46 protein-coding genes, 2 pseudogenes, 1 CRISPR repeat array and 3 riboswitches (1 of these 52 cut by a window edge) are annotated in these 57671 nt (G+C 37.7%); of the genes and pseudogenes, 10 read left to right on the forward strand and 38 right to left on the reverse strand.

Annotation, left to right across the window (positions count from 1 at the left end; all coding sequences use genetic code 11):
- Nucleotides 1-1062 carry the 5' portion of an NCS2 family permease gene (locus tag MHH87_RS16050; protein ID WP_340750231.1) on the reverse strand. 246 nt of this gene lie to the left of the window's left edge, so only the first 1062 of its 1308 coding nucleotides appear in the window; it begins with the start codon at nt 1060-1062; the stop codon falls past the left edge of the window.
- A 144-nt stretch (nt 1063-1206) separates the two neighbouring features.
- Nucleotides 1207-1308, reverse strand: a riboswitch (purine riboswitch).
- A 340-nt stretch (nt 1309-1648) separates the two neighbouring features.
- Here MHH87_RS16050 and MHH87_RS16055 point away from each other — a divergent pair.
- The gene (locus tag MHH87_RS16055; RefSeq protein WP_340750232.1) at nt 1649-2680 is read left to right on the forward strand and encodes an acyltransferase family protein; all 1032 of its coding nucleotides are present in this window, start codon (nt 1649-1651) and stop codon (nt 2678-2680) included.
- 34 nt (nt 2681-2714) lie between these two features.
- Here MHH87_RS16055 and guaA read toward each other — a convergent pair whose 3' ends face one another.
- From guaA to MHH87_RS16090, 7 genes are all read right to left on the reverse strand, one after another.
- Nucleotides 2715-4268 (reverse strand): glutamine-hydrolyzing GMP synthase, encoded by a 1554-nt coding sequence (gene guaA / locus MHH87_RS16060; protein ID WP_340751027.1) that lies wholly within the window; start codon nt 4266-4268, stop codon nt 2715-2717.
- 209 nt (nt 4269-4477) lie between these two features.
- A riboswitch (purine riboswitch) is annotated at nt 4478-4579 on the reverse strand.
- 29 nt (nt 4580-4608) lie between these two features.
- Nucleotides 4609-6786 (reverse strand): transglutaminase TgpA family protein, encoded by a 2178-nt coding sequence (locus tag MHH87_RS16065; RefSeq protein WP_340750233.1) that lies wholly within the window; start codon nt 6784-6786, stop codon nt 4609-4611.
- Nucleotides 6783-7985, reverse strand: a complete 1203-nt coding sequence (locus tag MHH87_RS16070) for a DUF58 domain-containing protein (protein ID WP_340750234.1) — start codon at nt 7983-7985, stop codon at nt 6783-6785. The genes MHH87_RS16065 and MHH87_RS16070 overlap by 4 nt, the downstream gene beginning before the upstream one ends.
- Nucleotides 7982-8926 carry an AAA family ATPase gene (locus MHH87_RS16075; RefSeq protein ID WP_340750235.1) on the reverse strand — a complete coding sequence of 315 codons (945 nt, stop codon included), beginning with the start codon at nt 8924-8926 and terminating at the stop codon, nt 7982-7984. The genes MHH87_RS16070 and MHH87_RS16075 overlap by 4 nt, the downstream gene beginning before the upstream one ends.
- 260 nt (nt 8927-9186) lie before the next feature.
- The gene (locus MHH87_RS16080; protein ID WP_340750236.1) at nt 9187-9525 is read right to left on the reverse strand and encodes a hypothetical protein; all 339 of its coding nucleotides are present in this window, start codon (nt 9523-9525) and stop codon (nt 9187-9189) included.
- A gap of 114 nt (nt 9526-9639) precedes the next feature.
- Nucleotides 9640-10467 carry an ammonia-dependent NAD(+) synthetase gene (nadE, locus tag MHH87_RS16085; RefSeq protein ID WP_340750237.1) on the reverse strand — a complete coding sequence of 276 codons (828 nt, stop codon included), beginning with the start codon at nt 10465-10467 and terminating at the stop codon, nt 9640-9642.
- 12 nt (nt 10468-10479) lie between these two features.
- Complete coding sequence (locus MHH87_RS16090; protein WP_340750238.1) at nt 10480-11949, reverse strand: nicotinate phosphoribosyltransferase; 1470 nt, start codon at nt 11947-11949, stop codon at nt 10480-10482.
- A 396-nt stretch (nt 11950-12345) separates the two neighbouring features.
- On the opposite strand from MHH87_RS16090, the gene MHH87_RS16095 reads away from it, so the two are divergent.
- The 6 genes and pseudogenes from MHH87_RS16095 (at nt 12346) to MHH87_RS16120 (ending at nt 18920) form a co-directional block, all read left to right on the forward strand.
- A complete protein-coding gene (locus MHH87_RS16095; protein WP_340750239.1) occupies nt 12346-12687 on the forward strand; it encodes a P-II family nitrogen regulator in 342 nt (113 codons plus the stop codon).
- Between the two features lie 29 nt (nt 12688-12716).
- Nucleotides 12717-14033, forward strand: a complete 1317-nt coding sequence (locus MHH87_RS16100) for an ammonium transporter (protein ID WP_340750240.1) — start codon at nt 12717-12719, stop codon at nt 14031-14033.
- A gap of 628 nt (nt 14034-14661) precedes the next feature.
- Nucleotides 14662-15159 (forward strand): RNA polymerase sigma factor, encoded by a 498-nt coding sequence (locus tag MHH87_RS16105; protein ID WP_340750241.1) that lies wholly within the window; start codon nt 14662-14664, stop codon nt 15157-15159.
- Nucleotides 15156-16028, forward strand: a complete 873-nt coding sequence (locus MHH87_RS16110) for a DUF3298 and DUF4163 domain-containing protein (RefSeq protein ID WP_340750242.1) — start codon at nt 15156-15158, stop codon at nt 16026-16028. The genes MHH87_RS16105 and MHH87_RS16110 overlap by 4 nt, the downstream gene beginning before the upstream one ends.
- A gap of 925 nt (nt 16029-16953) precedes the next feature.
- A pseudogene (locus tag MHH87_RS16115) lies at nt 16954-17574 on the forward strand (polysaccharide deacetylase family protein); the annotation flags it as partial.
- A 371-nt stretch (nt 17575-17945) separates the two neighbouring features.
- A complete protein-coding gene (locus MHH87_RS16120) occupies nt 17946-18920 on the forward strand; it encodes a proline dehydrogenase (protein WP_340750244.1) in 975 nt (324 codons plus the stop codon).
- 327 nt (nt 18921-19247) lie between these two features.
- Here MHH87_RS16120 and MHH87_RS16125 read toward each other — a convergent pair whose 3' ends face one another.
- The 10 genes from MHH87_RS16125 to MHH87_RS16170 all read right to left on the reverse strand — a co-directional run bounded on the left by MHH87_RS16125 (nt 19248) and on the right by MHH87_RS16170 (nt 33458).
- Nucleotides 19248-19853, reverse strand: coding sequence for a response regulator transcription factor (locus MHH87_RS16125; RefSeq protein WP_340750245.1), 606 nt, complete (start codon nt 19851-19853; stop codon nt 19248-19250).
- Between the two features lies 1 nt (nt 19854).
- A complete protein-coding gene (locus MHH87_RS16130; RefSeq protein ID WP_340750246.1) occupies nt 19855-20985 on the reverse strand; it encodes a sensor histidine kinase in 1131 nt (376 codons plus the stop codon).
- Nucleotides 20986-21091: 106 nt separating this feature from the next.
- Nucleotides 21092-22054 (reverse strand): fatty acid desaturase, encoded by a 963-nt coding sequence (locus MHH87_RS16135; protein WP_340751029.1) that lies wholly within the window; start codon nt 22052-22054, stop codon nt 21092-21094.
- A 247-nt stretch (nt 22055-22301) separates the two neighbouring features.
- On the reverse strand, nt 22302-22814 hold the full coding sequence (locus MHH87_RS16140; protein WP_340750247.1) for a GNAT family N-acetyltransferase: 513 nt from the start codon (nt 22812-22814) through the stop codon (nt 22302-22304).
- A gap of 51 nt (nt 22815-22865) precedes the next feature.
- Nucleotides 22866-26300, reverse strand: coding sequence for a methionine synthase (gene metH / locus MHH87_RS16145; RefSeq protein ID WP_340750248.1), 3435 nt, complete (start codon nt 26298-26300; stop codon nt 22866-22868).
- Nucleotides 26293-28140, reverse strand: coding sequence for a bifunctional homocysteine S-methyltransferase/methylenetetrahydrofolate reductase (locus MHH87_RS16150; RefSeq protein ID WP_340750249.1), 1848 nt, complete (start codon nt 28138-28140; stop codon nt 26293-26295). Before MHH87_RS16150 ends, metH begins: the two co-directional genes overlap by 8 nt.
- Before the next feature lie 114 nt (nt 28141-28254).
- Nucleotides 28255-28355, reverse strand: a riboswitch (SAM riboswitch).
- Between the two features lie 94 nt (nt 28356-28449).
- A complete protein-coding gene (gene hemG, locus MHH87_RS16155) occupies nt 28450-29838 on the reverse strand; it encodes a protoporphyrinogen oxidase (RefSeq protein WP_340750250.1) in 1389 nt (462 codons plus the stop codon).
- 147 nt (nt 29839-29985) lie between these two features.
- Entirely contained in the window at nt 29986-31275 is a 1290-nt protein-coding gene (locus MHH87_RS16160) for a globin-coupled sensor protein (RefSeq protein WP_340750251.1), read from the reverse strand.
- 378 nt (nt 31276-31653) lie between these two features.
- Nucleotides 31654-32532, reverse strand: a complete 879-nt coding sequence (locus MHH87_RS16165) for a tetratricopeptide repeat protein (protein WP_340750252.1) — start codon at nt 32530-32532, stop codon at nt 31654-31656.
- Nucleotides 32533-32564: 32 nt separating this feature from the next.
- Nucleotides 32565-33458, reverse strand: coding sequence for a LysR family transcriptional regulator (locus MHH87_RS16170; protein ID WP_340750253.1), 894 nt, complete (start codon nt 33456-33458; stop codon nt 32565-32567).
- Nucleotides 33459-33664: 206 nt separating this feature from the next.
- Here MHH87_RS16170 and MHH87_RS16175 point away from each other — a divergent pair, with 206 nt between their 5' ends.
- A complete protein-coding gene (locus MHH87_RS16175; RefSeq protein ID WP_340750254.1) occupies nt 33665-34411 on the forward strand; it encodes an alpha/beta hydrolase in 747 nt (248 codons plus the stop codon).
- 100 nt (nt 34412-34511) lie between these two features.
- Here MHH87_RS16175 and MHH87_RS16180 read toward each other — a convergent pair whose 3' ends face one another.
- The 4 genes from MHH87_RS16180 to MHH87_RS16195 all read right to left on the reverse strand — a co-directional run bounded on the left by MHH87_RS16180 (nt 34512) and on the right by MHH87_RS16195 (nt 39645).
- On the reverse strand, nt 34512-35864 hold the full coding sequence (locus tag MHH87_RS16180; protein ID WP_340750255.1) for an S-layer homology domain-containing protein: 1353 nt from the start codon (nt 35862-35864) through the stop codon (nt 34512-34514).
- A gap of 725 nt (nt 35865-36589) precedes the next feature.
- The gene (locus tag MHH87_RS16185) at nt 36590-37078 is read right to left on the reverse strand and encodes a YusW family protein (RefSeq protein WP_340750256.1); all 489 of its coding nucleotides are present in this window, start codon (nt 37076-37078) and stop codon (nt 36590-36592) included.
- 181 nt (nt 37079-37259) lie between these two features.
- Entirely contained in the window at nt 37260-37976 is a 717-nt protein-coding gene (locus MHH87_RS16190) for a 3-ketoacyl-ACP reductase (protein WP_340750257.1), read from the reverse strand.
- Nucleotides 37977-38472: 496 nt separating this feature from the next.
- On the reverse strand, nt 38473-39645 hold the full coding sequence (locus tag MHH87_RS16195) for a glycosyl hydrolase family 18 protein (RefSeq protein ID WP_445683130.1): 1173 nt from the start codon (nt 39643-39645) through the stop codon (nt 38473-38475).
- 312 nt (nt 39646-39957) lie between these two features.
- On the opposite strand from MHH87_RS16195, the gene MHH87_RS18965 reads away from it, so the two are divergent.
- The gene (locus tag MHH87_RS18965) at nt 39958-40161 is read left to right on the forward strand and encodes a DUF4236 domain-containing protein (RefSeq protein ID WP_445683131.1); all 204 of its coding nucleotides are present in this window, start codon (nt 39958-39960) and stop codon (nt 40159-40161) included.
- A gap of 114 nt (nt 40162-40275) precedes the next feature.
- On the opposite strand, the gene MHH87_RS16200 is transcribed toward MHH87_RS18965, so the two are convergent.
- From MHH87_RS16200 to cas9, 8 genes are all read right to left on the reverse strand, one after another.
- On the reverse strand, nt 40276-40446 hold the full coding sequence (locus MHH87_RS16200) for a hypothetical protein (protein ID WP_340750258.1): 171 nt from the start codon (nt 40444-40446) through the stop codon (nt 40276-40278).
- Between the two features lie 355 nt (nt 40447-40801).
- Complete coding sequence (locus tag MHH87_RS16205) at nt 40802-43030, reverse strand: S-layer homology domain-containing protein (RefSeq protein ID WP_340750259.1); 2229 nt, start codon at nt 43028-43030, stop codon at nt 40802-40804.
- A gap of 404 nt (nt 43031-43434) precedes the next feature.
- A complete protein-coding gene (locus tag MHH87_RS16210) occupies nt 43435-44163 on the reverse strand; it encodes a hypothetical protein (RefSeq protein ID WP_340750260.1) in 729 nt (242 codons plus the stop codon).
- Nucleotides 44164-44425: 262 nt separating this feature from the next.
- Nucleotides 44426-44794: an AAA family ATPase gene (locus MHH87_RS16215; protein WP_340750261.1), complete on the reverse strand. Its 369-nt coding sequence runs from the start codon at nt 44792-44794 to the stop codon at nt 44426-44428.
- Nucleotides 44795-44849: 55 nt separating this feature from the next.
- A CRISPR array of direct repeats spans nt 44850-45612; the repeat unit is 37 nt; unit sequence AGTTTTACTACTCTCTAAAATTACATTGGTCTAAAAC.
- Between the two features lie 103 nt (nt 45613-45715).
- A complete protein-coding gene (locus MHH87_RS16220; protein WP_340750262.1) occupies nt 45716-46582 on the reverse strand; it encodes a hypothetical protein in 867 nt (288 codons plus the stop codon).
- Nucleotides 46579-46887 (reverse strand): CRISPR-associated endonuclease Cas2, encoded by a 309-nt coding sequence (gene cas2 / locus MHH87_RS16225; RefSeq protein ID WP_340750263.1) that lies wholly within the window; start codon nt 46885-46887, stop codon nt 46579-46581. The genes MHH87_RS16220 and cas2 overlap by 4 nt, the downstream gene beginning before the upstream one ends.
- Nucleotides 46888-46909: 22 nt before the next feature.
- Entirely contained in the window at nt 46910-47797 is an 888-nt protein-coding gene (gene cas1, locus MHH87_RS16230) for a type II CRISPR-associated endonuclease Cas1 (RefSeq protein WP_340750264.1), read from the reverse strand.
- Nucleotides 47798-47817: 20 nt separating this feature from the next.
- Nucleotides 47818-51837 (reverse strand): type II CRISPR RNA-guided endonuclease Cas9, encoded by a 4020-nt coding sequence (gene cas9 / locus MHH87_RS16235; RefSeq protein WP_340750265.1) that lies wholly within the window; start codon nt 51835-51837, stop codon nt 47818-47820.
- A gap of 870 nt (nt 51838-52707) precedes the next feature.
- Between cas9 and MHH87_RS16240 the strand changes: the two genes are divergently transcribed.
- Complete coding sequence (locus MHH87_RS16240) at nt 52708-52932, forward strand: hypothetical protein (protein WP_340750266.1); 225 nt, start codon at nt 52708-52710, stop codon at nt 52930-52932.
- Nucleotides 52933-53106: 174 nt separating this feature from the next.
- On the opposite strand, the gene tnpC is transcribed toward MHH87_RS16240, so the two are convergent.
- From tnpC to tatA, 8 genes and pseudogenes are all read right to left on the reverse strand, one after another.
- Complete coding sequence (gene tnpC, locus MHH87_RS16245) at nt 53107-54657, reverse strand: IS66 family transposase (RefSeq protein ID WP_340748686.1); 1551 nt, start codon at nt 54655-54657, stop codon at nt 53107-53109.
- A gap of 63 nt (nt 54658-54720) precedes the next feature.
- Entirely contained in the window at nt 54721-55074 is a 354-nt protein-coding gene (gene tnpB, locus MHH87_RS16250; RefSeq protein WP_340748613.1) for an IS66 family insertion sequence element accessory protein TnpB, read from the reverse strand.
- Nucleotides 55071-55265 carry a hypothetical protein gene (locus tag MHH87_RS16255; protein ID WP_340748614.1) on the reverse strand — a complete coding sequence of 65 codons (195 nt, stop codon included), beginning with the start codon at nt 55263-55265 and terminating at the stop codon, nt 55071-55073. The genes tnpB and MHH87_RS16255 overlap by 4 nt, the downstream gene beginning before the upstream one ends.
- Nucleotides 55266-55696: 431 nt before the next feature.
- A complete protein-coding gene (locus tag MHH87_RS16260) occupies nt 55697-55870 on the reverse strand; it encodes a hypothetical protein (protein WP_340750267.1) in 174 nt (57 codons plus the stop codon).
- Nucleotides 55871-55936: 66 nt separating this feature from the next.
- A pseudogene (locus MHH87_RS18970) lies at nt 55937-56005 on the reverse strand (HNH endonuclease); the annotation flags it as partial.
- A 21-nt stretch (nt 56006-56026) separates the two neighbouring features.
- Nucleotides 56027-56293 (reverse strand): hypothetical protein, encoded by a 267-nt coding sequence (locus tag MHH87_RS16265; RefSeq protein WP_340750268.1) that lies wholly within the window; start codon nt 56291-56293, stop codon nt 56027-56029.
- Nucleotides 56294-56686: 393 nt separating this feature from the next.
- Nucleotides 56687-57415 (reverse strand): twin-arginine translocase subunit TatC, encoded by a 729-nt coding sequence (gene tatC / locus MHH87_RS16270; RefSeq protein WP_340750269.1) that lies wholly within the window; start codon nt 57413-57415, stop codon nt 56687-56689.
- A 46-nt stretch (nt 57416-57461) separates the two neighbouring features.
- Nucleotides 57462-57662 (reverse strand): twin-arginine translocase TatA/TatE family subunit, encoded by a 201-nt coding sequence (gene tatA, locus MHH87_RS16275; RefSeq protein WP_340750270.1) that lies wholly within the window; start codon nt 57660-57662, stop codon nt 57462-57464.
- Nucleotides 57663-57671 lie beyond the last annotated feature (9 nt).

Consider the following 57671-nt stretch of genomic DNA (forward strand, 5'->3'; position numbering starts at 1 on the left):
TAATGCCGGCGCTGTTACTGCTGAAGTAACAACTTCAAGTAACGGATAGAAGAATAATGCTAATAAAAATAAGAAAGCTGTCACTACTGCCGAGAAACCAGAGCGTGCACCAGCTGCTACACCTGAAGTTGACTCAACATATGCGGTAGTTGTTGATGTACCAAATAATGAACCAATAGTCGTTGCTACTGCATCTGCCATTAAAGCACGACCTGCACGTGGTAATTTACCGTCTTTCTTCACTAAACCTGCTTGTGTTGCTACCGCCATTAACGTACCAGCAGTATCGAAAAAGTCTACGAATAGGAAAGTTAATACTACAACTAAGAATTGAATGTTTAATAAAGAACCAAAGTCATGGACAATTGGATCAAGTGCTACTCCGAATGTTGGTGATACGTCTGGAATGGCTGAAACAATAGAAGTCGGTACATCCACCAAGTTAAAGATCATACCAACGATTGCTGTAATGACGATTCCTAAGAAAATCGAACCGCGTACATTTTTAACCATTAATATCACTGTTAATGCGATGCCAAATACGGCTAATAGGGCGTTCCCTTCAAATGTACCTAATGTAATTAAAGTTGCATCGCTGTTTACGATAATTCCTGCACCTTGTAAACCCACGAAAGTAATGAACAAACCAATACCTGCTGCTACTGCATATTTAAGTTGTTGTGGAATTGCGTTAATAACTGTTTCACGAATTCCTGTTAATGATAAAATGATAAAAATAATACCTGAAAATAATACGCCTGTTAAACCAGTCTGCCAAGGCAGTCCATACGTTAATACTACCGTATAGGCGAAGAATGCATTCAGACCCATACCCGGTGCTAATGCAATTGGGAACTTCCCAAAAATACCCATTACTAGTGAACCTGCCGCCGCCGCAAGTGCTGTTGCAACAAATACCGCACCTTTATCCATTCCAGCGTCCCCAAGAATTCCAGGGTTAACTGCTAAAATATATGCCATTGCTAAGAACGTTGTAAGACCACCTAAAATCTCGCGGCGATAATTCGTACCCAGTTCTTCAAACATGAAATACTTTTTCATCTTGAAATATTCCTCCGTATTGTTGTCGTCTTCAACATCTGAGCAAATACACGATTCCTTACAACTCAAAAAGACATGCAAAGCTTATGAAGCGCATGTCTACGATTTAAGGATGTCTAGGTATTATTCCCATATATTATAACAGGAAACCTATCTCTTAATCGTAGTCGAATCATTTACGGTGATTCGGTAGAAACTCACGGGCCCTATTCCCGACATTATACGACGACTTTATTTAATTTACATCCTGTACTATATCATTCTACTTTTCGGTTTTCAACCCCAATTACGAACATTATTAGTTTTTTTAAAAAAATAGTTCGGATAAATACATATGAATACAACATTTTTCGTTTTTCTTTGTAGGAACGAAAAGTAACATCTTTACCAAAATATTATTATTGAGTGATAATGTTTACAGGCGTATAATAATAGAATTGTACAAGAGATATTATATTTTTATCAGTAGATTTTTCTAGTTTATATTTAAAATCCACAAATTTTTGCAGTTGAAATCAAAGAAAATATACAGAGGGCTTTGGCGCCCAAAGTCTAGTTTTTGGTTAGATTCAAGAGGATGGTGAGCATGACAAGAGATTCATATTATGATAACGCTAAAGCAATACTGATTGTTTTAGTTGTTTTCGGACATACACTTTCAGGACTACTACATGAAAACAGGCTACTCGATAGCCTATATATGTTTATTTATATTTTTCATATGCCTGCTTTTATTTTTATTTCAGGGTATTTTTCTAAAACAATTCGAACGAAAAACCAAATTAAAAAACTAATAGCTACATTGGTTATTCCTTATATTATTTTCCAGCTTCTTTATTCGTATTATTATATATATTATTTAGATGCATCCATTCAATTTAATCTATTCGATCCTAGATGGGGACTTTGGTTTTTAATTAGTTTATTTTATTGGAAGCTCATGCTACGCCCCTTTGCAACATCTAAATGGATGATTGCCATAGCAATTTTAATTTCACTTACAGCTGGCTACATTGCTGAAATTAATGAATATTTTTCGTTATCAAGAACACTTTACTTTTTTGTATATTTCGTTGCTGGCTATCATATGAATATGCGCTTGATTAAAGACGCCCCTACTTACTACAAGAATGTTGCTTGCGGAATACTCGTCATTCTATTTGTAGTTGTTTATTTTTACGGTGATTTATCGTGGAAAGAATGGTTTTTAGGGAGGCTACCCTATGAGGAAATATCCCATTATTGGTTCGATCAACTCTCACTTAATCGCCTGTTCGTATATGGTATAAGCGCTATCGCAATGTTGGCGTTTCTTATGCTCATACCACAAAAACAGACATGGTATACCTATGTAGGGCAACGAACGATGGGCATTTATATTTTTCATCTAGGCATAATCCAAGGCTTCCGAAAAACTTCACTTTATGAGTGGCTTACTACAAACGATTATTATTTGTTAGTAATATTATTTGTAATACTTATTATTTGGAGCTTATCTTTTAGAATCTTTACAGAAGCGTTAACTAGTTTTAGCTATTCAAAAAACCTCTTCCTACAAAATAGTTTCTACTTTCTATTCAGAAAACAAAAGAAAAACTCTCCGCCACCTGTTGAATAACAAATGGCAGAGAGTTTTGTTTTATTTTATTTTACTATTCCCACTCAATCGTTGCTGGTGGCTTAGACGTAATGTCATAAAGTACGCGGTTCACGTGTTTTACTTCGTTAACGATACGTACAGAGATTTTTTCTAGGACATCGTAAGGAATACGTGCCCAGTCAGAAGTCATCCCGTCGATTGATGTTACACCACGGATACCGATTGCGTAGTCGTACGTACGGCCATCGCCCATTACGCCAACTGAACGGATGTCAGGTAGCACTGTGAAGTATTGCCAAATGTCGCGGTCAAGACCCGCTTTCGCAATTTCTTCACGTAAAATGAAGTCCGCTTCACGTACGATTTCTAATTTATCTTCCGTTACTTCACCAAGTACACGAATACCTAAACCAGGACCTGGGAAAGGTTGACGCCATACGATTTTTTCATCTAAGCCTAGCTCTAGACCTAAAGCACGTACTTCATCTTTGAATAATGTTTTAAGCGGTTCAATTAACTTGAACTGCATATCTTCTGGAAGTCCACCTACGTTATGGTGAGATTTAATTGTTTGAGCAGTAGCTGTACCTGACTCAATGATATCAGTATAAAGCGTACCTTGTGCAAGGAAATCCATACCTTCTAATTTTGACGCTTCTTCATCAAATACATAAATGAATTCATTACCGATAATTTTACGTTTTTGTTCTGGGTCAGAAACGCCAGCAAGTTTACTCATGAAACGTTCACGTGCATCGATTTTAATTAAGTTCATATCGAAGTCTTCTGTGAAAGTTTTCATTACTTGTTCAACTTCACCTTTACGGTTTAAGTTGTGGTCTACGAACATACAAGTTAATTGGTCGCCGATTGCTTTGTGGATTAATACAGCTACAACTGAAGAGTCTACGCCGCCTGATAATGCACAAAGAACTTTTTTGTCGCCAACTTGTTCACGAATTTTTGCGATTTCGATTTCGATGAAGTTTGCCATCGACCAGTCGCCTTTAGCACCACAAATATCCATTACGAAGTTGCGTAATAGATCATTTCCGTAAACAGAGTGACGCACTTCTGGGTGGAACTGTACAGCGTAAAGTTTGCGCTCAGTGTTTGCCATGGCAGCGATTGGGCAAGAAGAACTTGTTGCAATGACTTCAAAACCAGCTGGTACTTCTGTTACATGGTCTCCGTGAGACATCCAAACGATTTGTTCTTTTGGAAGCTCGCCAAATAATTTATTGTCAGAAGTAACATTGATTTCTGCTTTACCGTATTCACGCGTTTCAGCACTTTCAACTTTACCACCTTGCGTATGAGCAATTAATTGCATTCCGTAGCAAATACCTAAGATCGGTAATCCTAAATCAAAAATTGCAGGGTCTACTTTAAATGCTTTTTCATCATACACCGAGTTCGGGCCACCAGAGAATACGATCCCTGCTGCGTTCATTTCTTTAATTTCTTCTGCTGTAATTGTGTGTGGGTGTAATTCAGAGAACACACCGAACTCACGGATACGGCGAGTGATTAATTGGTTAAATTGGCTACCAAAATCAAGAACGACGATTTTTTCTTGCTCTTTTAATAAAGGAGTTGACACGATTTCCACCTCTTCTAATATTGTAAAGGGACCTTATATTTTTGAAATACACATCTTGTCCCAGAGTAGGGCAAGCTACTGTCTTTTCTTATGCGGATGACCTTTAAGATAATCATTCACAATCTGCTAAGAAAAAAAACGCGTCGAAAAAAGCATTTTCTACGCGTTCATATTTCATCTTTATACAAGTGGATAGTACTATCCCAAAAAGGCATAGTTTTCTCCACCACCATAGATAAGTTATTTAAGGTAACTTAGTAGAGACATCTGAACCATATTATCAGACTTATATGAAGGCACACCTATTGATTTTTCTAAATTTTACTCTTTAATGCCCTTAAAATCAACCGATAGTGCGATTGATTAAATATTCCCAACTTTCTTTCATTTTCGTGAAATCAATTTCTTCATTACTTTCCGCATAGACCATTCTCTCGTAGGCATCGGTTAAGCCCCTCATTTTATCTGTTTCAAAATGAGCATCTACCTGTTTTGCGTAGTCTTGTAACGTTTGTCCTGTTGCACGATGTAGCCCGCACAACTCTAGTTGCTTCAATAAACGCATATACGAAGCTTCAAATGTTTGCACATTTTGCGGTTTATTGCGATTCAACTGCACATACATTTTGGGCAACCATTTTTGACGACGTGTAAATAAGATGATTGAAGCGAACGTAGCCGCAGCAACGAGCAATAGTAGCAGCCATTTATAAGAAATGATAAAGCTACCAACTTGAGTTGAAGACGTCTTTTTTGGTTGCTCCGCTAGTTCTTTTTGTTTTTCTTGTTGTAATTGTTGCTCTTCTTGCAGTTGTTCACCTACATCTGGCGCTTCGGTTTCAATGTCGTAATTGATTTGTGCCGGACTTGTAAAGCCCACTGTCGGTTCAAATGGCATCCAACCAACCCCATCGATATAAGCCTCTACCCAAGAATGAGCATCATTATTTGTAATTTCATATGTTCGAATTCCTTCATTATTACGTCCAACCTCTGTACCGCTTGCAAACCCTTTTACCCAACGCGCCTGAATCCCAATCGAACGCAGCATGACGACCATAGATGTTGAAAAATTATCACAGTAGCCATATTTCGTTTCAAATAAAAACTGGTCGACATAATCCTGCCCTTCTGCTGGTACCGGAACATCCTTTATGTCATATTTAAAACCATTTCGTCTAAAATACGATTCAATCGCGCGTGCTTTATCATAAATACTTGTATGGGTTCCGGTAATCTCTTCGGCAAGCGCAGCAACACGCGGCGGAAGACTTTCTGGTAGCTGAAGAAAACGCGCATCCGTCTCACCAAATGTTGTCGTCTCCTTGAGCTTCGTATAGCTATATTGCGGCTGACTATACGTGACGGCATATTCATATAAGCTTACATTTTGTTTATTAGACAACGCACTCAGCTTCTCAGTTTTTACATTGAAGCGTAGTTCACCGTTCGGATACTGCTCTCTATTAAAACCAATATTCGTCGTACGGTAAGGTTGCAAAAGAAACCCATACGATAAAAGAGGCGTGATTACAGCGCGTTGTACAACTTCTTTTCCCTCAGGTAGAGAGAGTGGAATTTCATCCTCTAACTGTAAAATCATATCTACATTCGCGTCAGCTGAATTTTCCCAACCACTCGATGTGTAAAAATCCTTTGTCTCAACACGCCAATACTGTTTTGATGGCGTATCAATCTGAAATACAACCGTATCATCGGGAATAAAAGGCCCACCGAGCTGGCTATCATTATTTCCATAGCCAACTTTCGAAATCGCACCATTCACACCGATACCATTTTCCGCTTGTCCGGTAACCCCTTTAATATACGGAATAGGATCTGGCCATTGAGGCTCTGCTTTTGGTAACATCACTGCAATGATACTTGCTGCACCAACGAGCAATATGACCGGTGTCACATATAAAATATACGTATGCCATTCAATCGCAGTTCCAGTTGCTGTAATCATTCGCTTCACAAATAACAACGCCGTCATAATTAAACCGAGTAGCACTACTTTGACTATCGCCACAGAGCCGTCATAATCACTGAATGTATCTAGCGTTGCAATGAAAAAGACCGTTAGCACGAAGAAATAAAAAATAGTCATTCTCACCGTTACCCAGTGATGAATTAAATAAATGAGCATCCAAATTAAAATGAAAAATAAACTCGTCCTAAACGGATCACTCACTTTGGCCCATTCTCCACTCAATAACACCGCTAAATTACCGCTAAGTTCTTGTCCTAAAAATTGCATACCCGCCGCTGAAAAGACGGAAAAATCACTATAGACATACGTTATAAACCAAGCGATATAACCTAGTTTTAACATCCAGGAAATGACCGCACGAAGCGCAACTAAATTAATGATTAAACATAAGCCCATAAACACAGAAAACCATCCAAAATATCCGGTTCCCGTAAGTTGCATAATCGGCTGTAGCCATTCACGTAAAATGAAAAATATTATGGCATAGTAGATTATTCGTTCGATATTCCCCATTAAATCTCGCTTCACGGCTTATTCACCTCCGAAAAAGCTTGATGAAACATTTCTTTTGTGACATACACTACTTTATTATTCCCCGCATAGGCGCGAATCTCTTGGTGCTGTAAAAGAGCTTCACCACTAACAATGACAAAGCATATTATGGCCCGTGTATATTTCGAGCCGTTCATTAGTAACATGGACAAGCTCTCCTTTAGCTCGCTCGTAACAATAATTAACACAGAACGGCTAATCATTTTTTGCTCTGGTTGAATAATTGTCTCTATACTATGTACCGTGTCACATTCTACAACAGCTAAATGTTGCATTACTTTTTCCAACTGACTTTCGGTACGGATATTCGGATAAAAGAACCGGTATTCCCCAGCCGATAAAAAAGAAACATCGCCTCGTTGCTTCACAATGGCCTTCAGCATCGACGCGGTTAAATCAACCGTTTGCTCAAAATCAGGTTGTTCAGAACGGTCCATACAAATAAATAAACTTTGCGACTGGCGATCCTCAAACTCTTTCGTCCGTAACGAGCCGTTTTTCGCGAATGACTTCCAGTGAATCCAGGAAAAGCGGTCCCCCGGCTGATAGTCCCGTACACCCGTTGCCATCGATGTATCCTTCACAATGGAATACAGGGAAGCAAGGGCACCTTGATCATATTGCATACGTACGGAAGCGGATTTCATCGCAGTCGTTTTCGGATAGACGATAAAAGCTTGTCGTCGCTCGATAACTTTCTTGCGAATCGTCCACCCAAAAAAGTCAGCAAAAACAAATTCTAATCCTCGAAAACAATGTTCTCCGCGCTGCAAATCATGCAAGTCATACGTCCATTGAAATTGCTTTCGAAAACCTACTAAAAATAATCGGCTCGAATACCCTTCTGCATATTGGTAAAACTTCTCATCCATCGGTAGCTCATACACCGTTAAATAGACAAAAGGAAACCAACTATCATTACGAAAGGTCACAGTAATTTCTACCTTGTCCCCTCGCTCTACCTTCGACGGCGCGATGTCACGGCGAATTTCAGAAATGCGTAACGGTACAAAGGCAAGTAAGAGTGAGTATAGTAAAAATGGGGTTACAGTGAAAAACACAAACCAACTAACGAAGCCTCCTTGAAACATCGCAAAACAAAACGTCACAACAAGCAGCGCTACAACCGTTACTAGACGCCTGCTAGTTTGCAAAAAGTTTACAAACGCTTTCATTGCTCCGCAAACCTTTTCACGGGAACGTCTATATTGCGTACAATACTTTTAATTATTTGCTCTTCTGTTACCCCTTCATAACGAGCTTCGGGCTGTATAATTAATCGGTGACTAAATACAAATGGCGCTAAATATTGCACATCATCCGGCTTCACAAAGTCTCGACCACGCATGAGTGCATATGCTTGCGATGCCTTCATTAGCGCAATTGATGCACGAGGACTAACACCTAAATACACTTTCACATGCTCCCTTGTTGCACGCGCAAGCTCCACAATATACGCTTTCACATTATCTTCTACATAAACAGACTTTACTATTTGTTGTAATTCAAGTAGTTGCTCGGTGGAGATGACAGAGGAAATGTTTTGAATCGGCTCGGACTTTTCGGCTCGACGCAGTACTTCGACTTCCTCTTGTAAGGATGGATAACCCATTTTTATTTTTAGTAAAAAACGATCCAACTGCGCTTCTGGTAGCGGGTATGTTCCTTCATATTCAATTGGATTTTGTGTGGCCATAACAAAAAACGGCTTCGGTATAGCAATTGTCTCCCCGTCAATTGTGACTGAGGCTTCTTCCATCCCTTCCAGTAAGGCAGACTGTGTTTTCGGGGATGTACGGTTTATTTCATCTGCTAATACAATGTTACCGATAATTGGGCCAGGGCGGAACTCGAATTGCAACGTTTTCGGATTGTATATCGATACCCCAACAACATCTGATGGCAATAAATCCGGCGTAAACTGGATGCGTTTAAATTTAGCACCGAGCGATTTTGCGAGCGCACGTACCATCATCGTTTTCCCTACTCCTGGCACATCTTCTAGTAGTACATGTCCTCCAGCAAGTAGAGCGACGACACTAAGCTCTGCGATTTCACGTTTTCCAATCATTACTTTTTCTATATTTTCTAGTATTAGTTCAATTTCATTTTTCATTTATAAGCCCCCTAAGATACCTGGAATATTTTTCTGAATTTACTAACTACTTCAAGCATAACGAAAACGACTAGCATGTACAACCTAAAGCACCACTAGCATAAGCCTCCCTCAGTCATTTTTAAGCACTAAGAAAGGCACATCCCCCTAAAAACACAAGGGCAAGATGATGTCCTGCATTATGCGGATGGGAACGTTATACTTATACTTGCTTATCCACAAAAAAAATCGCTTGAAAGCAGCCCCCTCTTTCAAACGATTTAAATTGAAGTTCGGTAAGTGCCATTACGTCTTTTCAAATTACTGATTGTATTCACTTTTGTTGAACATTCGATTAACCGATTAAGTGTCCCAGCAGAATCCGAGTTAAATTGAATCCCCTTTACAATAAGCCGCTCTTTCGTATTGACGAGCTTCATTGTTTTAGGTATAGCTTTTTGCTTATTATTTTTCCGCTTACTAAACTGCTCGCGCGGGTCTTGTAGCTGCCCTTGCAACCCTCCCTGCATAGCATTAAAAAACAATTCATCTGCATTGACAAAGCGTTTTGAGTTGCGGTATAAGCTACTTGTCGCAGCATTCACTCTGGACGCTCTCATCACTTACCTCCCTCCCGAAAATTTCGAGTATAGTTAGGTAATTATATCGACAAAGAACCACAAAACTAAAGAAAACCGCACTACTTATTTAGTAGTACGGTCTTTTTACACTATTCACTTCCAATAATTATCAAAAATAGTGATTGGCAAATGACGTTTATGTTGCGAGCGTAAGTAATGCCCTTCTAATGTTTTACGCGCCTCTCCTGGCAATTCCTTACCTTCTAAGTAATCATCAATTTGATCATATGTGACACCTAAAGCCGTTTCATCCGGTAAAGACGGGCGATTTTCCTCTAAATCAGCAGTAGGCACTTTTAAATAGAGATGGTCTGGACAATTTAGGTGGGACAAAACTTGCTTCCCTTGACGTTTGTTTAAGCGAAAAATCGGCATTAAGTCTGCGCCGCCATCACCGAACTTCGTGTAGAAACCTGTTATCGCTTCTGCCGCATGATCCGTACCAAGTACAACTGCACCATTCATTGCCGCAATTGAAAACTGCACCTTCATACGTTCGCGTGCTTTTTCATTGCCCTTTGCAAAATCACTTAACTCGACACCTGCGTCCGCCAATGCTTGTACACTTGCATCGACCGCAGCTTTTATATTCACTGTATAAATGTTTGTCGGTTGAATATAGTCTAGCGCATCCTGGCAGTCCTGCTCATCTGCCTGTACACCATATGGAAGACGCACAGCCCAGAATGAATATTTCCGCTCGCCCGCTTCCGCATTCAATTCATCGACCGCAAGCTGCGTTAGCTTTCCCGTTAAAGTAGAGTCTTGTCCACCGCTAATGCCTAAAACAAATCCTTTTAAGAAGCTATGTTTTTTTGCATAATCTTTGAGAAAATCTATCGACTTACGAATTTCTTGTTCTACGTTGATTTCCGGCAGAACACGAAGCTCCTCTATTATACGATGCTGTAACTCGCTCATAGGTAACACTCCTTATCGTTGTTCGATTTCGTGTATCATATCACGCACTTCTTGGATATTTCGCATTTTATTATTCCAACATTTTTGGCTTAAATCAACCGGATATTCCTCTGGATTTAGTGAACGCTTATACTCATCCCATAATAAATCTAAATTATCATGTGCGTACTGACGCATTTGTTCAAGCGGAGGATTATCATAAATGACTTTCCCGTTATCAATAACTTTTACGTGCAATTCCTTTGCCTCAAAATCCGTAACAAACTTCGATACAAACGTATGAACGGGGTGGAACATTTTAATGCGCTGCTCTTTAGTTGGATCTTCGTCAGCCATTGTAATATAATCGCCCTCTAATTTACCATTTGTTTTCGCAATAATCCGATATACTTTTTTCAGACCTGGCGTTGTTACCTTTTCCGCATTTGCTGATATTTTTATTGTATCTTTCATTTCACCGTTTGCATTTTCAATAGATACCATTTTATAAACCGCACCTAAAGCAGGCTGGTCATAGGCTGTTATAAGCTTCGTACCAATCCCCCATGCATCAACTCGCGCTCCTTGTGCCTTTAAGTTTAAAATCGTGTACTCATCTAAATCATTTGATACGATAATTTTGGCATTCGGGAATCCTGCTTCATCTAGCATACGACGCGCTTCTTTAGATAAAAACGCAACATCCCCACTATCTAAGCGAATACCGACAAAATTAATTTTGTCCCCAAGCTCTTTAGCCACTTGAATTGCTGTGGGTACACCTGATTTCAACGTGTTGTATGTATCGACTAAAAATACGCAATCACGGTGACGCTTCGCATACGAATGGAATGCATCATAATCATTTTTGTACGCTTGAACTAAGGCATGCGCATGTGTACCTGATACAGGGATATTAAATTTCTTCCCAGCACGAACATTTGACGTCGATTCAAATCCTCCAATAATTGCTGCGCGTGCTCCCCAAATTGCCGCATCCATTTCCTGCGCTCTACGTGTACCAAACTCCATACCGATTTCATTATTAATAATTTGTTTTATACGACTCGCCTTCGTTGCGATTAACGTTTGGTAATTAACGATATTTAATAGCGCTGTTTCAATTAATTGTGCCTCCACTAAAGGTGCCTCAATTCGAATGATCGGCTCGTTTGCAAAAACAAGCTCCCCTTCAACCATTGAATACATTGTGCCAGTAAACTGAATATCTTTTAAATAATCAATAAAATCCTCTTTATAGCCTAGTTCCTCGCGCAAATAAGAGATGTCCGATTCGCTAAAGCGGAAGTTTTGTAAATAATCAAGTATACGCTCTAGGCCAGCAAAAACTGCATAACCATTACCAAACGGCAGTCTTCTAAAATATAGCTCAAACACCGCTTTACGATTATGTATGCCGTCAGCCCAGTAGCTTTCCGCCATATTTATTTGGTAAAGGTCCGTGTGTAGCGTTAAGCTATCGTCTTCATACTTTGATTTCATAGTAATTCCCTTCTTCCGAAAACATAATTAGTCATAGTATACACCATTTAACTTTTTTCGAGGCACGGAATACAGAGGTTTTTTTCCGAAAAGTAAATCACTTTTTTGTAAGATTTTATTACATAACTGTTTAATGTTGAGTATCCACTTTGAACTTGCAATTTCTACAAAATTTACTACTTGAATCCTTTGATAATTCGGTATTTTTCAGGATTTTTTACTCCCCTCATACCCACTGCCTCCCTAATCACCTTCGCCCCTAAGTTTCATCACTATATCTCACTATACGATATAACCAATCGAAATTAGATGTAATAAAACGTAACATAAAAATATTGATTTATCCAAATAATCAGTCTATTATGTTAGATAACCTAACACAAGGAGTTGTTGAGTATGAAAAAAATCGAAGCAATTATCCGTCCGGAAGTGTTCGCGAAAGTTCGGGAAGGCTTAGCACAAGAAGGACTCGACGGATTAAGCATTTCTGAAATCGCAGGCTGCGGTAGACAAGAAGGGCGTACTGGTTTATTTCGAGGTAACTCTTACTCGATGGAATTCTCACAAAAGCTAAAGCTTGAAATGGTAGTGGACAATTCAAAAGTGCAGGCAATCCTAGATGTGTTACTACGCGATGCATCAACCGGTGAAGTTGGTGACGGTAAAATTTTTATTTATCCGGTAGAACAAGCAATACGTATTCGCACAAAAGAACTCGGTTCAGTTGCAATCGATTAATTAACCCACACAAAAAGGAGGAGAATTTCATGAGTAATGAAGCATTAGAAATGTCGATTAATTTAGTTTGGGTAATGCTTGGTGCATTTTTCGTATTCTTTATGCATGCTGGTTTTGCAATGGTTGAGGCTGGATTTACACGATCTAAAAATGCCGTTAACATATTAATGAAAAACATTTTAACGATTTCAATCGGTGGTATTGTTTACTTCGTAGCTGGATACGCCATAATGTTTGGCGATACAGCTGGGGGATTTATAGGCACATCCGGTTTCCTATTGAATGGTGTAGACGATATCGGGTTCTTCGTATTCCAAGCAATGTTCGCTGCAACATGCGCAACAATTATTTCTGGTGCGGTTGCTGAACGTACAAACATTACAGCATATATAGCAATCGTTGGTTTAATGACATTATTCGTCTACCCCGTAGTTGGTCATTGGATATGGCAAGGTGACGGCTGGATTACAGCTTTAGGCTTTGTTGACTTTGCGGGTTCAACAGTTGTTCACTTAACTGGTGCTGTTGGTGCTTTAGTGGCTGCAGCAATGATTGGTCCACGGATCGGAAAATATGAAAAAGGTGTTGTCAATGTTATTCCCGGCCATTCAATCCCGCTTGGCGCATTAGGTGTATTCATTTTATGGCTTGGCTGGTTTGGCTTCAACGGTGGTTCTACATTAGCAGCAGACCCCTCATTCGTTCCTGGTGTTATCGCAAATACGTTCTTAGCTGCATCAGCTGGTGTTATCGCAACAGCTTTCTATACAAAATTCCGTTATGGTCACATTGACGGATCACTAACACTAAATGGTGCTTTAGGGGGGCTTGTAGGGATTACTGCTGGTGCTGCAAACGTCAGCATTATCGGTTCAATCGTTATCGGCTTAGTCGCAGGTCCATTATTAGTAGAAGGTGTTCGTTTCATTGAGACAAAATTGAAGGTTGATGATCCTGTAGGTGCTGTAGCAGTTCACGGCATTAATGGGATTTGGGGTACGCTCGCTATTGGATTATTCGATGTAGCTAATGGATTATTCTACGGTGGTGGTGTGACTCAACTTGGCGTGCAACTAATTGGTGTCGCAGCAGTAATTGCTTGGACTACTGTCACAGTTGGCGTCGGTTTATCGATTATTAAAGTATTCGTTCCACTTCGCGTATCTCGTGAAGATGAAATCGAAGGTCTTGATATTACAGAGCACGGTGCACATGCCTACGAGTTCCAAGATGTATTCAAAGGCGTTACAAATAAAGGCGACACATTCGCTCAGCGTTTAACAACTCTCGGAAAAACTGCTTCAATATTAGAAAGACAAATCTCCCCTCAAAATAGGGCGAGATGACGCCTTTATTATGTGGTTATGAACGTTATAATTTCTTAACCACCCAGAAGAACATTCAGTACAACGCAATTCCCTATGATCAATATTTGTTCCCCCAACAACTAGAGATTGAGCATGCCCCCTAACATACTCAACAAATCTTTTAACAACATAATTCAATGAAGAGGCTAGTTCGATTCCCTAAATCGAGCTAGCTTTTTTTGGTTGCGCTCCACTCTTTTATACATTCAAACGATAACCTGAATTATCGAAACTCAAAGCTGACTATATAGGGCTTATTAATAATTCTTGAATAGCTAATTATATTACGCGAGTGGTACAAAAAAAGGGGGGGGTAATTTGCTACAAAGTTGTAGAAAATCATCCTATACAGACGGATCCCTCGTGCTATTTTCAACTTTTATTCGGAATTTAACTCCAGTCATAAATGGTTTCCCCTTCCACCTTGCACTCCCCCTTTAACTCCATTTTCCTCTCCCAGGATTCTCCATAGTCTTTTAAAAAGGACTTGAAACATTCGAACGGCCATTTCATTAAAATCAATCAAAACTTTTTTAGTACATAGCCCGTCAAATAACTATAACTTGTTCGCGACATGTTGAAAAAAGGAAAAGGTGAATCTTTTGTCATGACAAAAAAAGAAAAGTTTGAACTAGTAGAAAAATTTATATTGGAAAACCGGGAAGCTCATTACCGTCTTGCGTATAGCTATGTGAGAAATAAAGAAAATGCTCTCGATATTGTACAAGAATCAATTTTAAAAGCACTTAAATCAATTGATCGTCTTGAAGAAATCGCCTATATGAAAACGTGGTTCTATCGAATTATCGTCAACACATCCATTGACTTTGTCAGAAAACATCAACGTATTACAGTCATGGACGACGATATTCTTTGCGTGCATTTGCCACAGTTAGAGGATGAAATTATCGACATGGATTTGCAAGATGCCATTGATCAGCTACCTCCACGTTATAAGACGCTTATTATTCTCCGTTTTTTCGAGGATTTAAAAATCGATGAAATCGCAGCGGTAACGGGTGAAAATATCAATACAGTTAAAACAAGGTTGTATAAAGCACTAAAAGAACTACGCATTGAAATTGGGGAGGCATTTAAATTATGAAAAAAATGGATAAGTTGAAAAAGGATTATGACGCGACGGAGATTCCAGCCGAGTTGGAGGATGTCGTAAAAGCTTCGATTCGTCAGGCGAAAACATCGCAGAAAAAACGACCATTTCTAAAACAATGGTCGTTTGGGGCTGCTGCTGCCGCGGCTTTGTTTGTTGGTAGTATTAATATGAGCCCGACGTTCGCACAGGCAATGGCGAATGTTCCCGTACTAGGGTCTATCGTTGAAGTTTTCACTGTGCAACAGTTAACAATGGATAAAGAGACATATCAAGCTGACCTTGCTACGCCAGCAATTAATGGTTTGGCAAATGAAGGACTCCAGGCTACATTGAATGAAAAATATATCGAAGAAAATAAAGCACTCTTCAAGCAGTTTGAGCAAGACGTTGCAGAAATGAAAAAAGCAGGAAATGGTCATCTCGGAATTAGCACCGGTTACGAAGTGAAAACAGACACGGATCAACTTCTGTCAATCGCTCGCTATGAGGTGAATACGGTCGGATCCTCTTCGACAACTATGAAGTACGACACAATCGATAAACAGAACAACATTTTAATCACACTACCAAGCCTTTTTAAAGATGATAAATATATCGATGCCATTAGTTCGTATGTAGCAGTTGAAATGAAGCGACAAATGGCGGCAGATGAAGAGATTTCTTATTTCATGTTCGACGGGTCGGAATTGGACTTTGAAGTAATTAATTCGGAACAAAATTTCTATATTACTGCTAATAATAAACTCGTTATTTCATTTGACAAATACGAAGTTGCACCTGGTTACATGGGTATCGTGACGTTCGAGATTCCTTCTGATATCCTACGTGATCTGTTGGTTAGTGACGCCTATATTAATTAATCCCTTCCCACTAATAACACACTCGGTTTCAATACGGAACTGAGTGATTATCTCGATCACACTGATGTTATTCGTATCCAGATAACACTGTTGGCATACAACGTAATAAGGGCAATCGGAACATGTTTTCATTCCTTCAAAAATATAGTTTATTAAGTTGCAGAGGAAAATGAGCCCGAGAGCACCAATGACCTATCACTATTTGCCCTATACTTAGTAGAATTTTTAGTAGAAATTAACTTTTTCAGTGCCCTTTCGAATAGCAGCTAATAATTTTTATGGTCGCACTAACCTTCACAACTTCACTAAAGGCTCAATACCGAAATCGGTTTTTGCGACGAGACTCATTCTTTTATCATGTTATAAATTCTCAATCGTTAGAATCTGTCGGCGTTTCGTTTTATGTCACTGCATTTTTTTACACATGATGCGCACGATCTAGCAAAAACGTTATACGACTTATTCGGTAATAAGCGTCAGCAAGCGATCTCTTATCCATTTTGCACATATTTTCGGATATGTCGTATCATCTATTTCGTGATTTTACAAAGTCGCTTGGCTTATTTTTTGAAATAATTTAATCTAGTACAGTTTATAGCGAAGAGCCTCAATAAAAGTCTAATATATATTAGTTTGCCAAACTTATAGGGTACTTGAGATTTTTTAAATAAAGAATCAGGGGGATTTAACAACAATGAAAGCACCAAAAGAAGCATCTACCAAAAGAAGAACAAGAATAAGAATCAGAAGACGATTTCTGCTGATTGTACTGGTTGCGCTAATCCCTACTTTCTTCACCAGTTTTGTTGTAGGAAAATCGTACTCTGACCCTGAAAAAAGTACAGAACAAGATTCGACTGAGAAAGTAGAGACCTCGATCATCCAAGATAAAATACAAATAGAAAAAGAACCAAGTGTAGAGGAAAAGCCTTTAGGGAAGGTGGTCTACCTAACATTTGATGATGGGCCTAGTAAACTAACAGACCAATTTCTAGATGTCTTACGTGAGCAAGATGTGCGCGCAACATTTTTCATGCAAGGAAGTAACCTAAAAAAAGAACACCTACAAGAAAGTGCAAAACGCGCAACAAAAGAAGGGCATTATGTCGGTGCCCATAGCATGACGCATGAAAGAAAAACATTATACAACGACAACCAGTTTGTCCCTGAGATGAATGAAACGTTAGCACTGATTGGTGATATTACCGGTACAACCCCCCATTTAGTTCGCCCTCCTTATGGTTCCGCACCAGGATTAAAAAGCGAACAGATTCGCAATCAAATTGTCGAGGTTGGCATTAAAGTTTGGGATTGGACAATTGACTCCAAAGATTGGGCATTAAAAGATAATCCAGCCCAAATTATAAAAAATATTAAAAGTGACACGAATGCGGACAGAGAAGTTGTACTGATGCACGAAAAACCGCAAACCTTGGCTGCACTTCCAGAAATCATTGCATTTTACAAAGAACAAGGATATGAATTTGCCGTATACGAGGAAGCTAATCATTTCGTTCTTAACTTCCAGAATGATGTACGCCTGTAATCTCTTTAATAAGGTATCTGAATTACCACGGACACTAAAAATCTCAGGAGTATAGCTGGGCTAAAAATTTTCCATATCGCTCGCTTTAGCACTTTAAGGATGCGTTGGGCGAGCTTTTCCTCGATTTCATTGAATAATAGTTGTACTCATCCAAGGTGATGTCCCGATAATTTCTTCAATTTTATACAGCCTTACACTAAACTTACCCAAATGATGTACGTCCTTAATTATCTATTCTAGGCGTAATATAAATAGCCATTAAGACTTGGGGTAATTGACTTTATAGACATCATATAGAGTATGAAGCCACAAACTACAACAAATTCCCAAATATGATATAATTTTTTAAAATAGTGCAAGGAGATGTTTTTATGGGATTACGTGATTTCTTCATCCAACTATCTGAAAATCAATTGTTAAATAGCTCAGCTCAAAAGTACGGCTTAAGATTAGGTGCACAAAGTGTTGTTGCAGGGACAAACATCTCTGAAGCAATGGCGAACATTAAACAATTAAACGCAAAAGGCATTTCATGTACTGTTGATAATTTAGGTGAATTCGTATTTGACGAGGCTGAAGCGACAAAGGCCAAAGAAGAAATTTTAAAAGTAATTGAAGCAATTCATAATGAGGGCGTCGATGCACATATTTCACTTAAACCATCACAGTTAGGCTTAGATATTGATATTGATTTTTGTTATGACAATTTGCGAGAAATTGTTGAACATGCCAGTAAGTATGGTATTTTCGTAAACTTTGATATGGAAAACTACGACCGCCTTCAACCGTCATTTGATATGTTGGAGGAATTAGCGAAAACATTCGATAATGTAGGAACTGTGATACAAGCCTATTTCTTCCGCGCAAAAGAGGATATCGAAAAATTCAAAGACTTCCGTCTACGCATCGTAAAAGGTGCATATAAGGAGAATGCATCCGTAGCATTTCAGGATCAATTAGAAATCGATATTAACTTTATCAAACTCATTGAATACCATTTATTAAATGGTAAATTTACATCGATTGCAACGCATGATCACAACATTATCGAACATGTAAAACGTTTCGTAAAAGATTATAATATCCCACACGATCAATTCGAATTCCAAATGCTCTACGGCTTCCGAAAAGACTTACAGCTGAAGCTTGCGAACGAGGGCTATAATTTCTGCGTTTACGTACCATACGGCAAAGACTGGTACGGCTACTTCATGCGTCGCCTAGCTGAGCGCCCGCAAAACTTAAATCTTGTGACGAAGCAAGTATTTACTAAGAAAACAAATACGATCCTTGCCGTTGCTGCAGGCGCATTTATTTTAGGCCGATTAACGAAAAAGAAAAAATAGTTAGAAAAACACCCAGACATAAAAAATGTCTGGGTGTTTTCATTAGCCATAACTAGTAAAGGACTATATTAGTAAACTATTGATCAATCATATTTAACTATTAGGTATCGATAAACACCACACTGTTGTTAGATCAACTACTCTAACCGCGTTATAGGTCAACCCGCTTGTGGTCATGGGGGGGTAATACCGAATGGACGCGAATGTATGCCACCTGCTATTCCAAATACATTTGTAGTAAACTATCATTTCCACATAAACAACAATATCCTTTAACAAATATAACCACTCAAAGCGAGTTAATTTACGACAACATAGCTACTGACATTATTTATTCCAGCCCTTATCTTTAAAGCGGGCGATTGCTTCAATTCGGTTACCGACACCAAGTTTATCAAGGATTGTTGAAATATAATTCCGCACAGTTCCAGCAGACAAATACAGTTCAGCTGCAATTTCCTTCGTTGTTTTACCTTCTGCAACAAGCTCGAGCACCTGACTTTCACGCTCAGTAAGTGGATTTTCACTATCATCTTCATACACAAAGTCAACTAGCTCTGGTGCATAAATACGACGTCCATCCATAATAATACGGATGGAGTTCACCAGCTCTTCAATTGGACTATCCTTTAGTAAATAGCCACGCACACCTGCTTTACGTGCGCGTTCAAAATAACCAGGACGAGCGAATGTTGTTAAAATAATAATTTTACAGTCACTGCCGCGTAGTTCCTCTGCCGAATCAAGACCAGTCTTCACAGGCATTTCAATATCCATAATGCAAATATCCGGTTGCTCGCGATTAACTAGCTCCACTGCTTCTTCTCCATTTTTTGCGAGGCCAACTACTTCCATATCGTCTTCCATACTTAATAGGGATTTCATCGCCCCGAGTAGCATCCCCTGGTCTTCCGCTATTACAATACGAATCATTTTATTCACTTCCCTTTTGATGTGTAATAGCAACGGGTACATGAACAATTAATGTCGTACCCTTATCACTAAGAATTTCAATAGAGCCATTAATAAATTCAATACGCTCGCGCATCCCTTTTAAGCCACTGCCACCTGCGAGTAATTTTTGCTGTAAAAAACCAACGCCGTCATCCTGAACCGTTAGCATGAACTCATCTTCACTTTGATAAAAACTGATGCGGCAAATCGTTGCCTTACTATGCTTTACTATATTAGTCACTGCTTCTTTTAAACACATACTCACTACGTTTTCTGCGAGTACAGGCATAGTAATTTGTTTGACGTCACCGTTTAACCGGAACTTAATTTGTGCTGCCTTTAATATTTGCTCCACACGGTATAATTCTTCTTCTATACGAACTGTTCGCATATTTGCGACCAGCTCTCTTACTTCTTTTAATGCGATACTTGCTGTATGTCGAATATCTTTAATTTCATCGATTGCCTGCTGGGGATTTTTCTCTACTAAGCGGACAGCCAAATCACTTTTCAAACCAATCAGCGAAAGCTTCTGGCCAAGCGTATCGTGTAAATCCCTAGCAATACGTTGACGCTCCTCATGCACTGTTAATTCTGAAATACGGTCTCGAGCGTTTTCTAACTCGCCTTCCAAATTTTCACGTTTCGTTCTCGAAAAAAGAGTGAACGGCAAGAGTACAACACCGATTACCGTAATAATAATGAATGGTGTTTGTGTAATAAAGAGATCTAAGAAAATAAAATATCCCCCGACAATAGATAATACCGTAAAACCAATATGTAGCCCGTACATAATATAAAATCCTACTGGTTGACGAATATTACCGATAAAAAACGCCGTAAATAAGGATAAATATACGTAACCAAACATAAGTGTCATCACTACATTCAATACCATTTGGAAACTAATCCACATATAAACGAGCCCATTTTTAGATTGGAAAGAAAAACGATGACATAAGAAATACAATAAAATCATGACAATCCCCGTCGTAATTTGTACAAGTGAAAAGGATTGGATAATGAAGAAGAATGGCATGATACAAAAAATAATCCATATATAAATACTTAGCCAAGGACTTTTCGGAATAATACTATACCAAGTTTGCATAACAGCCTCAATTCTCTTTTTTCCCTATTATATCAAATGGGCCCAATTTAAGCAGTAAAGGGCTATCCATCAAGTCTTTGTACGACTCAGCGGATAACCCCTTGACTTAATGTTGAAGTCTATTATTTTTCATCGAAAGTGCTTGCTCAACTTCTTTAAATGATACGAACTTTCTGCGCTCTGTATCATATAACTTATACCGAATTGACTCTAAGCTTGTTTTCAATGTAATTGTTGTCGCTTGTTGTAATGGCGGAATTGATTCGTGTGCATCTTCTAATTTATAGTTCGGTACACGAGGTGCTAAATGGTGAACATGGTGGAATCCGATATTACCCGTTACCCATTGTAATAATTTCGGTAACTTATAATACGAACTTCCCTCTACAGCTGCCTTCACATAATCCCATTCTGAATCGTATTCAAAGTAAGAATCTTCGTATGTGTGTTGGATATAGAATAACCAAATCCCTAGTGCGCCTGCGATAAATAATGTAACTCCTTGTACTAAGAAGAAAGCAAACCAACCAAATACATAAATCAGTGCCACACAAATACCAGTTATTACGATATTTATTAAATACGTGTTGGTACGCTCTTTTTTCTTTGCATCACTGCGGTTAATACGATTTAATACAAGCACCATAAGCAGTGGTCCTAAACCGAACATCACAATTGGATTACGATATAAGCGGTAGCCTAAGCGACCAAGCTTTGATTTTTCTAAATATTCATCAACCGTTAACATATCGATATCGCCAATACCACGCTTATCTAAGTTCGAACTTGTCGCATGATGAATCGTGTGCTCACGCTTCCACTTTTCATATGGGAATGATGTTAATACACCTGTTATAAATCCAACAACATCATTTGCTTTTTTATTTTTAAAGAATGATCCGTGCGTACAGTCATGGAAAATAATAAATGTCCGAATAACCAAACCTGAAGCAAGGATGCTACATATAACTGTGTACCAAGGTGAAAACTGCAATAAGTAATACCCCGCACTCCACAGTACTAAAAGCGGTAAAATAGTATTCACGATTTGCATTACGCTACGCTGCATATCCGATTTTGCAAAAGGTGCCACATCTTTTCTTAGCTTCTTCGTTTTTTCTGCATCTGTTACTGCCACTTTATTCTCCCTCTTTCCGTTTCAATATAAGTAATAACTACATAGTAGGTGATTTAGGAAAGTGACAACAGAAACAAACATCACAAAAAAAGTATGACAAGTGTCATATGACTAGGTACTAAAAATATGTGTGAATTGTAGTGTTTATTCCATTAAATACTTTATTTTACAATCAAAACTACCTTTCCATCGGTTCAGTTGGTCCATCTAAATCCAACTGATAATAAGATAAATCCAACCAGCGCCCGAATTTATAGCCTGAATTTCGGATTGTACCGCTATACGTAAAACCTAACTTCTCATGGGCCACAACACTACCTTCATTTTCTGCATCAATGCAGGCAACCATTGTTTTCACGTCATGCGTGCGCGCGAACTCAATAAGCGCATGCATTAATTTTGTCGCGATGCCTTTTTTATAATGAGCTTTATGCACATACACAGAATGTTCTACTGTATATTTAAACGCAGGATACGCACGAAATGGTCCGTACGTTGCATAGCCCGCAACAGTACCGTCTTCCTCATATACAAAAAGCGGCTCTCCTGCTGCCATTTTCCCCTCAAACCAAATGAGGCGCTGCTCCAATGTTTGCTCCTCATACATATAAATAGCTGTTGAATTTAAAATATTATCATTAAAAATTTCTAATATTGTTGACATATCTGTTGCTTTTGCTTGTCGAATCATAAAACTTCCTCCTATTAGCAAACGCCCCATCAATTGATGAGGCGCTCTACTTTATACATTAAAATAACGGGCGCCTGGATGAGCAAAGACAATTGCCGAAACGCTCGCCTCTGGTTCCATCATAAACCCTTCAGTTAGTTGCACGCCAATATCTTCTGGCTTCAGTAGATCAAATAATTTCTCTTGGTCTTCTAAATTCGGGCAAGCTGGGTAGCCAAAACTGAAGCGTTGTCCTTGGTATTTCGCTGCAAAACGGTCGCGCATCGTAAAGTCCGTTGCATCTGGGAAGCCCCACTGATCGCGGATTTCCTGATGAATACGCTCTGCAAAGCCCTCTGCTAGTTCAAGCGCCGTTGCTTGTAATGCATGACTTTCTAAAAACTTCCCGTTTTCTTTTAGTTCTCGCGCCTTGTCACCCACACCATGACCTGCTGTAACAACCATTAGTGCAATATAGTCCATTTCTCCGCTTTCTACAGTTTTTAAGAAATCGGCTAAACACATAAACGGCGCTACTTGCTGACGCGGGAAGGTGAAGCGTTTTATTTCCGTTTTGCTATCTTCCGGACTATATACGACTACATCATCACCGTCTGCTTGTGCAGGGAAGAATTGATACATGCCCGATGGATTTAATACATCACTCTTTAAATAACCAGAGACTAATTCATGTAGCTGTGTTGCACGGTCATCTCCTTCTGCAAGCATCGTTTCTAAGTTCCCTTTTAATCCTAAGTGGTGGCCGATTAAAGTGCGCATATTTACATATGGATGCAAGTGAGCTACTGAATAACCAGGCTTCACGTGACGTGTTAAATCTTTTGGCAAGAACACATTTGCATCTTCAATCGTACGTACCGGTTTTTCAGTAAGTTCAACTTTCGGACGCGCTGCACGCTTCGCATCAGATTCTAAACGTTTTTCACGCGCATCACGAAGCGCTTCAATAAAGCCGTCGCGTTCATTTTTATTCATTAAACGGTTTGCATAATCTAAGCCTTCCATCGCATCTTTTGCATAAATAACAGGGCCATCGTATTGATCGGCAATTTTGGTTTCCGTGAAGCGACGGGAAAGTGCTGCACCACCTACTAAAATCGGTACATCAATACCGGCTTCTTTAAAGTCTTGCGCCGTAATAACCATTTGTTGTGCTGATTTTACAAGCAACCCTGACAAACCGATGAAATCTGGCTTTTCTTTTCGAATTACTTCAATTAAGGCAGACGGAGTAACTTTAATACCTAGATCAACTACTTTGTAGCCATTATTACTTAAAATAATATCTACTAGGTTTTTCCCGATATCATGTACATCTCCTTTAACTGTTGCAAGGACCATTTTCCCTTTACCAGAGCTATCATCCTCTTTTTTCTCCATGAACTGCTCTAAATGAGCAACCGATGCCTTCATCACTCCGGCACTTTGAAGAACTTCCGCTACGATTAATTGGTTAGCATTAAAAAGACGACCAACTTCCGCCATCCCTTCCATGAGTGGTCCATTAATAATATCTAGCGGTGAATCATACAGCTCCATGGCTGCATCTAGATCAGGGATTAACCCTTCTTTTGTACCTTCTAAAATATAATAAGCAAGACGACCTTCAACTGTTTTAGGAATGTCTGCCTCTGTTTTTTCTTTCTTCTTATCACGATAGAAATCAGTAAATACCGCCAAAGTTTCATCATTCGTATTAAAAATCAAATCGTTCGCTAGCTTAATTTCTGCTTCTGGAATCGACGCGTAACGTTCTAGTTTTTCTGTATTTACAATCGCGTAATCAAGACCTGCTTGTGTACAGTGATATAAATACACCGCATTTAGCACTTCACGGCCAACTGGTGGCAAACCAAATGATACATTACTTACACCAAGGACCGTAAGACAACGTGGAAGCTTTTCTTTAATAAGGCGAATCCCTTCAATCGTTTCTTCTGCAGCACCTATGTATTGCTCGTCCCCTGTACCAACTGGGAACATCAGCGGATCAAAAATAATATCTTCCGGTGCTAAACCCCATTTTTCTGTAAGAAGCTTATACGAACGTTCCGCTACTTCAAGTTTACGCTCACGTGTAACGGCCATCCCGACTTCATCAATTGTTCCAACAACTAGTGCCGCACCGTATTTTTTCACAAGTGGCATGACTGCATCAAAACGTTCCTCGCCGTCTTCTAGGTTAATCGAGTTTATGATTGCTTTCCCTTGAGAGAACTTCAGTGCTTCTTCCATTACTTTCTCATCTGTTGAGTCAATAACTAAAGGCACCTTCACTTTTTTCACAACTTCCTGCATGAAGTTGCGCATATCTTCTACTTCATCGCGGTCTGGGTTGGCTAAACAGATATCAATAACATGTGCCCCATTTTTCACTTGAGCACGCGCGATTTCTGCCGCTTCTTCAAATTTACCGTCAATAATTAAATTTTTAAATTTACGTGAGCCGATAACGTTCGTACGCTCACCAATAAATAATGGACGCATTGAATCATCATATTGTAGCGGTTCAATTCCTGATACGACGTGGCCATGCGTATTTGTTTTTGGTTGGCGTGGTGCATGACTATCTACCGCTTGTCGGATTGCTGCAATATGAGCAGGTGTTGTTCCGCAGCAGCCCCCCACAATATTTAACCAGCCTTTTTCTGCAAAGCCTTGTAGCTTTTTCGATAAAGAATCTGGCGTTTCATGATAGCAGCCTTCCTCATCGGGTAAGCCGGCATTCGGATAACAGCTAATATAGCCTGTAGATAATTCTGCAAGTGAACGAATATGATCCGTCATAAATTCTGGACCTGTCGCACAGTTTAAGCCGACAGATAGAGGTTTAATATGTTCAATTGAAATATAGAATGCTTCAATTGACTGACCTGCAAGCGTTGTTCCCATTGGCTCAATTGTGCCGGAAATCATAACCGGCAGCTCTTTTCCTAACTCATCGAAGGCACGACGAACAGCAAGTGTTCCTGCTTTAACGTTCAGCATATCCTGACTTGTTTCAAGCAGTAGTAAATCCGAACCCGCTTCGATTAACGCCTTTGCCTGAACGTAAAAGTTTTCTTCTAATTCATCGAATGAAATACCACCAGTAACAGATAACGTTTTTGTCGTAGGACCCATTGCGCCTGCAACAAAACGTGGCCAGTCGGATGTTGAAAATTCCTTGGCAGCCTCTACTGCAATTTCGACAGCACGCGTATTAATTTCTACAGCCTTATCACCTAAATCATATTCATTTAATACGAGTGGTGTCCCACCGAACGTATTCGTACAAATAATATCTGCCCCTGCTTCAAGATAAGCGCGATGTACTTTACCGAGAACATCTGGACGTGTCAGTACTAGGTTTTCGTTACAGCCATCTAAGTCCTCGCCACCGAAATCTTCATACGTTAAATTTTCATTTTGCAGCATTGTTCCCATTGCGCCATCGATTACTAAAATTCGTTTTTGAAGTTGTTCTTGTATTGGATGGTTAAGCATTTGTTTTTACTCCTTTGTTTTGCGCATCAAGTTCTTTTACATAGTCCATTAATTGAAGCGTCATATCGTATCGTAAAAACGGCGTAATTAAATAAATGCCGTTGAAATATTCACAAGCTGTATCTAGTAGTTCTTTAGCGATTGCTATACCTTCAAAGGTTGCAGCTACTTTATCCTCGCCACATGCTTCCATACGCGCAAGTACTTCTTCCGACAATTTAATGCCTGGTACTTCATGATGCAGGAATTCAGCGCTTCGGAATGAAGTTAATGGCATAATCCCAATATAAATCGGCGTTTCTAAATGCTTCGTTGCCTCATAAATCTCAACAATTTTTTCTTTTGAATATACCGGCTGCGAAATAAAATAATCTGCACCGTGTTCAATTTTCTTCTCTAAACGTGCAACTGCTCGATCTAACACACGAACATTCGGATTAAATGCAGCTGCTACTGAGAAGCTTGCTTTTTTACGAAGTGGCTTACCAGAGAAGGAAATACCTTCGTTTAACTGCTTAATAAGGGAGATTAGTTCCATTGAAGAAACATCGTACACACTAGTTGCTCCTGGGAAGTCCCCTACCTTTGTTGGATCGCCTGTTACTGCTAAAATATCATGTAGTTCAAGCGCATCAAGCCCCATAATATGTGATTGCAAACCTATTAAATTACGGTCGCGGCAAGTAATATGAGGTAATGCGCGAATTCCATGCTGTAGTTTTAAAATCGACGCCATCGCAATATTACTAATACGCGGTGAAGCTAGCGAGTTATCTGCCATCATAATGACATCCGCACCGGCAGTATATAATTCCTTTGCCCCTTTGACAAAGCCATCAATTTCTAAGTGACGTGGTGTATCCAACTCCACAATGACTGAACGCTCACGCTTCGCCTTCACATGAAGCGGTTCTTGTTTTGGTGGTTCTGGTACGCGTACAAACTCTACGCTTACTGGCTTAATTTCTTTAGCTGCAAGCGGCTTTATATTCGCTAAATGTTCTTTAACCGCTTTAATATGCTTCGGGGTCGTTCCACAACAACCGCCAATTAAACGCACACCTTGGCCAACTAGCTCCACGGCTGCACGCGCAAAATAATCCGCTTCTGATTCGTACACAACGCGCCCATCTTCTACATCAAGTAAAGATGCATTTGGATACGCAGACAGGTACGCTGTTTTTGGTAGCTGTACGCCTTCAAATGCTTGAATTGTATGGAAAGGACCTAAACGGCAGTTGCTCCCAACAATATCTGCACCGATATGATCTAACTCATACAATGCACTATTTAGCGTCATACCATTTTGTAATCTACCTGGCTCATGCATTGATACTTGGGCAATAATGGGTAAATCCGTTAATGTACGTAGCAATTGTACAGATGCTGATAATTCATCGAAATCATAATACGTTTCTAGTAAAAATCCGTCCGGCTCACCTGCAAGTAACACTTCGGCCTGCTCACGAAATGCTGCTAAAATCTCTTCAAGCGTTGTATCGCTTTTACGAATGCCACGAATACCACCAATTGTTGCAAGCACAAACTGTCCACCTGGTGCAGCTGCACGTTTTGCTATTTCAAGTGCGGCGCGGTTAAATTCTGCTACCCGTCCCTCGTAACCGTAACGAGCTAGTTTAATCGCATTGGCGCCATATGTATTTGTTTGAATGATATCTGCACCAGCTGCAATGTATTCACCGTGGATTTTTTCAATAATTTCCGGTCGGGCAACATTCATTTCCTCATGGCAATAATCTAAGCCATATGAATACAGTAGCGTACCAATCGCACCATCTGCTGTTAACACACGTGTTTGTAACGTTTCAAGCAATCCCATACTATTTCCTCACTCTCATTCCACACGATTTATTTACTGTATTTTCAGTCTTTTTCATCTATAATAAAAAGCCTTCTTGTTTAAGAAGGCTTTACACATTGTAAATTTAGTTCCCTCTCATCTACAGGCATTAATAGCCTACTGGATTTAGCACCTGACAAATGTTGGTTGCTGAAGCTTCATTGGGCCAGTCCCTCTGCTTCTCTCGATAAGAAATATATGAATTTTTGAAATAATTAAAAGAATCATAACTTTATATAAGAAGAACGTCAAGACTATTTAACCGAATAAAGCGGAAGCTAGTTTAATCTACTTGATTATTGTAATAATTTGGTCTGCCGTTTTTCTACCATTTTGAATGCAAGCACCAATTCCTACACCAAAATAAGAACAGCCCGCAAGCAGTAGATTGGGATACCGTTTTTCTAGATCTTCTACTACAACACCTAACGCTTCATTATGTGCTAAATCATAGCGCGGCATTTGATGTATCCACTTTGTCACATTGACTACTTTCGGTGCCTCTTCAATGCCAAGGCTTAAACGAATATCCTCTCGCGCAACTTGTGTCAACTGTTCATCTGTCATTGCAGCTAGCTCTTCGTAGTGTGGATTACTATTTTTATAAAATAATCGTACAAGTAAATTACCTGAGGCCGATGTATGCTTCCATTTACGGCTCGTCCAAGTTGAAGCGTTACATACTAAATCACTATTATATGAAACGATAAACCCTGTCCCATCAGCTGGTAAAATGCTATCAGGTACATCAAAACCTAGATACATCGTCAATACGGAAGCTGTTGTGAATTTTTTCAAGCTTGTATCTATCGCCTCATCTACTAATACCGAGCGCACCGTTTCATTTGGCACAGCAAGCACGACAACATCCGCAGTTATTGTCTCGCCATTTGCTAGTACTACATCATATTGCTCGCCATTTTTGACAACACGCTCTGTTGCAGTATTTTTAAAAAACTCAACTTCAGGTAAGCTTTCCTCTAAACGATCAATTAAAGCAGGCAGTCCTGTGCGGAATGAAATGAATTTTTTATTATTCGCTTTTTCAAACTGCTCACGGTTCTCCTCAAAACCTTTAATAATTGAACCGTAGTTATTTTTATAGTCCACTAAATATGGTAATGTGGATGCTAGTGATAGCTGATATAAATCCCCGGAATAGACCCCCGCAAGCACTGGCGCAACCTGTTTCTGTACGAGCTCTTCACCCAAGAAATAATCAAGGAACTCTCCAATGGAACTTTCCTTCGTGAAGTTTGTATTTGGCAATTCAAAATCTTGCAAAGCACGTTTTTTGCCTTCCTCTGAAACTAATGTGCTCGCCATTAATGACTCTACATTCATCGGAATCCCGAACGTCGAACCCGCTGGAATTGCATGTAATTCATTATTTGTATGAATATATGAAATGCCTGTTTCGTTATAAACAAGCTCTTGTTCAAAGTTTAGTTCACGCACAAGTTCAAGTACTCCCGGATGGCGTGCAACGATTGAATCTGCGCCCGTCTCCATAATAAAGCCTTGTTCCTGCTCAGAATGAATTTTGCCACCTAAATACGCATTTTTCTCCAATAAAATTAAACGTGCCTCTATTCCTTGTTCAACCATCTGCCTTTTTACATAATGCATTGTACATAAGCCCGTAATGCCGCCACCGACAACAACAACTGTTTTCATCTCTAACAACTCCCTATACGCACTAAAATCTCCCTTAAGTATAATCGTTTTTCTTCTATAATAGACAGCTAGTGTTTTACAAAATTCGCACGAAAAAAAATGAGCGTCAACAAAACTCTGTCATCGCTCATAATTGCTTGTGTTCGCTTACTTTAATTCCTGCGCCACAATAGCTAATGTATCCGCTGAGTGTGTCACCTCATCAAACGCCATACCCAACTCTAAAATAACATCACAAATTTGATTCACTTCTTGTTCCATTAAACTGTTTTGCTCTTTTGTTTCATGTAGCGCCTGCACAATATGTGAAAATTTCTGTTCTGTTCCATTCATACTCTGCTCACCCGACGTTACTGCACTCTGAATTTGTTTTAAGGATTCCATCAATTTATTTGTTCTCATATTTGTATTATGCAAGAGCTCTGCTACATTTGTGGCAGATTCCTTCGTTTGCTCCGATAGCTTACGAACTTCACCCGCAACAACACCAAAGCCTTTTCCTGCTTCTCCAGCGCGGGCTGCTTCAATGGCTGCGTTTAACGATAATAGATTCGTTTGGTTAGCAATAGTCGTGACGATACCCATGATCGATTCCATCTCTTTAGAAATCTCTACAAGCATTTCAATTTCAAGGGCAATATGTTGAACCGACAAATTTATATCTGACATACTAGTCGATTGCTGCTGTAACTGCTCTTTCCCCTCATTCGCTTGAACTGCTGCTACGCTTGACATTTCAATCGCCTTTTTCGCATAAGCAATCATTTCTTCTGACTGGGAAGTGAGCTGATGGAACGAGGCGTTCGTTTGCTCTGAAATAGCCGCGAGACTTTCGGTTGACTCGATAATGGAATTTCCAAGGCGTTGCTTCCCATTTTCCATCTCTTGCTTCATCTTATCAATAACTGCTTCAAAAGCTTCTAAAACGAGTTGTTGCTCAAAGTTTAAGATTTTCGAAATTGCTCCCAGTGTAGCAAATTGTATTTCTGGATTGCTAATATTTTTTTGAACAAGCGCCATAAGTTCAATAAATAGATTTTGGAAGGCCCCTATATACCACTGCGTTCTTAAACCAATATGCACATGGACTTGCGCAATACGCGTTCGCTTTTCAAAATATATGGCATCAATACTACCATCAAACATTTCACAAATATGCTTACGCAGTGTAACCTTTAAACGATCAATAGAACTATGGTCATTAATAATTTTCGTAAGGCTCGATTCCATGCCGAGCGTACGATAAAAAGAATCCACGATGGTGCCAATATTGTTATCAACATTTGGTTTAAACGACTTTAAATACCGCAAATCATCAGTTGTTAAATTTAACATATCAATTTGCTTTTTAATTTTTAAGTTGCTCGAGCAGTCTAGTTTAACATGGAATACGCTCATATCAATTTGTTGATGCTCTTTTTTTTTCTTGATGAACATGTTTGTTCACGCCACTTTCATTTGATATTAACTGTGCGTATTTTTCCCTTTATATACAAGAAAAATAACCTTACCACTAAAGTTAAATAAGGACTTTATAACTACTTTAAGCGAAAATTCAATATAACCCTTCAATAGTATAATATTCCCTCAGTATATAAATAAAGAAAAATATCATCGAAAGTAAAAAAATTACAGACATTTTCATTCTAAACTTGAACCATTTAATGTTGAATACTAAATTCACGCTATTTTTTTACATAAATACGTAGAAAAAACTGAGAAGACTATCAATTTTGAAGAACGCTAATAGTCTTCTATTACTTTTCGCGCTATTAAATGGTGCGTAATTTTCACACTTCGCATTATTCATTTTGTTTAATCAAAATCTGCCTCGCCTATTTGCTGTATGGCAGCTTCTCGCCACTTTTCTGCTTCTAAATGATTTACTGCAATGCCGTTACCTTGCTCATAAAGCTCGGCAATATTAAGCTTTGCATGGTAATCCCCAAGCAGTGATGCCTGTTTATAATAGCGAATTGCCTTTTCAGTATTTTGTGTGACACCAATACCATGCTCATAAAAATAACCAATATTATAAATCGAATCAATATTAAACTGTGTAGCCGCACGCTCAAACCATTCAAGTGCAGCATCGTAATTTTGTGGCTGTCCCAGAAGACCTTCAAAATAAACAGTTCCTACGCGGTATTGCGCATCAACATAGCCGCCCTCCGCTGCCTGTATATAATATGAAAAAGCACGCTGCTTGTCCGTCTCCATGCCAAGTCCTTGCTCACACATAATACCGAGCGAAAACATCGCCTCTACTACTCCAGCATCCGCCGCTCTAGTAAACCAACTAAAGGCTAGTTCTTCATTCACGTCTACCCCTTCGCCGTTGAAATACATATCCGCTAAATTATTGGCTGCATCTGCATGCCCTTGCTCAGCCGCGCATGTATAAAGACGCAACGCCTCCTGCTCATTTTCTTCAACTCCGAGACCTTCAATATAGCAATTGGCTAACTCATACTGTGCGTCATTATAACCGAGCTGCGCCGCTCGTTTCAGCCAGACGCTCATCGCACCATACAACTCATAGCTACGATGAAATAACGCAATGTCTACCATCGCTTCCATATTTCCAGCCACAGCATTCTGAAAGCATTGTAAAAGTGTCTCGATTTCCTGCTCATCTGTAATAGTTAAAGTTGTTCTTACAAGCTGTTCAAATTTATATTGGTCGTAAAACAATTCGCATCACTCGCTTTCGTATGTATTGGTCCTTATATCTCGCCTTTATTTGTTAAATACTCCACTAAATATTCCTTAAATTCTGTTGCTGCTGGCGACAAATAACGATTTTTTGCCCAAGACACACCAATTTTCCGGTAGCAAGGTGGCCAACTAACTCGCAATTTTTTCACATTAAAATGATCCAACCCTTTAATATCAGGAATAACCGACACACCTAATCCCGCACCAACGAAGCCGGCAACCGTATGCATCTCTTCTCCAGCAAAAGTTGTATGTTGTGTAACGCCTACTTTTGCAAAAAATTCATCGACAATTTGGCGCAGTGAATTCCCTTTCTTTATCGAAATGAACGGCTCATCCTTAATTTCTTCTAATGCAATCGTTTCACGCTCAGCAAAGCGATGCGTTTTCGGTACGATGACAAATAATTCTTCGGTCCATAATTCAATCGTTTCAATTTCAATAAGTCTCGATTCGATTTTTTGAGACAAGCAAAGATCAATTGCCCCCTCCTCTAATCGCTTCAATAAACTCAGTGAAGTTGCCTGCGTTAATGAAAAATGCATATTCGGATACTTTGATGCAGTGGATGCCATCAACTCTGGCACAACTTCCATCCCTAATGTATGAATAAATCCGAACGCCACTTCCCCATAACCTGGGCGCACAAAGTTATCAAATTCTTCCTTCACTTTTTCGTATTCGTCCAAAATAACATCCACACTACGTAAAAATAGCTCCCCAAATCGATTTAAATAGATCGAGCGTCCTTGGCGATCAAATAACGGAACGCCAAGCTCCTTTTCAATGTTTGAAATGGACTTACTTAACGCCGGTTGGGAAATGCTTAACTTCTCTGCGGCACGTGTCATATGTTGCATCGTAGCAACGGTTTTGAAGTATTCCAACTGCTGAATTTCCATTTACTACACCTCACATCATTCATAACTTTTTGGAATCAAAACGATAGAAATAATAAATTGTACTTATGTATTAATACAACTATAATAAGCGATAGAAACAACATTTCATATCAAAATTAATTTTAAATTTCAAGTCTTTTCAAATAAATTTCTCATTATCGACATAATTTCAGACACAATTACATAACACAAAAGGAGTTTATAAAATGAAGATCATCCCACCGAAACCATTTACATATGAAGCAGGTCAGCGTGCTGTACTATTACTACACGGATTTACTGGTAATACGAACGATGTAAAGCGTCTAGGTCGATATTTAACAGAACGTAACTATACCGTACATGCCCCTTTATATAAAGGACACGGCGGTGATCCAAAAACACTAATTCAATCGAACCCTATGGAATGGTGGGATAGTGTAATTGAAGGCTATGATGAATTACGTGGCCTCGGTTATGAAGAAATTGCCGTTGCCGGTGTTTCACTTGGTGGTATTTTCTCATTAAAACTTGGTGTAGAACGCCCGACAAAAGCCATCGTTACAATGTCTGCTCCAGCTATCGCTAAAAATGCTGACAGTCTGCAAAACCGTATCGTGGATTATGCGATTAGCTATAAAAAACTATCTGGTACTTATGATGAGCAAATCGATAACCGTTCAAAAGTAGCGGAATTGGTACGTATGCCTTCTCTTGATTACTTACAAGGTATGATTAATGAAACAAGTAATAAATTAAACAACATCGAAACGCCCGTGCATATTTTACGTGGCCTTGAAGATGATGACTATTATTGTGAAAGTGCGGACTTAATTTACAGTTCTGTACAGTCTCGCATTAAATCAGTAAAAACATTCGTAAATTCTGGTCATATTTTAACACTTGGTAAAGAACGTGAGCTTGTATTCGAAGAAGTTTATCGTTTCTTTGAAGGCTTAAAGTGGAAAGCATAATTCCGTGTCCCCAGCAGAATCCCCATTCTGCTTATATATATCCCATTAAAAAAAACGAGCTATGAGAGGATCCCCATCCCTTCGTAGCTCGTTTTTTTGTTTAATAATCCGTTGTATCAAATAGTCCTGATAAAATTTTTGCCGCCTGAGCTCTTGTTACATAATCACCCGGTGCAAATTTCCCGTTACCGACTCCTTGTGCCAATTCGAAATCAAATAAAAGTGTAATTGCATGTTGCGTTTCAATATTATATTTTTTAATATCCGTAAATGGAGCAAGCTGTTCAGGAATATACGTTTCCCCCTCAGTATGCTCATACGCTCTTGCCATCATTAATGCCAATTGCGCGCGCGTCACCTTGTCTTGCGGCTTAAGTAAATTATTGTATCCTTTTATTATTCCCGCATTATACGCTCCCGATATCTCAAGCTGTGTTTCAGGTGCATAAGACATCGTATCCGTAAATGGTGCGAACGCTTGTCCCGTAAACTCAAATGTTCGCGCAATAACGGAAATAAGCTGCACACGCTTCATATAATCATTCGGTTTAAATGAACCATCTGCAAAGCCGTTCATAATACCCAGAGTTGCAGCAAAATTAATATAATCTTCTGCCCAATGACCGGCTACATCATTAAAATTATCTCTCACGATAACTGGATCTTCAACCTGTGTATTCATAATCGTATCGTACATTAATCCAGCAACCGCTTCATAACCTGCTGAACTTAAATGGATGTTATCTGGATTTGGTAAATAGGTTAAATAATTTTCTGCAATAACATCTGCCACTTTAACGTATAAACCACCATTGGCAGTAACTACTTTTCCAACTGCATCATCAAGTGCTTTCACGAGCATATCTAACTGTGCTTGATACTTAGCATCTAAATATGGGAACGGGTTATAATAGCCCATCACAATTAATTCCACATCTGGATTCACTTCATTTATGGCACCTAGAATTGATTGATAATTCGTTGCTACGGCTTGTACGCCCTGCATTACACCGGCTAAATCAAATGTCACTTCACCTGTTTCACTGCGTGTTACATATTTCAAAACGTCATTCGCGCCAGCGCTAATTGTAATTAAATCCGCTCCAGCAATGCCTTCGGAAAGGCTTAAACTATTTTTTTGCAAACCTTCTAATGAAATAATCGGTTTTGTTACATTTGACTTAATATCGGCTAATACATTTTCTGTTGTATAGCCTGGGTATGCAAAACCTTTATTGAAAATCACTGGCAATTCATCACTACCTAATCGTTGCGCTAAATAGTCTGCATAGCCATAACCAATTTCTTTCTTTTCACTCATACCCGCTGCGAGTGAATCACCAATTGCTGTGTAATGAACCGTTATGTCTGTTTCTGCATCCGCCGTTATGGCAAACGGTAGTGTCAATTGTAAAACAAGTAGTAAAATCGCGAACACTTTCAATTTCCTCATGCTATTCCCTCCTTGTATTTTCTAAATTTTCAATTAATTATAAGTTATTATTTGAAGAAAAACAAAAAGGAACTCTACAAATATATTTTTTTATAAGGTTGGTACATTTACATAGTTAGGCTCGTGCTTATCTGACGCATATTCTGCATTAGAAAGACACATCTTGTGCAAGTTAGAGCGAGATGCTGTCCTTTTTTTATGTACACAAATAACACAAATGAATAAAATAACAATTCCGTCTACTTTTTGGGTAGCTTGTACATTAATGTAGTAACTTATTGCATGAAGTTATTTTGAAAAAGTTTTTCACGTGAAACATCTCCCAATCATTCCTTGCAATTAAAGCATTTATCAGCGAGTTGTTTTTCTATAATACTATTGAATATGTTTGTCAATTATTTATTTCGCACACGATGCCCCCGTTAAATCTTACGTCATAATCCATCCATCCCTTTTACTAGAAAAATAATTGATGTTTTCATATGTTCAAGCAACTGAAACAGGTAGATTAGCAATCTATACTAAGAAAAAAGGGTAGTCATATAAAAATATGATTATTCGGAGCATTTTATCTGAACAATAATTTAAACGTAACCGTAATCCTATTTTCCTGTCTTATGACGAATACGATTGCACTCCGTTTAAGTTTTTAATAGACAAAGCGAAATTTTATAATTTCCTTAACGATCAAAAAGCCTTGATGCGATATCCAAGGCTTCTTCTCGTTATTTTGTTGCACGGTATTCCTTCTCTGTGCCATCTGCGAATCTCACGTCAATCTCAACCGATTGATATTCATCTGTAATTCCAAACACCGTTAGAACTTCATCGATAACATCCTCATCCAACGTTGTTTTATCAAAATCCAATTCTTGAAACAACGGCTCTAATTGCGTGTATGCGTCATTACCTGTGACCTTTAAATTACTTCTGCCATCGTCAATAGACGCTTCTACACCCGTTGCTTCGTTATCATATTCCACCTCATATGACTCTGTTGCTGAGTAATCTACATCTAAAGAAAACTCTGAGAAGTTAAATGATGTTGTATTAGTTGTATTAGTTGGATTTTGATTATTCTTAGCTGTATCCATATTCGTTGAGTTCTGTTCTGTTGGTACGGTCTCAGGTGCGTTTGTCACCTCGTCCTCATCCTTATTACACCCAGCAAGAATGACCAATAATAAAAGTGCGCTTCCTATTTTAAATTTCATCTTAATGCACTTCCTTTCTTTAATACTTATTGTTTCCCATGATCTTTAAACTAAAACCAATTTTTTTAATAAGGGTTTTTCCATAGAAAAAAGCTTTCAATTATTACGATCCGATGAATACAATACTTTTCAAATAAAAAAAGCTTTCGACATAAAAATTCGAAAGCCCAATACTCATTTATTATGGATTTGTTGACCACAGACCAGCATGTTTTAATACAACACGTGGGTGAAGTTTTAACTGTGCGACCATTAAGTCTGCTAAATCCTCTGCTTGCATTACTTTTTCTGGGTTACCGTCTGTTAAGTTTAATTCTACCGCCATATCTGTTGCAACTGTGCTTGGCGTCAATGTTACTACGCGCACATTATGCTTACGAACTTCTAGCATTAATGATTCACTCATTCCGATAACCGCTGCTTTGGAAGCTGTATATGCACTTGTAATTGGCGCACCCTTTTGACCAGCTGTAGATGAAATATTAATAATATCTCCTGATTTACGTTCAATCATTTCCGGTAATACTGCATGAGTTGTGTAGTATACACCTTTTACGTTGACGTCAATAATATTAGTCCACTCTTCGGGTGTTAAGTCCATGAAGCTACCGAATTTGGAAATACCTGCATTGTTAACTAAAATATCGATGGCGCCAAGCTCCCCTCGAATTGATTCAACCGCAGCTGTAATGGAAGCAAGATCAGATACATCTGCCGAAGCAACAGCCACTTTCACATTATATTGTTTCAACTCTTCAGCAACTTGTTGTAAATTTTCAAGCGTACGTCCTACTAATCCAACATTAATGCCTTCCTGTGCGAATGCGATTGCTGTTGCTCGACCAATGCCGCGACCAGCGCCTGTTATTAAGGCCGTTTTTCCTGTAATAGTTTGCATAGTAATTGCTCCCTTATTAAATAATAAAGTAATTTTATAATTTTTTACCTTACCTGTATATTCATTGCATCCAACTTAATAAATTCGCAAGCAAACAACTAGAAAAAATAGTTGAAGTGGATGACGCTCTATCAACGATTAACAATGGTTCTGTAACAAAATAATACAGCTAAGGCACACTCAAAATACCGAGTGTGCCTTTTCCTTTTCTCAAATGGAAATAGTGCAAATTGCGATGCTACGCTGCGTATTCACACTATCACAAGTGAAATATGAAATATGCTGTTGACCGTATTGCTTGTTTATACAAAAACCGTGAGCTAATTGGCGGTATGATAATTGCTGAAGAACCAAAAATACTACGCTTCTTCTTTTGATATACTAGATACCTTAACAGACTGACCTTCGTAATTGGCCGATGAAGTCTAAAAAACTTTGGTGATAGCCTATAAAAAAGTCCCTGCTCGTTATTTCGTAATCGAAACTTTTTTGCCTTCTACTTCTTCACTACATCAAAATTCGATCCAATGAGTAACCAGTTTTGTGGGAATGGTAACCCCAGCTTCCAGTAGCCAATACCACGTAACTTGTTGCGCTTTACTAAATCGATTTTAGCTTGAATGGATCTTGCATCTTCAAACCACACAATATGCGACCTCCCCTGCTCGTCTACATAGTTGAAGAACGGGGCTTGCGCGATATTATCATATTGAATGACTGTGTTATACCGTTTAGCAATTTCAATTGCTCTTTGAGGACTGAGCGCTTCCGCATACGCTCCACCTGGTACAAATGGCAGCGTCCAATCATAACCATATAAATTTTGCCCGAGCATCACTTTATTTGAAGGTATGACGGAGGTTGCATACCGCACGACATTTTCTACTGGTCCAATTGGAGAAACTGCCATAGGAGGTCCTGCCGAATAACCCCATTCATATGTCATTAGTAAAACAAAATCCACAACCTCACCGATCGCCTTGTAATCATGTGCAACGTACCATTCTCCCGGCTGATCCGCCCTCGTTTTCGGTGCTAGCGCTGCAGAGACGGTAAACCCGGCCGCATGCATTCGCTCCACGGCTCTTTGTAGAAATTTAATATATGCTTCTCGTTGATCACCTGGTATATGCTCAAAATCAAAATGAATATCCTTTACGCTACCGAGACGATTTGCTTCCGCAATAATATTATCAAATAGCAAATCCTGCACCGCCACGCTTTGCAAAATATCCCGGGCTAGTTCCCCACTAAACTGAAACTCTTCCAGATTGGTAATGACCATTGCAAGTGAGGTATTTGTTTCATCTACTAAGGCTGGAATCCCTTGAATCGGCGGTGGTTTTAGCGTACCATCCCTCCTCACCTCATAACTAAATAAAGCGAGATACGTTAAATATGGTCCTGCTTCACGCGCTTGATTTAGTAGTACCTCACTAACTGATGTCCCTCTAGGCTCTAGATAAGCCATAATTTCCGCTTCAGTTTTCGGTGCCGGTGGAATAAATAAACGCTGACCGATCATTAAACTTTGATTCGGATTTATACCGTTCATTTGCGCAAGTGTCAAATAATTCACCCCAAAACGTTGCCCAATAGACCATAAGCTATCCCCTGGCTGCACCCAATAATAACTACCCCAAATCGGTATAACTAGCGCCTGCCCTATGACTAACCTGTTAGGATCCGGTATTTGATTTGCCGTTACAATATTTTGTACCGTCGTTCCGTAAGCCTGCGCAATCCCGTATAGTGATTCAGCTGGCTTCACAACATGGATTTGAATGATGCACCCTCCTTTCTAGTGGTTGTATATTTACGTATAATTTTATGATAGAAAGACGGGGATGATGTTACTGAATAATTATTTTGTTAACCTAACACAAGCTTGAAGAAGCTATACCACTACATGAAAAATAGTGGTATAAGCTGTTCGTAAGGAGGTCTCACAATGGTATAACGATTCAGAAAAAGCGTCTAAATTCCACCCGGTGTCCGTGTAAACTTTAAAAAAGCTCCAAGTATTAGCTTTGGTGGGAAAGGGCTACGTTGCAGTGTGAGCACAACTGGTAGACGTACTACTTCTGCCGTCATTTCCGGAAACGGACTTTCTTATGTAAAAAATAACTTCACTAACAAAAAATCCTCTACACCAAATGCAATGAATGTGCAAAAAAACACATGATGCTCAGTCAGAGGTCGGTGCATTTTAACAGCAGTGTGGTTGTCGATTAGAAAGAAACAACTTAAAGAAAGAGAGGTCTCAAAGTTTGTATGAGACCTCTCCTTTGTTATTTTTTTATGAAGAAGTCATATCTCTAGAGGCGCCATTCCCATTATCGGTTTCTGAAACATTACTCATAATTGCAGCCGTATCATAAGCAATCAGTGTCACCCGTAATTTGTCCTCAAGGTTATTAATTTCTTGCAGCTGTTCACTGTCCAGCTGCGCATATTTGCTTTCTTCCATTGTAGTATCCAACCTTTCTATTACTTACACTTTGGTGTATTTGCGTCCCCATAGTGGATTCACTGAATTCCAAATTCACCAGTGGCTTCAGTAAACATTTACTGAACAATGTTCCAAATTATTTTGTCCGATAAGATATAGTTTATACGCAAGTTAATTTTCTATATTTCTTTCTATCGTAGTCACCTTTTCATTGAACAAATTACTGCCGAATGAAGATGAAATGTACATAGCCTTTTAGAAAGCCAAACCTCGCACCAATATAGGGTGAGATGATGTCCTTAACCAACTAAAAAGAGGAAGGACAATTAGTGTCCCTCCTCTTTTTATACTGTTAATACGTACTATTAGATGCTCAATAATTCAAGTATGTGCCTTTTTCAGCTAGTTCATATGCCAGGCGAATCGTTGAAACTGCTAACTCTGCATACGTCACTTCTCTGCCAGGGTAAAATTGATTTTGATCAGTTTTTAATATTCCTAACGAGTTTGTTATGGCAACATAACCAGCGTATTCTGGCTTCACCTTATTCGCATCCACAAAGTCTAGCTTATAAATATTACTATGTTTAGCTGCTTGCTCCAGTCCTAGAACACGTATATACCAAGCTGCTAATTCCTCACGAGTAATTGGTGAATCCGGATTAAAACTTGGATTCTTTGCATCAAGAATGCCGATTGTAACCGCACGCTCAATCACTTGATATAATGGGTGCTTCGAATCTATATTCTCAAAAGTTTGATTCATGCTTTCTTGTTCATACGCATACCCACCCTCATAAAAGTACGTAAGTGATTTGATGAGGACTTTTAGTGCTTCACCTTTTGAAATAGAGGCATCTCCATTAAAATTTTTGGCCTCCTTAATATCTAAGATTTTGGCATTAATCAAGTAATTCAGTTCTTCTTGTGCCGTAGGATGTGAAATGACAACCGTATTTTTTTCATCACCCGAGCTATTCCATTTGCCTGTTTTGGCATCTAAAAAACTATTTGCATTATCATTAAATATGGGTGAATAGACTAACTCATAATGATGTTTGTCTTCTTTATTTTCTTGTTTAATATAATTTAGTTTAAGGCTTAATGAATTTTTCAAAATAGCTGTTGCCTCTTCCGTAGACACTACTCCGTCAAGGGATGGCCATGTTTCAACATCCTGATAATTGACATTAAGGCTACTTAAGGAACCATCCGCAGCAATTCCTACACCAATATTATCGCCTGACACGACAACACCATTGACAATTCTCGGGAAATTAAAGTGATAACTACCTTGTCCCTCTTCAATGTATGGTTCATCTATTGGCTTAGCATAGTTGTGTAAATAAGATGGTACCCACTCTTTTAAATATTTTATTGCTTGAGTCGTCGCCTGTTCAATCGAAAGGGCATTCTCATTCTTTGGTTGTTCACCCATTTGTGCTAAAATCATGCCTTTTACATCATAATACTGCGTAATCTCTCCCGTTTTTTTATTAATTTCTAGGCTCGCACCATGTCCGCCATTCCCAAACTCGTACGAATATTGAACGCTAATTACTTCCTGCCCCATGTAATTTTCTAGTTCTTCTAAAGAGTGAATGCTTAATTTGACCTTATCAGATTGAATCTTTAAGACTTGTTCAGCAAATTTCTTAGCTTCTTCTAATGTAATGCCGTTTTGTCTAGGTGGCAGAAGACTTTCAGCAATCTTTTCGATTTTTGTTTTCGCAGGGAAGTCAGCAGAGAAACCGTTTGTTGTTTGCCACTTACCAGAAAGTGCATGGACGCCGAGTAATTTTGCTGTTGGTTTGTAAACAAGATGAACACTATTTTTTCCCGTTTGGTAATCCGTATTCACTTGATATTGTAGTTCAACAGAAAGCTTGTCTTTAACTTGTTCTAACATCGCATTTTTAGCTTTTACTTGGTTTACATCATCAAAGGTAGGGGATTCCATCTTGTTAGCATTCCTGTAAAATTCAACAACCTCACCATTTCCAAGAACGGTCACTTGAATCCCTTGATCAGCAATGGCTACTTTATTTTTCATACGAACGAAAGAAAATGAGTAACGAATAGGTTGTGTTAGTATTTGAGGTGAATAATAGTTATAGCTGTTATCAGTTTCTAACTGATAGTCCTCTCCATTAGAAAATTGCTTAATGACATTCTCTGCAATTTTCTCTGCTGCATCTTTAGAAACCTTTGCTGGGAATAGTGCCTCTTTTTCATTGGGAGGTTGATAAGAGAATTGCTCAACTTCTAAATCCTCTCCAACAAATCCTATATGACCGTATATTTGCTTTCCATTAACTGTCTTAGAGAAACTTAATTGATACCGCATCGTATCATCAGGATAATGATGGCCGCTACTCATATGAAAATCACTATTTGTTACGAAGTCAAATTTATTCGGAAACAACTGATGAAACTTCTTAATTAAATCATTTTTTGAAAAAACCGTATCTGTCACAGCGATTTGAATTTGAACTTTTTCACGTTGGCCATTTGTTGTTGAAGCACTGCCAATAGACGAAAACATGCCAAAAGATAACACAGAAGATGTTAATATAATTCCGAAGTTTTTAAATTTTACCAAAATAATCCCCCTTGAGTCGTATTCCCTGAATTGTACAGTAAATTCTGTCAATAAAAAATAGGAATTCTTTCTTTATATAATCCTATGAATACACCCCTTTATCCTTATCTTTTAACAATATTAATAGTTCCTTCGCATTCTACAAGCTCCGCAAAATCCCCGCTCGCTCCTAATTTATCAAGTACGTCATATGCTATTGCTTTGTCTTCTACTAGAATATGCCTCATCTCTATCTATTTATGTATGCAATCTAAGAAGTTATTTTGTGTCCATAAGGTTTGTCAATCACTATAATAATCCATGGTTTTTAGCTGAATAAATAATAAAAAAAGAACCCATGTTTTAAGGGTTCTTAGGGATTTAGTTGAGAATTGTATGTGCACCTGGTAAAGGTATTAATAAATTTAAATTGGCCCATTTATCCATTCGCAATTTGCACCATCTACCTCTTCACCGCAATATGGACATACAGGCCGCTCAATTTCAAAGGTTCTGTCGTGAATTACAACACCTAATAGCATACATTTTTTGCAATCTATAAATAATCCACGCATGTCCGCTGAATAATGGATGGATTTCTTTAATGTCTCAAAATTCCCTTCCGATTCATCAGATCCACCGGGATACTCACTGCCCAAGTAGCCATCCTTCCATTCAACTACATCCGCCATTCCGGTGTTAGAAATTTTATCAAAACTACTATAACTGTCTGTAATTTCATCCAATTCATTTGGATCTAGAGTAAAGGAATCTGTCCCTTTTTCAACTAAAAGAATGAGATAATCCTGAAATTTAATCGCCTCAATAATTTCACTAACGCCATTTACTTGGATTAGGGAATTTGTCGGTTCTTTTAAAATAATTTCACATATGTCTAGCCAGTCAAGAATATCATCAACTGTATAAGATTCATCAAAACTAAGCGACACTAGTACATAACGACCATCATTAACTAATAAATTGGCAAAGCAATCTTCCATTTCAACACTTTGCATCTTCAGTTCGGCAAATAAATCTTCATAATTTGGGATTAACATATACTCATAATAGTCCGGATATTTTCTTAATTCCCCTAATACCCTCGCATTTTTATAGTCTTGAAAACTGATTACTTTTCTTTCGTCATTATCCAATGTAATCCCCCCACGAATGAATAGTTCAAAAAAAATTTAACAGTATTGATTCAACCATAAATAATCCCCCTCCCAACATCCTAAATTTTCATTTCAGATAGTAAGAGGTTATATTATTCGGCTAAATCCACACATTATCTCACACAATGAGTATATGTTTTACTATTTTGTAACATTACATTGGTCTCGTATGAGAATCTCTAATTAAATGAATTATCGGATGAACAATTCGAAAGAAACGATTTTGGGCGGCTGTTAAAAATCAATCTATACCTGGCCCTCTGTACTTATCCGATATAACGGAATAATTTTGATGGTGGATTTTGTCCCACTCTGTTTTTTTGAATTGAAGCCCTTTAATACAATCATTTATCCATGCTTGATCAAATAAACGAAAACCTTGTTCCGCTACCCATTTTCGTATAATGAAGTAGCTATGTGTTGAGATAAACAGCTGTACACCCATACGCGCTAATTGTAAAAATAATTTTGCTAACACCGGGACTATTTTCAGATTAATATTGGATTCAGGCTCGTCCCAAAATAAAATCGTATTTTGTTGGACTGTTCCATTTGCAATCAATTGTACAATCGTTGCAATTTTCCGGTAACCCTCTGCTAATAAACCCATTTCTTATACAGTCTTACATACTAAACCTTGGTGCCAGCAAAACACGAAGAATCCTCAATTTACTACTATCTAAAATTACATTGGTTTAAAACTTCCCATTTGTCTTGGTCGGACGTGGAATGGTTTTACTACTCTCTAAAATTACATTGGTCTAAAACTCGAAGAATGTCTTTAGCTCTGGACTTTTTGTTTTACTACTCTCTAAAATTACATTGGTCTAAAACTTACTTCTCCGTGCGCTTCAATGCGATTGTGTTTTACTACTCTCTAAAATTACATTGGTCTAAAACTACATCACTGAACACATCGTTACTCGCATTGTTTTACTACTCTCTAAAATTACATTGGTCTAAAACATCTGTTTTATTGATTCGTAATATCGTCATGTTTTACTACTCTCTAAAATTACATTGGTCTAAAACCAATACTACTACCGCATATTGAGCACTTTTGTTTTACTACTCTCTAAAATTACATTGGTCTAAAACTACCCCTTATGTTCATATTGTAAATGTGGAGTTTTACTACTCTCTAAAATTACATTGGTCTAAAACAAATCATTCGAAAGCGTAAAAAAAACTGAAGTTTTACTACTCTCTAAAATTACATTGGTCTAAAACGAAGTCTTTGATTTATTTACAATGCATCGAGTTTTACTACTCTCTAAAATTACATTGGTCTAAAACACCCATCCTGGTTTTAAATAAATAGTTTTAGTTTTACTACTCTCTAAAATTACATTGGTCTAAAACGTTGTAGTTCCACAACCCAAACCTTATTTAGTTTTACTACTCTCTAAAATTACATTGGTCTAAAACCTCAAATGTGTAACTTTGTACTATTATTTGAATTTATTTTTATAAAATTACATTGGTCTAACACCGAATTTTAGTGAGTAGCTTAGTATCCATTGGTTAAATACTAAAATTTATTGCTTTCTAAAAACGTACGCCACCGATCACTTAATAACAATAAATCGTCATTAAAATCATAAAACGCTAAATCTTTTACTAGTTGTTCTAAAGATAGCTGCGAATGTGAATAATCAAATAGCATAAGTTCGTTATATAAACCGCTGATATTATATATACTACCATTTTCCTTAAACAATTTGATATTCGATAAATTCACTATATCCGCATTTACTTTTTTAGATGTAATACAGATTACTGTAACTTTTAAATCATTTAAATAAGCTAATAACTGTTTCATGTCGGCAATTGGCAAATCTGCTTCTGGGAAATGATAAATAAGCAGCTTTGGTCGCTTTCCATCTAAAGATTGCAGCCACATATCAATTATAAATTTACGATATTCAAATGCCGATACATTTTCTTTATTTGATGTTATTGTGATTTCTACTTGCTTTAATAAGTTTTCAAGCACTAGTGATTGTAAGTCAAATTCGATTTCAAAATCAGCAAATTTAATTGTCATCTCATGGAAAGTACGTTCAATTTCATTTTTCATATGTGTATAAATGGGTAATAACTGCTCGTCCATTTCAAATTGTTGTTTAATGAACATCATGATTTGTTTATTTGCATCTTTGGCTTCTAAAAATTCAAGTGCCCCACCAGTAATATTCACTATATCAAAGTCTTTACTTACCACATCATACCCATCATATGTCACTCGAAAATACATATCTTCCCGTTCTCTTCCTTTAATCCATTGTAGAAGTGTATCTCGAAAACGATATTGCTGAATTGCACTTCTAAATGTGAGGATATTCAACGTATTTTTTTCAAAAACGATTTCTTCAATTCCATTCGTATAAATGTTCATAACTCTACTATCCTTGAAGCAGTTGTTATTTGTTCTCGTTTAACCGGACCTTTACTAATGCGTTCCATATTCGCATACTGCTTTTCAGTTATTATCAAGGTTTCAATATGGCCTTTCGGTGGTAAATTTTGCTCTAGCTTCACCTTTTGTAATTGTAATGCCGAATGATTCAATATGATTTTTGCATAGATTGAATATTGCACCATTGCATAGCCATTCGTAACAAGGAACTTTCGAAATTGACGATAATATTTTCTTTCTAAAGCTGTATTGGTTGGTAAGTCAAACATAACAATTAGTCTCATAATTCTATGCACACTCCTCACCTCAAACTTTATATTTTTCAAATTTCATTATTGGGAAATTAAGTTTATCCTCTTCACCTGTATTCAAAAAATTTATGCAACCATCTATAAACATTTGTACAGCCTGCGCTAAATAGTGTTCTCCACTTTTGATAAATATTTTGTAATTCAACATCTCTATTATTTGGCGACGTTGTTCTTTCCCAAACTGATCAACAACATGTTTAATGACAATAAAATCAACAATCGGACGGAAAACCTCTATAAAATCGCTCGCTAAATTATATTGATTATATTCGTTTATATGGTGAATTCCTATTTCTGATAAATACCCTTTGCTTACAATTTGTCGCGCAATTAGCGAATGTAAAATTGTATAGCCATAATCTATTCCCCAATTTAATTCATCATCGGAACCTCGTGTAAATTCACTATTAAATAAGCGATTGAAATACACTTTGGCTGCATGTCCTTCACGATTCGTAGCATCATGCATTTCTACTTGCTCCACAAACGATAGTAAATCATCGTAGCCTTCTCGTTCTAAAAACTTCAGCAGTTGACCTTGATTATAAATCTTTTGCTGTATAATGTATTTCCATAAAACGCCTTTATACTCCTCGTTCCATTGAAATTGCTTAACAATATTTTTCGATTGTCTGTGGTGCCCATAGACTGACTGAATGACGGAAGAAGGAATATGTTTTTGATCGCAAAGTATCGTCGTAATCTTTTGATTAGATAGAGCATTTAATAAATGACCGGTAATAACAATACTAGGATTTTCAATCACTAATATTCCAATTTCTGAAATTGGTATTTTATTCACCTCATCATTAACGATTACTAAATTCTCCATCCTAAGTGACAACTTCGACTCTTTCGTTAATATTACCGTCCTCCATGTCATTCAATCGCCTCCAACTCTTTTTAAATCATTACTAGATTTTCTTTATTCAACGCTCTTTTACTATCAATTGTCCGTGGCTTTCGGTACCGTAAACCTGTAATTGATTCATAGAGAACGAGGATATCTGTGGGCTTAGGTGATTTTGTAATACGACTACCAAATTTATCCGAGCGTGTTGCACTTGCAGATGCGGATTTTAAAATTTCTTCTATTCCTGTATTAAAACCTTCAACTGTTTTCAATTCTTTTTCTATAAACGTATTAACCTTTAATTTGAATGTGTCTTTGTTAAAAATTGTATATTGGCTATAAAGGCAGTCTGCCACTTCTTTAAACAATTCAACCCTTTGTTCGTTCGACATTTCTTTTAAGACTACTTTATCTAACTTTTTCAAAATGTTCTGTGGGAGTTCAAATTGTTTTGCATTGTGTAATTCCCCAGAAGAAATAAAGTAAAATGGATGACCTTCGATTTCAACTTTTTGATACTTTTGTATTACCGTTAAAATCCTAGCCTTTACGATATCGCCTTTTACATCGCGACGAACTAAATACATTGCTAATTCTTCATCACTTAATTGCTCCAACTGCATCTTTTCAATTACTTTCAAATCAAAGAACTTAACCTCTTCCACGACACTATTCTTTTTTTGTATTTCATATGCTATGGCATATGTTGCAGTTTTCTTCACTTCATCATGCACAAATTTTGACGTTTTAGATGATGTATATTTTGCAGATTTTACTTTCGGTGAAAATATCGTTTCTTTATAAAACATTCCTTCACTACTACCCGTCATTTTAGTTGTTTGCCATGGTAGGTCGAAGAAAATTTGCTGTAAATACTCAATACCCGATACGTACTGATTGGTCGTCAAACTTTTGAATTTCGCTTCTTTGAATTGAGAAAAAATAAAGAAGTCATTTGTATTTTGGGCAATTTTACTCCACTTTTGATTTATTTCCTTATGCTTTAAATCAAAGTTTAAAAAGTTCGATCCATATTCATTAATAATAAATTGAATGAGTATGGTCGTAAGTAATGCATCTATTGCATGATGCTTATTGTTATAACTGCGGATTTTCGGCAATTTCATGGCCTTTCTATACTTTGAAACAATACCTGCCTTCACCAAATGTACTTCTGTTTTCTCGAACCGTTCATTTAATAAGTCTTTGACATTTTTTATAATTTGGCTTGTTTCGACAAGTTGACGAGCTATAAATTGCTCCTTGTCTACATCTTTAAATGAAGACTTTGTTAATAATTGATACTTCTTTGTTGAAATCAACTTTAACTCATTCAGTTTTTTCCAAAACGCTTGCATTTGATATTGGTCTTTTGCTTCGATAATCTCCAGAGGCATCTTGTTTTGTCCCACTTGATTTTTCTTTTGATTTGCTTCTGTAGAAACTAATGCCAAATTATCTAAACTATCATCTTTCACATAATTACGGGGCAAAATATGGTCTACTTCATACATGTGTAACTGATCAATATTCAATGCTTTCCCTGTATATAAACACTTCCCTTGCTGCATCAAATAGAGCCAGAAGCCTCGATCTTTAAAGCGTTCTTCCGGATATGCACTCATTTTTTTATAAAATACTTGTGCTTCTTGATCTTTCCATTCTTTCGCTAAATCTTGCCAAATAACTTTACGGGATTTCGGTTGTTTCGATTTTTCGTCCTTTCTTATCACTTCAATCATAATATTTTCAGGCTCTCCAAAAATCCCAACTAGTTCTTCTACAATTTTTACCGCACGCCAAATACCCCTTTTTAATGTTGGAGAACCTGCTAATTCTTGAATGTCTTTATACTGGATTTTATGCCCTACTTTTTGTTGCTGCGCATTAAGCATTTCAATTTTTTTTGCTAGATCTGTCTCACGAACCGATAATACTTCCATAAAGTTTCGTGAATACTTCTCCATATATTCAATGACCGTATCGCCATTGTCATTTAGAAGAATTTCTGATAATAGTTTTTTTGAAAGTCTCCCCCACCCTGTTAGCTTCAACTTACTTAACCTTTGAATTTGAATGGCTGTTACTTGTGGGTATTTTTCAGTTATTTTATAATTAATGATGTCTTTTTCATTGAATACTGTGCACCAATAAATAATTTCTTCAATCATTTCCTCCTGCTTATCTACATTCCCAAAAATTGATGCCATAACACGATAAACAGCTAAATTAGAAATAAAGCGGTCTTCTTTTTGTGTCCCATAAATTTTCTTCGTCTCGCCATATCCAAATAACTCGTCTTTAAATGGGCTTTTTTGGAGTTCTGATAAAAGTTTTTTATGTGTTACAGTATTGTTCTGTTTGAAGACATGCTCAATAATCCATTTTTTCATATCATTGCATAGACGATGCTTCCGGTCAGCGGGCTCGGTTTCAGAACGGATTTGCACGCCATTTAGTTCGTTCAATAACTCATAACGCTCGTAAAGCAAAGATGATTTTGGTAATACATCCTCGACTTTTAAATAAGTACACTTATTCGTTAAACGGTTAATAAACTTTTCTGCTGACACTGGTTTATTCACAACTTGATCAAAATTCCATGGTGTAATAGGTTCCCCATCTTGATTACGCTCCATCCAGCCAAATTCACCTTCTTTAGTTACAAGTGGTCCAATATAATAAGGGATTCGGAAACCAATAATTTGCTTTACCTTTTGGATGAAATCTTCTGTAATAAAATCATAATGTGGCTGTTGAGCTTTTAAAATCGCTTCTGCTTCATATAAATTGTTTTGGTATGGAATCGAAGCATTTTGAATACCCTTTTGCTTTATTAAAAATTTTTCATTACTAATAGCTATTCGCGCTTGTTCTAGTTGCTCTTGATGCATAGCTGAAACATTTGTTGCATTTTGAAACTCTTTAAATAATTTTTCGATTTCTTTATAAAATGACTCCTCATGCTTTTTCTCTTGTTTAAATCGATCAAGCTCACATAATAGCTTTAGATCTTTTGTTTGCTTAAATTGTGTTTGGTTTCGCTTTGATGTAATGAAGAATCGACGATATAGATTTCCATTGCCGTATACATTTATCATTTCTTTTAAAAACAATAAGTCTTGTTGATATTGGTTAAATGCTGCAACTTTTGCCGTTGCTACACATTTTTCTCCTTTTAATAATTCAAACAATGTAATTTGCTGATAAAGTGGCAGTACATTTTCTAGTAACTCCACTTCATTATCTTCCATTGTTTCTAAAACTTCGTGGAAATCGTCTGACGTAATTTTTGTGGAAACCTTCTCCTCTTTATAGCGTTGTAAATTTGAAGAATTCGGAAAGATCTTATACATATCTACTTTCAAGCCTAGTAACAACTTAAATAAATTTTCGTATTCACTACCAATTACTAGTTTTATTTGTTTCACTTTTTCCGATCTAGCCATTTGAGTATTTAATAATATATTTTTTGTTTGTTCAATATTCGATTGACTGAAATGTAGTACCTCGTTCTCAATAAAATTACTATAGACCATCAGTAACCCTTCAATTTGACTTTCTAAATCAAATGCATCCTCAGTCGAATTCCATTCAGTTCCTTCATTTAAAAAGTGCCCTCGATATTTTACTAAGTTGTGCAAAGCTAAATATATAAGTCGCACATCGATCTTTTGTTTTTCTTTTAGTAAATCTTCTCGTAAATGATAAATTGTTGGGTATGTGTTTGTGTTCAATTGTAATGACCGTAATGTTTCTGATAATGTACGATTTTCAAATTGATTATCATTTTTCCAAAAGTGCTTTGCATCCGATTGCTTAATAAATCCTGGAAATTCGGCTAGTGGCACATTAAAAATTTGTTGTAGTAATTGAATACGTTTTTTTCGACGATTGTAACGACGACGCATACCACGCTTTAGTCGACGCGTTTCTGCTACTTGTGCTGCTTCAAATTCATGTACCCCTATCGCAGCACGATTATTGTAGAGTAAAATTTTATAGTCTTCAGTCATACATACCCAACCTACACTTGCTACCCCAATATCTAAACCAATTGAATATTTCATCCAAAACACCCCTTTTTAGTTTACAAATTTTGTATTTTGTTTTACAATGAAGTTGTTACTACTCTGTAACATTACATTGGTAAGTTAAAATAAGCTTAAAGCGTAAAAGTTGACCGCTAGAGGTCTCCGCCATCTATCTTGCATAGATGGTTTTATTTTTTTCCTTATATTTACTTTTATTTTAATTGAACTACTAGTTAAATTCAAATATTTGTAAAAAATCCCCCTCACTATCCGATTCTACTTCGGATACTGAGAGGGATTTCTTTGTTTTTGCCTTATTCGTGCCTATAAAAAATTTGGAAAGAAGTCAAACTTAAATGCTGTAGCACTATATCATCGCTCACTCGTTTTGAGATGCCACCTACTACCGCTTCTGATATTAAGAATAGTGCTGCCATTATTTATGCACACGGCGTTGCTAATTCTCCCCCCAACAGTAAGCTCAATATACCCGAATTGGGTTGTAAGGATATAAAGATTTCATAGTCGCCTCCATTAGTTTTTTTGGTATGTGTAGCGGATTTTAGAGGAGAGTTGATGATGAAATTAAAATTAACCAATGTGAACGCCTATTTAGAAGCATTGAATGAAAAAGAGTTAACACAGGTCACTATTGATATATACAAACATGACTAAAGTGTTCAACAGTATTTTGCGCGACAGCTACAGGGAGATGCGTTTGCCGAGGAGCAGTTCCAGGCCGTTCTAAAGAAAATCGAAAAAGAAATCTTCCCAGATCGCGTTATAGGACAAGCCCGCCCTACCACTATTAAGAAGGACGTCGAAGCCTTTTTTAAATTAACACAGGATGACAGTAAATACGCGTCGCTGCTAATTCATGTGGTTGATTTAGGACTAGACTTTAGCGTGCGTTTCGGAAAAGCTTCTGCAAATTATTTTACCGCTCTCGTTAACATGTTCGAGACTGCGTGTACCATTATTGCACAAGACGAAGCACTATTTAAAAGCTTAACGGATCCATTTGAGCGCATTTTACAAAATGCAGAGGAAGCCGGCTGGGGTATGGATGAAGTGATGCATGAGATTTATTGGAATATGGGATTTCCGGATGAGAAAATTGAATTTGAGTGATGGTGTATTGTAGGGATGAGAAAGAACCGCTGCCAGGCGGTTCTTTTGTTGTTTTAAAGTGGGTGTAAGGAATTTTAAGCAATTAAAAATTTGTAAGCCCGAAATATAAAAAAGCGCACCTTTTCGGTACGCACGACGAATGGCCATCTATCTGAAATTTTTTCGGATAGATGGCTATTTAGCACATGTGGCTTGGATATTTTTTGACCAAGGCATGTAGTTAATTAAAATTTGGGGTTGCTGATGGATCGGTAAATTCGGCAGCTCTGTCATTAACGTTACTAGGTATTGATAGAAGTCGATACCATTTGCTTTTGCTGTTTCAGCCAAACTTAAGCAGATCGCATTCGCTTTAGCACCAGCTTCACTAACAGAGAAAAGCCAGTTCTTTCGGCCGATCACATTAGGGCGAATCGCATTTTCAGCTGGATTATTATCGATTTCAATGCGACCATCGAGCAGAAAAGCTTTTAACCCATGTACACGATTTAATGTATATTCGGCAGCTTTTGCCAAGGCATTTTTTCCGAAGAAAGGGGATTCATCTACCCATTTTAGAAACTTTTCTACAATCGGTTTCGAATGTTTTTGCCGTGCTTTTCGTCGTTTACCTGGTGAAAGATGCTTAAATTGACGTTCTAAGTGATACAGTTGGTCACAGTAATCCACACCAATTTGACCGTTTCTGCTATCAGCTTTCAGCCAATAACGTCGTACATGCGCCCAACAGTTGGCGAACGTGACATCAGGTAGATTGCCGTATGCAGAATATCCATCACAAATCACGGTTCCTTTAAAGCCAGCTGTAAAGTTTTCTAATACAGAACGACTTCTCGATAAAGCACTTTGGAAAAGAACGATGATTGGTCCTTGGCTTGGCACGCTTCGGAACACCCAATTGTAGGCATTCGATTGACCTGATTTACCATCTGATCGTTTAATAATTTGCGCATACGTTTCGTCCACATGCAGAACAGATTTTGCTGTTAATGTCTGCTTCATCTGCTCATAAACCGGTAGAAGCCAATCTTCTGCTGCACGAATGACCCAATTCGATAAGTTTTTGTCATTGGTAAGCAGACCAAATCGGTCCCACTCCTTCACCTGGCGGTAAAGAGGTAAGTACTGGATGAACTTATCGTAGATGAGTTTTGCTAAAACAGTAGGTCCTGCAATGCTACGTTGAATGGCAGCTTGCGGTGCTTTTCCACGTTTCATCTGCGCTTTTTGAGTAGTATCTTTTTTACAATGCCTACACTCATAAGCGTGTTCAATATGTTGAACACGCTTCATTGTAGCCGGAATGAATTTTGCTTCCTCACGCGCAATGGTCGTACCAGCTTCGGTCATTTGACCAAGGCAACAGTCACATTGCGTGTTTTCAGGATGATGGTGAATTTCTTCTATTTCAATCCCGTCACGAAAAGAATCATTCCGTTTTTTCTTATGTAATTTACGGACAACGGTATACGTAATCATTGCCGTGCTTTGTTCTTCTGTCTGCTCAGAATCGCTAAAAGACGGATCGTCTTCGAATAAAGAACCTTGTCCGTCTGGTGCTTTATACTTTGATTTTTCCGATTTTGAACCGTATAAAGCCTTGGTTAATTGGCGAACTTGTTCAGTCAACGCTTCGATTTGTCGATTTGACTGAGCTAATTGTTGCTCAAGCATTCGAATTAATCGTTCATTTTGATTTTCTTGCTTAGGAGAAACGTTCGTCAAATCATTCACCACATTTCCGTTCAGTATAAGTTATGGATGATTATACCACCTTAATAGGTGGGTTTAAAAGACACCTTTTGCAGATTTCGCAATCGCTTTTGGCTGCTGAAGCGATAAACCTTCTAACAGCCAGCGAAGTTCCTTTTGTGAAAGGTTACGTACTTCCTTTTCATCTTTTGGCCATTGCAGTTTGCCATTATCTAATCGTTTATAAAGCATGGCGAAGCCATCTCCATCAAAATACAAACATTTATAACGGTCTTTACTCGTTCCAGAAAATAAGAAGATGGAATCACTATATGGATCAAGTTTAAAAGAATCCTGAATGAGTGTTGCGAGACCGTCAATACCTTTACGCATATCGGTCTTACCGCAAATAATGTAGATGTTCTGCACGCTCGTAAAATCATGCTTCATTGATTATTCAGCTCCTTCACGATCGTTTGGATGATGTGCTCATCTACGCCATTGAAGAAAGAGATTACTGCGGTAGCTGTTTTAATTACGCAGCTTGGATCAGAAGGAGATTGCGGTGAATTTGTAAATGAAGATTCGTCAATGATAGGGTCTAGCGACACGGGGACAATTGTTAGTTTAGTTGTTGGCATAGAAAACACCTCCCTTATTTGATATATCTATCGTACCGGGAGGTGCCTGTCATATATATGCGTTATTTGATTACGGGCTTACAAAAATTTCAATATTTTTTAGGGTTAATAAATTTTCACTTTGATAACGAATTACCAAGGGATTAACTCGCCCTACCTTTTTTCCGCGCCGCATTTTTAAACGTGATTTGTCTCATTTGGCAGAATGGAGGTACAACTTATTTGAAATTAAGCGACAATGGCACTTATTTACCGATAAGTTGTATGTCCAATTCGTCGATTTTAACTTTTCAACAAAAAATATCAGTCCGTTATTATAAAACCCAAAAAAGAATCCTTGTTTCGAGAATTCAATCGGAATAATTCGGGGATTTTGTGTGCATCTTGTGTAGGAATCTTATTCTTATGTCTTTTTAGGGAGCTAGTAATGTTTAATCAAAAATATATTCTACTTTCTTGAGAATATCTAGCACTTCCACTGCATTTGTTTCATCATACAAACTAAGTTTCATAAATAATGCATCTAGTTGCTGCACAACTTCTTCTTTTAATAAATACATATCTTTATTATAAACAGGCTTTTGCATAGATACTTTAGCTTTCATATAATTACTCATACATTTTTTATATGCGCGTTCTACATCGGCAGTCTCTATAATTCCATGACAAGATGCACATAATGTTACTAAATTATCTTGATGATTCGGCCCACCTAATTTCCTAGGTATTTTATGATGGAAATGGAAATGTGTTTCTTCATTTCATACTACACATTTAAAACCATCTCGCTTACGTACTTCTTCTTTTAGTTCTTCAGTAAAAGTTTGTTGCCAAACATCTAAAAATTGAATTTGGCCACCTTTTTCTTCTACTAACTCTAGTATGTCTAAATGTGGCAGGATAATCGCTTCTACTGTTTTCCGAACCATTTCTCCAAACTCATATTCACTGAGTTCATCTACTTCTTTTTCAAAAAGAGGATTTTCATGCCCATGCATTTCCTCTTCTAAATCACAATTAAAATCCATCAACTTCGTCTAGCTCAAAATTAATGATAATAGGCTTTCTAATAGTTAAAATCTCTTTTTCTTTAGCAATTTGGGAAATTTGTTGAGCTACTTGTTCTTTAATATGTGTATCATTCAAATCGTCGTTTGAGCATGACGTATTTCTATTCTGCAAGACAGTCAAACAATTATTTGAATGAAAATAAAAATGAACCGTTATTTCCTTATGTAAGGAAGTAACAGTTCATTTTACAAAGTAATTTTCTTTACTCAAAAGACTTCTTTGATAAAAACCATACAAAAAGCAATAATCACAAAAGATGCTAATGCTAAAATGGTATCGTAATTAAAGAGTCGCTTTATTGAGACTAGCATACATATGGGGCTTACTTAGTTCTAGAAAAGAGTGGGTAGTTAAACAATTGATTCATCATTATTTTTTTGCTGTCGATTGTACACAAATTTAGATAAAGTGATGCTACCTTCATATAAAAGTAGTAATGGAATAATCACTAGAATATCTGATAAAAAGTCAGGTGGTGTAATTAAAATTGACGTAATAATTAACACGAAGTACGCATATTTTCTTATTTTTTGTAGAACATATGGATTAATTATTCCTAAACTTGTTAAAAACATAATCACGACTGGCAATTCGAACAGAATTCCAAAAGGTAAAGTCATGTGTAACAAAAATCGGAAATATTTTTCTGTTGTGAAAAAAGTAGTAAACATGTCATTTGACAATGACATTAAAAAATTCAGCACTAATGGAAATAGAATAAAATAACCAAAACTAATTCCTACTATAAATAGTATAAACAATGCAGGTACATAAGCAATAGTCACTTTACGCTCTTTTGGCGTCAGACCCGGTCGTACATATTGCCAAACTTGATGTCCAGCCACAGGCATCGTAGCAGCTAAAGCGACCACACTTGCAATCATTATATACACCATTAATATATCACTTGGTCCTAATAAGGCTAGCTTAAATGGTAAGTCTTTGACGAGTAAGCGATAAATATCTTGAACGTAAATGAAGGAAAGCAATAAGAACAGTAGAAAAAATCCTAATGTGATAATTATCGCCCTTCGCAACTCTTGTAAATGTTGTACAACTTGCATATTTTGACCTTTCATCAACAACCCCCCTTGAAAAAAAGGTGCAATATTTTATTACACTTCTTTAATTTATATCTTTATTTTCTTGCTCTTGGATTTTTGAAGCATTTTTGTCATCTGATAATAGATCTTTAGTCGAATTTTTAAACTCTCTTAATGTTGATCCAAATGCTCTTCCAATTTCAGGCAACTTAGAAGGCCCGAAAATAATAAGAGCAATTATTAGAATCAATATTAATCCTGGAATTCCTATGTTTTGTATCATAATATCCTC

This window comes from Solibacillus sp. FSL H8-0538, from assembly GCF_038003525.1.
In the GTDB taxonomy this organism is placed as follows: Bacteria; Bacillota; Bacilli; order Bacillales_A; family Planococcaceae; genus JBBOPI01.

Excerpts from the sequence above, each read along its gene's own strand:
- MHH87_RS16160 (WP_340750251.1), bottom strand. The coding sequence starts at position 31,275 with ATGTTCATCAAGAAAAAAAAAGAGCATCAACAAATTGATATGAGCGTA.
- cas1 (WP_340750264.1), bottom strand. The coding sequence starts at position 47,797 with ATGACATGGAGGACGGTAATATTAACGAAAGAGTCGAAGTTGTCACTT.
- tnpB (WP_340748613.1), bottom strand. The coding sequence starts at position 55,074 with ATGAAGCATGATTTTACGAGCGTGCAGAACATCTACATTATTTGCGGT.
- MHH87_RS16170 (WP_340750253.1), bottom strand. The coding sequence starts at position 33,458 with ATGGAAATTCAGCAGTTGGAATACTTCAAAACCGTTGCTACGATGCAA.
- MHH87_RS16265 (WP_340750268.1), bottom strand. The coding sequence starts at position 56,293 with ATGGATTTTAATTGTGATTTAGAAGAGGAAATGCATGGGCATGAAAAT.
- MHH87_RS16070 (WP_340750234.1), bottom strand. The coding sequence starts at position 7,985 with ATGAAAGCGTTTGTAAACTTTTTGCAAACTAGCAGGCGTCTAGTAACG.
- metH (WP_340750248.1), bottom strand. The coding sequence starts at position 26,300 with ATGCTTAACCATCCAATACAAGAACAACTTCAAAAACGAATTTTAGTA.
- MHH87_RS16140 (WP_340750247.1), bottom strand. The coding sequence starts at position 22,814 with ATGATTCGACAAGCAAAAGCAACAGATATGTCAACAATATTAGAAATT.
- nadE (WP_340750237.1), bottom strand. The coding sequence starts at position 10,467 with ATGAGCGAGTTACAGCATCGTATAATAGAGGAGCTTCGTGTTCTGCCG.
- MHH87_RS16150 (WP_340750249.1), bottom strand. The coding sequence starts at position 28,140 with ATGGGATTGCTTGAAACGTTACAAACACGTGTGTTAACAGCAGATGGT.
- MHH87_RS16100 (WP_340750240.1), top strand. The coding sequence starts at position 12,717 with ATGAGTAATGAAGCATTAGAAATGTCGATTAATTTAGTTTGGGTAATG.
- MHH87_RS16130 (WP_340750246.1), bottom strand. The coding sequence starts at position 20,985 with ATGCAAACTTGGTATAGTATTATTCCGAAAAGTCCTTGGCTAAGTATT.
- MHH87_RS16075 (WP_340750235.1), bottom strand. The coding sequence starts at position 8,926 with ATGAAAAATGAAATTGAACTAATACTAGAAAATATAGAAAAAGTAATG.
- MHH87_RS16055 (WP_340750232.1), top strand. The coding sequence starts at position 1,649 with ATGACAAGAGATTCATATTATGATAACGCTAAAGCAATACTGATTGTT.
- MHH87_RS16105 (WP_340750241.1), top strand. The coding sequence starts at position 14,662 with ATGACAAAAAAAGAAAAGTTTGAACTAGTAGAAAAATTTATATTGGAA.
- hemG (WP_340750250.1), bottom strand. The coding sequence starts at position 29,838 with ATGAAAACAGTTGTTGTTGTCGGTGGCGGCATTACGGGCTTATGTACA.
- MHH87_RS16090 (WP_340750238.1), bottom strand. The coding sequence starts at position 11,949 with ATGAAATCAAAGTATGAAGACGATAGCTTAACGCTACACACGGACCTT.
- MHH87_RS16135 (WP_340751029.1), bottom strand. The coding sequence starts at position 22,054 with ATGCAGCGTAGCGTAATGCAAATCGTGAATACTATTTTACCGCTTTTA.
- MHH87_RS16095 (WP_340750239.1), top strand. The coding sequence starts at position 12,346 with ATGAAAAAAATCGAAGCAATTATCCGTCCGGAAGTGTTCGCGAAAGTT.
- tatC (WP_340750269.1), bottom strand. The coding sequence starts at position 57,415 with ATGAAAGGTCAAAATATGCAAGTTGTACAACATTTACAAGAGTTGCGA.
- MHH87_RS16185 (WP_340750256.1), bottom strand. The coding sequence starts at position 37,078 with ATGAAATTTAAAATAGGAAGCGCACTTTTATTATTGGTCATTCTTGCT.
- MHH87_RS16260 (WP_340750267.1), bottom strand. The coding sequence starts at position 55,870 with ATGAAAGCTAAAGTATCTATGCAAAAGCCTGTTTATAATAAAGATATG.
- MHH87_RS16255 (WP_340748614.1), bottom strand. The coding sequence starts at position 55,265 with ATGCCAACAACTAAACTAACAATTGTCCCCGTGTCGCTAGACCCTATC.
- MHH87_RS16080 (WP_340750236.1), bottom strand. The coding sequence starts at position 9,525 with ATGAGAGCGTCCAGAGTGAATGCTGCGACAAGTAGCTTATACCGCAAC.
- MHH87_RS16220 (WP_340750262.1), bottom strand. The coding sequence starts at position 46,582 with ATGAACATTTATACGAATGGAATTGAAGAAATCGTTTTTGAAAAAAAT.
- MHH87_RS16200 (WP_340750258.1), bottom strand. The coding sequence starts at position 40,446 with ATGGAAGAAAGCAAATATGCGCAGCTGGACAGTGAACAGCTGCAAGAA.
- MHH87_RS16175 (WP_340750254.1), top strand. The coding sequence starts at position 33,665 with ATGAAGATCATCCCACCGAAACCATTTACATATGAAGCAGGTCAGCGT.
- cas2 (WP_340750263.1), bottom strand. The coding sequence starts at position 46,887 with ATGAGACTAATTGTTATGTTTGACTTACCAACCAATACAGCTTTAGAA.
- tatA (WP_340750270.1), bottom strand. The coding sequence starts at position 57,662 with ATGATACAAAACATAGGAATTCCAGGATTAATATTGATTCTAATAATT.
- MHH87_RS16120 (WP_340750244.1), top strand. The coding sequence starts at position 17,946 with ATGGGATTACGTGATTTCTTCATCCAACTATCTGAAAATCAATTGTTA.
- cas9 (WP_340750265.1), bottom strand. The coding sequence starts at position 51,837 with ATGAAATATTCAATTGGTTTAGATATTGGGGTAGCAAGTGTAGGTTGG.
- MHH87_RS16125 (WP_340750245.1), bottom strand. The coding sequence starts at position 19,853 with ATGATTCGTATTGTAATAGCGGAAGACCAGGGGATGCTACTCGGGGCG.
- MHH87_RS16215 (WP_340750261.1), bottom strand. The coding sequence starts at position 44,794 with ATGGGTTTATTAGCAGAGGGTTACCGGAAAATTGCAACGATTGTACAA.
- MHH87_RS16180 (WP_340750255.1), bottom strand. The coding sequence starts at position 35,864 with ATGAGGAAATTGAAAGTGTTCGCGATTTTACTACTTGTTTTACAATTG.
- MHH87_RS16110 (WP_340750242.1), top strand. The coding sequence starts at position 15,156 with ATGAAAAAAATGGATAAGTTGAAAAAGGATTATGACGCGACGGAGATT.
- MHH87_RS16190 (WP_340750257.1), bottom strand. The coding sequence starts at position 37,976 with ATGCAAACTATTACAGGAAAAACGGCCTTAATAACAGGCGCTGGTCGC.